General features: G+C 58.7%; 46 protein-coding genes (2 of these 46 running past the window's edge). 29 read left to right on the top strand and 17 right to left on the bottom strand.

What is annotated here, in order from left to right:
* Both C7H10_RS05525 and C7H10_RS05520 read left to right on the top strand, forming a co-directional pair.
* On the top strand, window positions 1-1,408 hold the 3' portion of the coding sequence (locus C7H10_RS05525) for a hypothetical protein (protein ID WP_106694061.1). Its footprint begins 209 nt before the window's first position; 1,408 of the gene's 1,617 nt are visible here — the last part of the coding sequence; its start codon lies beyond the left edge, outside the window; the stop codon is at window positions 1,406-1,408.
* 76 nt (window positions 1,409-1,484) lie between these two features.
* Window positions 1,485-2,714, top strand: coding sequence for a hypothetical protein (locus C7H10_RS05520; RefSeq protein ID WP_106694060.1), 1,230 nt, complete (start codon window positions 1,485-1,487; stop codon window positions 2,712-2,714).
* Between the two features lie 116 nt (window positions 2,715-2,830).
* Here the strand turns inward: C7H10_RS05520 and C7H10_RS05515 are convergent, their stop codons facing one another.
* Window positions 2,831-6,538 carry an ankyrin repeat domain-containing protein gene (locus tag C7H10_RS05515; RefSeq protein WP_106694059.1) on the bottom strand — a complete coding sequence of 1,236 codons (3,708 nt, stop codon included), beginning with the start codon at window positions 6,536-6,538 and terminating at the stop codon, window positions 2,831-2,833.
* A gap of 216 nt (window positions 6,539-6,754) precedes the next feature.
* Here C7H10_RS05515 and C7H10_RS05510 point away from each other — a divergent pair, with 216 nt between their 5' ends.
* The 3 genes from C7H10_RS05510 to C7H10_RS05500 all read left to right on the top strand — a co-directional run bounded on the left by C7H10_RS05510 (window position 6,755) and on the right by C7H10_RS05500 (window position 9,244).
* Window positions 6,755-7,747 carry a hypothetical protein gene (locus C7H10_RS05510; protein ID WP_146136798.1) on the top strand — a complete coding sequence of 331 codons (993 nt, stop codon included), beginning with the start codon at window positions 6,755-6,757 and terminating at the stop codon, window positions 7,745-7,747.
* Window positions 7,748-7,863: 116 nt separating this feature from the next.
* Window positions 7,864-8,301, top strand: a complete 438-nt coding sequence (locus tag C7H10_RS05505) for a YtoQ family protein (protein ID WP_058091620.1) — start codon at window positions 7,864-7,866, stop codon at window positions 8,299-8,301.
* A 52-nt stretch (window positions 8,302-8,353) separates the two neighbouring features.
* Window positions 8,354-9,244: a DNA ligase gene (locus C7H10_RS05500; protein ID WP_106694057.1), complete on the top strand. Its 891-nt coding sequence runs from the start codon at window positions 8,354-8,356 to the stop codon at window positions 9,242-9,244.
* Here C7H10_RS05500 and C7H10_RS05495 read toward each other — a convergent pair.
* Complete coding sequence (locus tag C7H10_RS05495) at window positions 9,241-9,834, bottom strand: ATP-dependent zinc protease family protein (RefSeq protein ID WP_061330931.1); 594 nt, start codon at window positions 9,832-9,834, stop codon at window positions 9,241-9,243. The genes C7H10_RS05500 and C7H10_RS05495 overlap by 4 nt on opposite strands.
* Window positions 9,835-10,068: 234 nt before the next feature.
* Between C7H10_RS05495 and C7H10_RS05490 the strand changes: the two genes are divergently transcribed.
* From C7H10_RS05490 to C7H10_RS05480, 3 genes are all read left to right on the top strand, one after another.
* A complete protein-coding gene (locus tag C7H10_RS05490; RefSeq protein ID WP_106694056.1) occupies window positions 10,069-10,980 on the top strand; it encodes an esterase/lipase family protein in 912 nt (303 codons plus the stop codon).
* Window positions 10,977-11,279 (top strand): hypothetical protein, encoded by a 303-nt coding sequence (locus C7H10_RS05485; protein WP_106694055.1) that lies wholly within the window; start codon window positions 10,977-10,979, stop codon window positions 11,277-11,279. Before C7H10_RS05490 ends, C7H10_RS05485 begins: the two co-directional genes overlap by 4 nt.
* Window positions 11,280-11,409: 130 nt before the next feature.
* Entirely contained in the window at window positions 11,410-11,988 is a 579-nt protein-coding gene (locus C7H10_RS05480) for an outer membrane beta-barrel protein (RefSeq protein WP_106694054.1), read from the top strand.
* Window positions 11,989-12,037: 49 nt separating this feature from the next.
* Here the strand turns inward: C7H10_RS05480 and C7H10_RS05475 are convergent, their stop codons facing one another.
* Entirely contained in the window at window positions 12,038-15,001 is a 2,964-nt protein-coding gene (locus C7H10_RS05475) for a transporter substrate-binding domain-containing diguanylate cyclase (RefSeq protein ID WP_244178188.1), read from the bottom strand.
* A 125-nt stretch (window positions 15,002-15,126) separates the two neighbouring features.
* Between C7H10_RS05475 and C7H10_RS05470 the strand changes: the two genes are divergently transcribed.
* Window positions 15,127-15,906 carry an ATP-binding protein gene (locus tag C7H10_RS05470; RefSeq protein WP_072676050.1) on the top strand — a complete coding sequence of 260 codons (780 nt, stop codon included), beginning with the start codon at window positions 15,127-15,129 and terminating at the stop codon, window positions 15,904-15,906.
* 6 nt (window positions 15,907-15,912) lie between these two features.
* On the opposite strand, the gene C7H10_RS05465 is transcribed toward C7H10_RS05470, so the two are convergent.
* From C7H10_RS05465 to pdsR, 3 genes are read right to left on the bottom strand one after another with little or no spacing between them, the layout of a single operon-like run.
* Window positions 15,913-17,220 carry a DUF3422 family protein gene (locus C7H10_RS05465; protein ID WP_106694053.1) on the bottom strand — a complete coding sequence of 436 codons (1,308 nt, stop codon included), beginning with the start codon at window positions 17,218-17,220 and terminating at the stop codon, window positions 15,913-15,915.
* Between the two features lie 5 nt (window positions 17,221-17,225).
* Window positions 17,226-19,268, bottom strand: a complete 2,043-nt coding sequence (locus C7H10_RS05460; RefSeq protein WP_106694052.1) for an ATP-binding protein — start codon at window positions 19,266-19,268, stop codon at window positions 17,226-17,228.
* Between the two features lie 2 nt (window positions 19,269-19,270).
* Window positions 19,271-19,972, bottom strand: a complete 702-nt coding sequence (gene pdsR, locus C7H10_RS05455) for a proteobacterial dedicated sortase system response regulator (RefSeq protein WP_061330925.1) — start codon at window positions 19,970-19,972, stop codon at window positions 19,271-19,273.
* Between the two features lie 280 nt (window positions 19,973-20,252).
* On the opposite strand from pdsR, the gene C7H10_RS05450 reads away from it, so the two are divergent.
* From C7H10_RS05450 to C7H10_RS05430, 5 genes are all read left to right on the top strand, one after another.
* Window positions 20,253-22,292: a marine proteobacterial sortase target protein gene (locus tag C7H10_RS05450; protein ID WP_244178187.1), complete on the top strand. Its 2,040-nt coding sequence runs from the start codon at window positions 20,253-20,255 to the stop codon at window positions 22,290-22,292.
* Window positions 22,289-22,870, top strand: a complete 582-nt coding sequence (locus C7H10_RS05445) for a class GN sortase (RefSeq protein ID WP_058091610.1) — start codon at window positions 22,289-22,291, stop codon at window positions 22,868-22,870. The genes C7H10_RS05450 and C7H10_RS05445 overlap by 4 nt, the downstream gene beginning before the upstream one ends.
* A 47-nt stretch (window positions 22,871-22,917) precedes the next feature.
* Entirely contained in the window at window positions 22,918-23,637 is a 720-nt protein-coding gene (locus tag C7H10_RS05440) for a lysophospholipid acyltransferase family protein (RefSeq protein ID WP_106694050.1), read from the top strand.
* A gap of 74 nt (window positions 23,638-23,711) precedes the next feature.
* Window positions 23,712-23,954, top strand: a complete 243-nt coding sequence (locus C7H10_RS05435) for a GlsB/YeaQ/YmgE family stress response membrane protein (RefSeq protein WP_061330921.1) — start codon at window positions 23,712-23,714, stop codon at window positions 23,952-23,954.
* Between the two features lies 1 nt (window position 23,955).
* Window positions 23,956-24,357: an MAPEG family protein gene (locus C7H10_RS05430; protein WP_061330920.1), complete on the top strand. Its 402-nt coding sequence runs from the start codon at window positions 23,956-23,958 to the stop codon at window positions 24,355-24,357.
* A 62-nt stretch (window positions 24,358-24,419) separates the two neighbouring features.
* Here the strand turns inward: C7H10_RS05430 and C7H10_RS05425 are convergent, their stop codons facing one another.
* Complete coding sequence (locus C7H10_RS05425; RefSeq protein ID WP_061330919.1) at window positions 24,420-24,860, bottom strand: OmpA family protein; 441 nt, start codon at window positions 24,858-24,860, stop codon at window positions 24,420-24,422.
* 295 nt (window positions 24,861-25,155) lie between these two features.
* On the opposite strand from C7H10_RS05425, the gene C7H10_RS05420 reads away from it, so the two are divergent.
* On the top strand, window positions 25,156-26,607 hold the full coding sequence (locus tag C7H10_RS05420) for a rhomboid family intramembrane serine protease (RefSeq protein ID WP_106694049.1): 1,452 nt from the start codon (window positions 25,156-25,158) through the stop codon (window positions 26,605-26,607).
* A 50-nt stretch (window positions 26,608-26,657) separates the two neighbouring features.
* Here the strand turns inward: C7H10_RS05420 and C7H10_RS05415 are convergent, their stop codons facing one another.
* A complete protein-coding gene (locus C7H10_RS05415) occupies window positions 26,658-28,112 on the bottom strand; it encodes a B-box zinc finger protein (RefSeq protein ID WP_106694048.1) in 1,455 nt (484 codons plus the stop codon).
* Between the two features lie 240 nt (window positions 28,113-28,352).
* On the opposite strand from C7H10_RS05415, the gene C7H10_RS05410 reads away from it, so the two are divergent.
* On the top strand, window positions 28,353-29,876 hold the full coding sequence (locus C7H10_RS05410) for a methyl-accepting chemotaxis protein (protein WP_106694047.1): 1,524 nt from the start codon (window positions 28,353-28,355) through the stop codon (window positions 29,874-29,876).
* Window positions 29,877-29,883: 7 nt separating this feature from the next.
* Here C7H10_RS05410 and C7H10_RS19440 read toward each other — a convergent pair whose 3' ends face one another.
* Window positions 29,884-30,048: an HD-GYP domain-containing protein gene (locus C7H10_RS19440; protein ID WP_341865210.1), complete on the bottom strand. Its 165-nt coding sequence runs from the start codon at window positions 30,046-30,048 to the stop codon at window positions 29,884-29,886.
* A 101-nt stretch (window positions 30,049-30,149) separates the two neighbouring features.
* Between C7H10_RS19440 and acnA the strand changes: the two genes are divergently transcribed.
* A complete protein-coding gene (gene acnA, locus C7H10_RS05400) occupies window positions 30,150-32,909 on the top strand; it encodes an aconitate hydratase AcnA (RefSeq protein ID WP_106694046.1) in 2,760 nt (919 codons plus the stop codon).
* Between the two features lie 38 nt (window positions 32,910-32,947).
* Here the strand turns inward: acnA and C7H10_RS05395 are convergent, their stop codons facing one another.
* Window positions 32,948-34,636 (bottom strand): sensor histidine kinase, encoded by a 1,689-nt coding sequence (locus C7H10_RS05395; protein WP_106694045.1) that lies wholly within the window; start codon window positions 34,634-34,636, stop codon window positions 32,948-32,950.
* The gene (locus C7H10_RS05390; RefSeq protein WP_106694044.1) at window positions 34,623-36,410 is read right to left on the bottom strand and encodes a sensor histidine kinase; all 1,788 of its coding nucleotides are present in this window, start codon (window positions 36,408-36,410) and stop codon (window positions 34,623-34,625) included. The genes C7H10_RS05395 and C7H10_RS05390 overlap by 14 nt, the downstream gene beginning before the upstream one ends.
* 105 nt (window positions 36,411-36,515) lie before the next feature.
* Here C7H10_RS05390 and C7H10_RS05385 point away from each other — a divergent pair, with 105 nt between their 5' ends.
* The 7 genes from C7H10_RS05385 to C7H10_RS05355 all read left to right on the top strand — a co-directional run bounded on the left by C7H10_RS05385 (window position 36,516) and on the right by C7H10_RS05355 (window position 44,447).
* Entirely contained in the window at window positions 36,516-38,201 is a 1,686-nt protein-coding gene (locus C7H10_RS05385) for a diguanylate cyclase (RefSeq protein ID WP_244178186.1), read from the top strand.
* Window positions 38,198-39,346 carry a response regulator gene (locus tag C7H10_RS05380; protein ID WP_106694043.1) on the top strand — a complete coding sequence of 383 codons (1,149 nt, stop codon included), beginning with the start codon at window positions 38,198-38,200 and terminating at the stop codon, window positions 39,344-39,346. Before C7H10_RS05385 ends, C7H10_RS05380 begins: the two co-directional genes overlap by 4 nt.
* Window positions 39,343-39,729, top strand: a complete 387-nt coding sequence (locus tag C7H10_RS05375; RefSeq protein WP_106694042.1) for a response regulator — start codon at window positions 39,343-39,345, stop codon at window positions 39,727-39,729. Before C7H10_RS05380 ends, C7H10_RS05375 begins: the two co-directional genes overlap by 4 nt.
* A gap of 69 nt (window positions 39,730-39,798) precedes the next feature.
* Window positions 39,799-40,119 carry a DUF2288 domain-containing protein gene (locus C7H10_RS05370; protein ID WP_106694041.1) on the top strand — a complete coding sequence of 107 codons (321 nt, stop codon included), beginning with the start codon at window positions 39,799-39,801 and terminating at the stop codon, window positions 40,117-40,119.
* Window positions 40,120-40,184: 65 nt separating this feature from the next.
* Complete coding sequence (locus tag C7H10_RS05365) at window positions 40,185-41,093, top strand: LysO family transporter (RefSeq protein ID WP_106694040.1); 909 nt, start codon at window positions 40,185-40,187, stop codon at window positions 41,091-41,093.
* Window positions 41,094-41,214: 121 nt separating this feature from the next.
* Window positions 41,215-42,171: an ABC transporter substrate-binding protein gene (locus C7H10_RS05360; RefSeq protein WP_106694039.1), complete on the top strand. Its 957-nt coding sequence runs from the start codon at window positions 41,215-41,217 to the stop codon at window positions 42,169-42,171.
* Window positions 42,168-44,447: a diguanylate cyclase domain-containing protein gene (locus C7H10_RS05355; RefSeq protein ID WP_106694038.1), complete on the top strand. Its 2,280-nt coding sequence runs from the start codon at window positions 42,168-42,170 to the stop codon at window positions 44,445-44,447. The genes C7H10_RS05360 and C7H10_RS05355 overlap by 4 nt, the downstream gene beginning before the upstream one ends.
* Here the strand turns inward: C7H10_RS05355 and C7H10_RS05350 are convergent.
* The 3 genes from C7H10_RS05350 to C7H10_RS05340 form a co-directional block, all read right to left on the bottom strand.
* The gene (locus C7H10_RS05350) at window positions 44,417-46,036 is read right to left on the bottom strand and encodes a Na/Pi cotransporter family protein (RefSeq protein ID WP_106694037.1); all 1,620 of its coding nucleotides are present in this window, start codon (window positions 46,034-46,036) and stop codon (window positions 44,417-44,419) included. The genes C7H10_RS05355 and C7H10_RS05350 overlap by 31 nt on opposite strands.
* Before the next feature lie 66 nt (window positions 46,037-46,102).
* Complete coding sequence (locus C7H10_RS05345) at window positions 46,103-47,311, bottom strand: cyclic di-GMP phosphodiesterase (protein ID WP_106694036.1); 1,209 nt, start codon at window positions 47,309-47,311, stop codon at window positions 46,103-46,105.
* Entirely contained in the window at window positions 47,308-48,117 is an 810-nt protein-coding gene (locus tag C7H10_RS05340; RefSeq protein ID WP_061330902.1) for a TatD family hydrolase, read from the bottom strand. The genes C7H10_RS05345 and C7H10_RS05340 overlap by 4 nt, the downstream gene beginning before the upstream one ends.
* Window positions 48,118-48,236: 119 nt before the next feature.
* Here C7H10_RS05340 and C7H10_RS05335 point away from each other — a divergent pair, with 119 nt between their 5' ends.
* On the top strand, window positions 48,237-49,067 hold the full coding sequence (locus tag C7H10_RS05335) for a polyphosphate kinase 2 family protein (RefSeq protein ID WP_106694035.1): 831 nt from the start codon (window positions 48,237-48,239) through the stop codon (window positions 49,065-49,067).
* Window positions 49,068-49,079: 12 nt separating this feature from the next.
* Complete coding sequence (locus C7H10_RS05330) at window positions 49,080-50,351, top strand: D-amino acid dehydrogenase (protein ID WP_106694034.1); 1,272 nt, start codon at window positions 49,080-49,082, stop codon at window positions 50,349-50,351.
* A gap of 2 nt (window positions 50,352-50,353) precedes the next feature.
* Here the strand turns inward: C7H10_RS05330 and C7H10_RS05325 are convergent, their stop codons facing one another.
* A complete protein-coding gene (locus C7H10_RS05325; protein WP_106694033.1) occupies window positions 50,354-51,034 on the bottom strand; it encodes a tRNA/rRNA methyltransferase in 681 nt (226 codons plus the stop codon).
* On the opposite strand from C7H10_RS05325, the gene C7H10_RS05320 reads away from it, so the two are divergent.
* Window positions 51,033-52,277, top strand: coding sequence for a methyltransferase (locus C7H10_RS05320; protein ID WP_106694032.1), 1,245 nt, complete (start codon window positions 51,033-51,035; stop codon window positions 52,275-52,277). The genes C7H10_RS05325 and C7H10_RS05320 overlap by 2 nt on opposite strands.
* Before the next feature lie 81 nt (window positions 52,278-52,358).
* On the opposite strand, the gene C7H10_RS05315 is transcribed toward C7H10_RS05320, so the two are convergent.
* Together C7H10_RS05315 and C7H10_RS05310 are read right to left on the bottom strand one after the other, a co-directional pair.
* Window positions 52,359-53,495: an OmpA family protein gene (locus C7H10_RS05315; RefSeq protein WP_106694031.1), complete on the bottom strand. Its 1,137-nt coding sequence runs from the start codon at window positions 53,493-53,495 to the stop codon at window positions 52,359-52,361.
* Window positions 53,496-53,659: 164 nt separating this feature from the next.
* Entirely contained in the window at window positions 53,660-55,984 is a 2,325-nt protein-coding gene (locus C7H10_RS05310) for an ATP-dependent helicase (protein ID WP_106694030.1), read from the bottom strand.
* Between the two features lie 189 nt (window positions 55,985-56,173).
* Here C7H10_RS05310 and C7H10_RS05305 point away from each other — a divergent pair, with 189 nt between their 5' ends.
* Entirely contained in the window at window positions 56,174-56,551 is a 378-nt protein-coding gene (locus C7H10_RS05305) for a DUF2237 family protein (RefSeq protein WP_106694029.1), read from the top strand.
* A protein-coding gene (locus tag C7H10_RS05300) for a tRNA(Met) cytidine acetyltransferase TmcA (RefSeq protein ID WP_106694028.1) crosses the window boundary here: on the top strand, window positions 56,552-57,671 show its 5' portion. 1,025 nt of this gene lie beyond the right edge of the window; only the first 1,120 of its 2,145 coding nucleotides appear in the window; its start codon is at window positions 56,552-56,554; its stop codon lies off the right edge, out of view.

Genomic DNA, 57,671 nt, shown 5'->3' with positions numbered 1-57,671 from the left:
AGAGGCATTGGAAGGCTTTGCCCTTCCGGACGATGCCGACGTTTTCGTTAAAGCTGAACCGTTACGAGAGCTGGCCAGAAACGCCCATATGTTGGGAGCCTGGCTGAACTGGCTGGGTGCCGAGATCATCATGAACAGTTCACTCATGGAATTGTTTGGGATGAAAGCTCTGGTGACTGTGGAAGGTGGGCAAGAGAAATTGTATCAGGCAAAAGTTTATGCCTCCCCTGCACTGAACAAGAAGGGCCCCTCGGCCAATGCAAGCGCCCAAATCTGGAACATCAGCCAGGTTGTTGGCGGGTCCGACATTCAGCGCTCCCAAGAAGTCATGATTTATGATGACAGCAAATCTATTGCGTTCGCAGAGAATGGAGGCTCAATTCTCTCCTCACGCAAATTAAGCCAGTTGACGGCGGATGAAGCAGCGCTCTTCGACAAATGGGCGGCGCCGGTATATGACTTTGAGGCGTTAACCCAGGGTGAAGAGAAGGGGAGCGACTCTCTTATTCAGGACACCTACGTTCCCCACCCCTCATTGCTTGACGATGCGTTACTGAATTCATTCTGTGAACTTGAGCGGGCGATTAACAATGAGATCATGCCCGATGCAAGCCGCCTTTATCTGGAGGTTAGCAAAGACCAAGTTTTCGCCGAAATGGAAGAGTCGGGAGATGACAGCCTGGATCGCGTTGAGGGTCGGAAGTTCTGTATTCTTTTTGAGGATCACCCCGAATGGTGTCTGTTGCTCGGTGGCGATGGCTTGGCACTGACCGATTTCTCCGATGACGTCTGGCTACCGAGCTCTACTGGTCGCCATGAGATGCCGGAGCCTTTGCGCCTGAAAGTGGTTCGGGCCATTGCCTGGACGTTATTCTGGAAGGGGCGGGAGCCTGGTACGCGGGTGTCGCTCATTCCCGGACAGTTTGCAGGTCTGAAGCCTTTTCGCCCGGACAATCTGAACAGGATCTTTCATCCGCCTCTGGATGACACCCGGTTCCCGGTGCTGGCTTCCATGCCTTGTGGCGCACAACCAATGCCTGTGCTGGTGCACGGTGAGATACCCGAAGGTTACGTGGTTGAAGCACTGGAGGATCTGAAAGTTCAAGCTTCAGATCTTCCCCGGGGAACACCGCGCCGAGACAGCATACTGGTGAATGACGCGGTTCATTTTGGCTCGATGTGCGGCCCCATTGTGGTGCCACAGACTGCCATCGAATTCCCGGATGAGTGGTACACAAACGCTCGAACCTCCAACACCCAGCTAATTTCCGATTTCAAGTTCTTTCTGCAGAGCCAGCCCCGGAGAAAGTCTGCGCCGGGTAAAGATCTTGATAGCCCGGGGGTGGTGATAGGTATCTGCGTTGGCTTCATGGCCTTTTTGTTATTACTGGTTGTCATGCTTGGGTGATAGCAAGCTGACCCGAACCTGACTGGTCGGTATTTAACGCAGATAGGCGCAGGTTCGGTGCAGAAGGATTTGGAGCATGGCAGGGAAAATTAGTTATCAAAAACCTCAATTTGTTGGCCGGGATGGAACTGCAGCACGCCTGACACACTGCTCTGTTGCGGGCCGTCACTACTATGGCGCCAACGCCTACAGCCCGAGTTCGATCCCCAACCAACCAGCTCAAACCCAGGATTTCAATCACTCGGTGCTGGGGCGCTCAGCGGGCTTTCGGTTGCCTTGGGGTGGCGCGCAGGATGTCATGCCGTCGAATCTATTTGCCCGCTGGCGGCCGAAAGATCTGCGAAGAATGGAAAAGCGCGAGGATCTGCTTGCCGAAGCGGACGATCAGGGCCAGCAGAATCATGAAAGTATTTGTTATGCACCCCTGGCTTTTAGATCGAGGTTGATCCATGTGTTTGAGGTCTATGGTAAAGGGTTCTTTTATGTCGGGTTGCCCGTCTCGATTTTCATGTATGTCACGGCGATATTTGAGCTTGGCCCTAATACAACCTGGCGGTCGGCATTCTTTGAATTGTGGCTACTTTTCTTTGTGCTTGCAGGTGTTCCTGGCCTGATGTGGTTGTCCTCAACACTTGTCTTCACCCTCTTTCCCCGATGGAGCGTAAAAGCCGGACGCGGTCCTGAATGGGAACTCGACCGTCGCAACGGGATGGTTCGGGTGTGGCGTTACCGCCGTGCTGTGCCTTTGATTGGGCCACGCAAAGTCACGGTATTCGAGGCGCCTTTCTTTGAGTTTGACGGCTTTGTGGCCGGTGGGGCAACCCGGTATGGGCCAAGGTTCGATTTCATCCTGTGCCACCGCTATAGCAAGTTGAAGGTGCACATCGGCGATATTCTTTTAGGCTGGCACCATAACCCCCGTCCTTGTTACGCGCTCTGGGACTTTCTCCAGAACTTCATGGATGTGAGCCGTCCCCTGCCGGAGTTTCCGGTGTTGGAGCCCCATCGACACAAAGATCCGATAACCGCCGAGGACGACCGGAGGTCTGGACGCCCGGAACGTTACTGGCGGGATATGGACGATAAAACCTTCAAGCAAAAAGAAGATGAGATGCTTAGCCGGGTTCTGAGCATTAACACCGAACAACGTCCGAACCTGATGGCAAAGAAGGTGCGCTATGCGCACATGACCCCAGAGGATATGCTCGCCTATGGGCGTGGTTCCCGGGAGTCCCGTCAGGGTCGTTCTGGGTCTCGTGCACCCAATACGTCAGTTGGGAAGCGTTTTCTGAATGAGTCAATGTAAAGGGAACGACTACGGATGCCCATACCCCGTAGAGTATTCCTCCACGACCTAATAAGACGGAAGAGTTAAATCGTACTTGGGGGGCTGCGCGATCCGTCTCATATTTCCCAGTTAGGCTAAAACGCAACACCACGCTGCAATAAGTGCCCTCTCGCCCATTCGCTACCATGTTCCCAGGCCAGATCGAGGTACCCCTGCTGCTGTTCCGTAGTGCGCTCGAACGTACCTTCCAGATAGAGAACAATATCTTTGGTGGCGAATTTGTATGCAGCCGGGAGTACGCTGTAGGGAGGTGCGCCGAGGAGCGGGTTTTCGCTCGCTCCCGCGTTGACAAGCATTTTGACTATCTCAAGATCTCCACTAACAACCGCGTCGCGCAACGCGTTGGATGACATCTGCTCGCTGAACCCATCGGGGTGGGCGCCGTGGTTCAGTAGCTGTTTAACCACAGATTCTGATTTATTGAACACAGCGAGTTTTAGCGGGAATCGATAGTCCTGGTTGTAGACATTTGGCCTTGCTCCCATTGAGAGCAAGGCTTCCACCATGTCTTCCCGGTCGGCTTTGACGGCGGTCATGAGAGGGGTATTCCCTCTGAAATCCCGGGCATTAAGGTCGTATATCACAGGGTGCAGCGCCCGGAGTGCCTCAACCTTGCCAGTGTGTGCCGCGATATGGAGAGTTTGTGGTGTCATTGTGGCACCGTTTTTCAGCAGGGATTCAATAGCCTCAGTGTCGTTCTGGAGGACCGCTGCATCCAGAAGCGTCAGCCCGCTAACCGGGTCCTCTTCGTTGAGCTTTTCTCGATCAACGGTCGGCAACACGCTGTAACCTTCCTGAAGGTATCTCCAGACAGGGGGTGTGGGTTCGTCGGTATTCGTGAACAGTCGGCGCAGGCGGTCTAGAAGCGGGGAAGTCTGCCTGTTTTGTTGGTCTTGCTGGAGCAGGCGGACAAGAGCGATACGGTGCCCCCACTCGATGTCTTCTCCAAGAACCTCTGTTGCCTCCTGAACCGGTGATGAGCCGGAATAATCTTTGTCGCCAAGATCCGCGCCGCTGCGAACCAACGCGTTGATCAAAGACAGATTTTTTCCCGAACGGATGAACGGGTTCAACACATCTGCCAAGGGTTCATCCAGAGCCGCGCGTCCTTGCTGTTTGAGCCATGAAACCAGCTGCTCTTCAGGCATAGCCTGCGAAAGATGCTCCAGGCTGGCGATAAGGAACTCGGCTCTTTTACCTGAATCCATGGAATTTAGCAGCGTTTCAGCCAGTTCCGGCTTCTGGGACAGCAGTGCAAATTGGTAGGTCGCGCTGTACTTACGCATAAACAGGCTCGGCCGAAACACTGCACCCTTCTGGTGCAGTGACTCAAACGCTGGGAGGTTGTTGTACCTTGCGGCCATGGATAGCAAAGGCTCTCCGGCAAAGGTATCGTTTGGGTCAAGGGACTGATCCAGAAGCATCTCGTACCAATCACGGTTTTGTTGTGCGAGGGCGACCATAAAATAGGCGGCTTCGGGCTTTTCTTCATAGTGCCCGGAATCCAACGCTGCAAACTCTCTGCTCAGGTAGCTCATCAGCCTTTCCTGGCCGTAAATTGCAGCAAGGATAGCGAGGTTGTCGGAATGGCGGGCGTCCGCTCTGGCGAGAAGCAACGCGACAGGCTCGTTCAGGCGAGCGGCATAATCCAGGGGGAACTTTCGTGCATCGTCTTCCGGGTAGACTCCCTCGCTCAGCTCGATGGCCCGGGATGCGAGTTCAGGGGTGCCATACGCACCAATCAGATGGAAAGGGGTCCGGCCCCGTTTGTCTGTCTTGAGCAGCACCTCAGAATTCAGTAATAAGGATGCTGCATCAAATTGCCCGGCGCGTATTGCAAGGTGGGCAGGCGTTTCCCCATGATCGTTGGTTTGGGTAAGGTCGGCCCCCTGTTCTATTAATGCCTTCAGTGTTTCAAATTCGTGTGTTTTCAGGGCTGTCAGCAATGGCGAAAGTTCAGTTTCGGGCGCAGCCACTGTCTGTTCAGGGCGGCCCGAACTATCCAGGTTTTTTTGCGCAAGCTCCAGAATTGTGCCCTCGGGAGCTTTAACGGCAGAAGGATCGCCGCCCGCCAGCAAAAGCGTCATGAGTATCACAAGCTTTCGATCCCGAACCGCCCGGACAACGGCATTGCGATAGCCATCCCCTGTACCGTTTGGGTTAGCACCATGCTTCAGCAGTGGGTCAAGCATTGCCACATCACCGTTTTCGATAACACTGAGTACAGCTTCAGACAGGCACTCTTTATTACCGGCGTGCGTTTTCGCCAGCAACTCAATGGCTGGTAATGAGCTCTGCCGGATTGCCACATCAAACGCGGAACGACACCGGCGCCTTGGCGCCCTGACGCCGGCAGTCACAAGGTCCACCAAAAGATCGACGTTGTCATAGCGAACAGCTTCCATGAGAGCGTAGGTCAGGAGGTCTGCGCGTCGATTAGTAAACGACAGAACCTTTTCAGTCCACCCTGCTGCTGCGAAGTATTCCAGCCGCTCATAGTAATTGTCGTCGCCCAACACGGCATCCGGATGCCATAACTGTTTGGCAAGATCAGTGTTTCCCGTCTTGGCTGCGACTATAAATGGTGATGGCTCGGTTTTGTCGATCTGTTGTAATGGAGGGTTCTGTTTTAAAGCCCACTGCACCAGGTAAGGATTGTCTTTTCGCAGGCCTGTGCGCAGAACCTGAGTGATCGGGACACCTTGTGACACCACGAGTGGGGCAAGTTCCAGCATCTCGCCGCCGTGGCTACCTATCTGATTCAGTAGCCAGGCAGGGCTGATCACTCGCCGGTTGACCAGGTACGCAAGGTCCTCTAAATCATAGTTGATCAGGACAGCATTGCCCTCTCGGGGATAAAACGCCAGATCGTCTTTCTCTTGCTCTAATGAGTCGTACAGCATTCTTGCGAGCTTCGCGGAACCATACTTTACGGCGAGCCTGACGTCCGGTACGGCGACAGATTGCCAGTGATTCAGAAGCTCGCCAACGGCTTCGACTTGGTTGAACCGAATGGCGATTTTCAGCGGGGTCCATTTGTTGAAGCATTGGCTCGACAGAGTCGCCCGAGGGGCGAGTTGGAGCAGTCTTTTCAGTGTGGGCAAGTGGCCAGATGCAGCCGCCCAGTGCAGGGCGTTGCACTCCGCCTGATTTAGATCCTGTCTCAGGAGACTCTCAGGAACCCGTCCTGGCTGCCCGATGAATGACCACCAGGCCGCAGGTGAAATGCCTGGCGGCGGCATTCCATCCCCATGTTTTTGCCAGTGCGCCATCAACGTGTGCAGAACAAGGACATTATCAGCCAGCTCAAATGCTGTACCTGACCGCGAGTTGATGAGTGGGTCTGCGCCTGCGTCCAACAGGAGGGTGACGGATTCGGAAGCGCCATATCGCGCGGCTTTATGCAGTGCGGTTGGATGGTTAACCGTCCTTTGAAGGTTTGGATCGATACCTGATGTCAGTAGCCATTGGACAACGTTAACCTTGTTGGAAGACGAGGCGGAGTGAAGCGTGCTATCTCCGAAGCTGTCGAACTGGCTGAAATCGACTCCGAGATTATGCAGATATTCCAGAATTTCAAGCTGCCCCTGTTTCGCCGCGGTATTGGCAAACCCTGCCCACTTCGCATTCTCCGGGTTGATGTTATTGCCTTGAAGCCGAACCCAGAGCTTTAGATCATCCAACTGGCTATTGTTTGCCATGACGTGTGGGGCTTGACTAATAGCCAGAGGGCTCCAAGTGAGCAGGAGCGATGACAGGCAGAACGCCCAGAGCAGCTTCATTCAGGAATCTCCGTTTCCTTGGGGGGCAGTACATCCTTGTGAGATCAGCGCGGAGCGTAACAAAATCGGATGTTATAGTCAGCTCTGGTGTTGCTCCGTCCAAGGCTTTGAAGACCATATTAAGCGACTCTTGTGGCTATCACATCAAAGTTTCCAGATAGGTCGTCAGGTAGAATGGCCCCTCCAAAGTAGTCGCCGAACTGGGTATCAAATTTTATGCAAACCGCTAATGGATTAGCAGCCAGTTATGCGCCTGGCGCCTATCGCCGGGATGCAATCCCAGTGCAGGAGCCCCTCAAGAACATCAGCCGTTTTGCCAAGTCACTGGAGGCAGGGGATTTCATTGAGCGTTTACCCTGGGGGGATTATGCGGGGCTCGATATGCATGTCCTTCCCCAGTATGTGAAGAACTACCAAAAGAAACTCGAGTCGGGCGGAGTTGGCTGGGTGGGGCCCAAATGGACGCATCGACAGCAGCCTTCTGATTTCGTCAAAAGCCGTTGGCAGTTGTTACTTATGCTCGCTGGTGGTTTAGCAGACTACGGAGTAATGAAAGTATTCTTCGTTGCCTTCGCTTTTGCTGAAATTGTCGCCTATATAAAGTTTGGAGAGTTTTCGTTTGTTTTTCTGGCGTTGGTCGGTCTTCACTTATTCTTCCGCTACCCCTTCACCTGGTTTCTGCAACGCAATCCCGGATTCATTGTTAAGGATCTGGGCTGTGGTTTTTTCCGCCCAACGGGCATGGTGAAGTTCCGTACCTGGCGAGAGGAAACCTTCGAAGCACCGTTTATCGAGTTTGATCCCTACATCTCATTTCATGTGAATCCGAAGGGCCCCGTCAGCTACAAGCTACTTCTGCGCCATCGATATACCGGTTGGCAAACGACCGTCGCGCAGGTGGCGGATGTCCACAAAGTGGAGCTGTATGCACACTGGGATGAACTGCAGCGGTATATGGACGTTAGCCAGCCCTTACCCGACGTTCCGGCGTTGGAAAAGTACCGTCACCTGGACCCCACAACAGCCGAGTACGATGCAGCAGGCAAGCGGGGAAGACCAGCGGACTATTGGGCAACCCTGGATCTGGCGTGGTGGGAAAACGAGGGTTATCCGGCCCACCTGAAGGCTATTCGGGAGTTCCCATGGTCGACACTGGAAGATCGGATGGAGAAAAGCGTTCCGAATCTGGCTGAGGCGGCCATGGTGTAATACCCGTGAGGTTCTGCCACCGACATCGGCAAGGCGAGGCTCGGCCGTGAACATCGCTCCCCATTGGCGTATTATCCCCGCCTGACTGATTAACCAACACTCCAGGGGAGCCCACCATGATCTGGACCGTATACCTTTCCGGCGAAATCCACACCGACTGGCGTGAGCAGATTGCTGCGGGTGCCGAGGCGGCGGGCCTGCCGGTTGAGTTCACCTCGGCCAACACCGACCACGAATCCAGCGACGCCGCGGGCGATTTCCTGGGTAAGCCGGAGAGCAATTTCTGGCGTGATCACCAGTCTTCCAAGGTGAATGCCATCCGCACCAAGACCCTGCTTGAGCAGTGCGATCTGGCGGTGATCCGCTTTGGCGACAAGTACAAGCAGTGGAACGCGGCCTTCGATGCCGGCTACTGTGCCGCCATGGGCACGCCTTACATAACCCTGCATGATGAAGACATCGTGCACCCGCTCAAGGAAGTGGACGCAGCCGCCATGGCCTGGGCACAAACGCCGGAGCAGGTGGTTGAGCTGCTGAAGTATGTAACGGCCTGAGTACAGCGTTTTCCGTAACACCATCAACAGGATGTAAAAAGGGCAAAGGAACATGCCACTCTTCACTACCGGCAGTGTTAGGGCAACAGCCCTGACACTTTGCCTGCTTTTTCTCTCGTTACTTGCCATTGATCCCATTCAGGCCAATGCACGGCCGCCTGCCATCCCTCTGGCCAATGTCTATCACTCGGGTGTAAACCTCGAGGAATACTGGGTCAGCGAAAAACTGGACGGCGTCCGGGCCTATTGGGATGGCGAGCAGCTCTGGTCCCGGGGCGGCCATGTATACGCGGCGCCGGACTGGTTTACGGCGCAGTTTCCCCGGCAGCCGTTGGATGGTGAACTCTGGAGTGGTCGCGGGCGCTTTGCTGAGCTGTCCGGGGTGGTGCGCAAAGTGCAGCCGGTGGATCATGAGTGGCGTCAGGTGAGGTTTCATGTGTTTGATCTGCCACAGCCTGAAACCGTGTTCGAGCAGCGTTACCGTCAGTTGGAACAGCTGGTTGCAGCCTCTGGCTCTGAGTATCTGGAATTGGTGGCGCAGCGCCCGGTTGCCAGCCATTCAGAACTGATGGCAAAGCTTGAACAGGTGGTGGCTGCCGGTGCTGAAGGGTTGATGCTAAAGCGAAGAAACAGCCGGTATCAGGCCGGTCGTTCCGATGATCTGCTTAAAGTGAAAACCCATGAGGATGCGGAAGCGAAAGTCGTTGGTCACCTGCCGGGCAAGGGCAAGTACGAGGGGCTGATGGGGGCTTTGGAAGTGGAGCTGTACGATGGCCGGCAGTTTCGCATCGGAACCGGGTTTACCGATGCGGACAGGCGCAACCCGCCGGAGATTGGCTCAATCATTACCTTCCGCTACCGTGGTTTGACCGCCACCGGCTTGCCGAGATTTGCCAGCTTTCTTCGGGTCCGGAATGATGAACCGGTGCCGAGGGCCGATTAGGGCGAGATGGCCTTGCTGCTCTGGGCCAGCTCCTCCAGCGTGCTGTATTCACACTCCAGTTCAGCGATGAAGGTGCGGCCGGAATCGGTCAGGATGTTGTCATCCCGGAGTAGTCGGCGGCCCAAAAGTACCGGGTACGAAAATTTGCCCCGGTCGGTGAGGGAAAACTGGGTTTCATGGACCTTGCCGCCGAGACAGAAGTCCATTTCGACCACATAGCGCCGCTGTGAGGGGGCGCCCTTGCGTTTGATCAGTACGGTGCGATAGACCGGCCGCTCAAATTCCAGAATCACTTCGTCGTGTTTCAGATCACCCTCGCTGGGCTGGTCTTCGTGGTCACCCAGCGGGAGCTGGAAGCGCACCCATTCCTCGTTGTCCTTCTCGAAAGATTCCACATTCACAGCATGCAGGGACGAGGTCTTGGCGCCGGTATCCAGGCGTGCTTTTAACCGGATGCCGGTCTCGCCCATCACCACCCACTCCACAAAGCCCATCACTTCCGGCTCCGCCGATGCTTGTGACTGAGTCTCGGCCGTGGCCGGGTTGGCAGAGAACAAGAGGCTGGTCAGGGCGATGACAGCAGATCGCATTGGATGCTTCCTTTGGCTGGTCAATCTGAAAAGGTGGAGCGGCACGGGCCGGTCCGTTTCTGTGCAATTCCAGCAAGGTTATCAGGGTCGGTCGCCTGTAGCCCTTTCGGGCAGATTAACAAACCGTGAGCCTGTCTTGCCGGATTTGCTCCGGGGCCGCCACTCTGGCCCGAAAATGGCCAGTGTAATGCACTGCAAAGGGCGTACACTGAAAAAATACTCGGGAGACTAACCATGGTGTCTGTTCCTTCCGCTGGGCGAGTCCAGCAGCACATTTCAGCCATTGCCAGCGGCTTTCTGGGTGACTGGCTGGAGCACCGGGGCAATCCGCTGGCGGTGCCGATGACGGTGTTTGCCGATGGCGAAGCGCTGGATCTGCAGAATCCCCAGCCCGCAGTGCCGGGGAGCGTGCTTTGCCTGTCCATCCATGGGCTGATGGAGCTGGAATCAGTGTGGGATTTTCCGGCCAGGCCCGATGAACACTACGGCACCCACCTCGCCAACACGTTGGGCGATACGTCGGCCCTCAAGCTCCGTTTCAATACCGGCCGGCCCATTTACCGTAACGGCCAGGATCTTGCCGCGTTGCTGGAGCGGCTGGTGAGTAACTGGCCGGTACCGGTCAAGCGGATTGTTCTGATCGGCCACAGTATGGGAGGCTTGCTGATTCGCAGTGCCTGTCATTATGGGGCTGCGAATGATCACCGCTGGGTCAGCCTGAACCCGGATTGTGTGTACATCGGCTCACCCCACGACGGCTCCTGGCTGGCGGTGGGCGCCCATAAAGCGGCAGGCTGGCTGAATCGGGTGCCCCGGGATTATCTGAAAGTGGTGGGCGAGGTGATTGACCTTCGCAGCGAGGGTATCCGCAACTTATCCCGGGGGGATGCTTTTGAACCGGGTACCTCAGATCAACCGCTGTTGCACGGTGCCCGGCATTACGTGATCAGCGGACTGCTCGCCAAGGGCGAACGGCACCCTGTAAACGTTCTGTTTGGCGATGCCCTGGTGCATCAATCCAGCGCCCGTGGTGATCGTCGTGAAGGCTGGGAGCTGGCGGGCATCGCCAATTTTCCCGGTGTTGACCATATTCGCCTGGCCCACCACCCCTTGGTGAGCCAGCAACTGCAGGAGTGGCTGGCATGAAAGGACCGGACAACAACACGCAATGGTGGCTGGGTGTGACGGAGCTGGTGGCCCAAGGCATGCATCACGGCGCGGTTAAGCTGAAACGTGTGCACCTTTCCATTGCAGACGAGAGTTTTCGGGTGCTGGACGTCATTCCGGCCACTCGGCCCGGTAGCCGGCTTGTTCGGGTGTGCCACCATGGTATCGCCAGAGTCAGTTACGACAGCGTGTCGCTGGCCGGTCGTGTGATTGCCGAAGGGGCGGCGTCTGCCGGTGCCCGTTTGGCGATGCGTCGGCAAGACATGACTGAAACATGAATGATTCTTAGTAGGGTTTTAACCCCCAACCAGCCGTTATCTCTGTAGGGTAAACGCATGCAATCGGGATAGAGACATCCGGATTGTTCGTTTCGACGAATGGAAAACCCAACCACAGAGGAAACGCGTTATGAGCTACAAAGCCAGTTTTGCGTGTGCCACGGTTCTGTCTGCTGCTGTACTGACAGCCCCTGCCGTCTGGGCACAGGATAAAGTGAGCCGGGATAACTCAGGGCCATACATCAGTGGTAGTTACGGGGGCTACAAATCCCACGGCGGTGAATTCAAGGATGAAAACGATCTGCTGGGTGCGGCGCTGGGTTACCAGTTCAATGAGTTCTTTGCCCTGGAAGCGGAATACATTGATTTCGGCAAGTTCGGCGATGACGACGTTAAAGCCAAGCTCAAAGGGGTTGGCCTGAGCGCTGTTGGCCGTTTGCCTCTCACTCAGAGTTTCGGGGTGTATGCGAAGGCCGGTGCATTCGCTTCGGCCTTTGATGTGGATGCCTTCGATGAGAGTGAAACCTATGACGAGGTCAATCCGTTTATTGGCGCCGGTGTGGATTTCCGGGTGACCAATAGCCTGACCGCCTTCGCCGAGTATGCCCGTTACAACGTGGATATCGATGAAGACGATTTCAATGGCCAGATTACCAATAATGGTCCGGATTTCGACACCGGCCGGGTTGGCTTGAAGTACCAGTTCTGACTCGTTGCGGGTTTGGGGCGCCGGCTGTAGCAGGCCGGCGCCCCTTTCTTTACGCCTTAGGGTGTTCGGCTTCGTCTGGCCCCGATGTTTGCCCTGCTGGAATAACCTCCAGGCGGTTCCGGCCGTTACGCTTGGCGGTGTATAGCGCCTGGTCGGCCAGCCGGAGATATTCCGCAGATGTGTGCTCTGGTGTTGGAAACCCCAATGCCAGGCCAATGCTGACGGTCAGATCAATCCCTTTATCCTTGCAGGTATCACAGCGCCGGGTTGCGACTTCCTCGCGGAACCGGTTCAGCCGAGCCTTTATGTCATCTGCATCCTGATAACTGGCAAAAATCACAAACTCTTCTCCACCAAACCGTGCCAGACGGTCAGTGTCGCGGCGGAAATGTTCGCGCATGGTATTTGCCAGAGATTCCAGGCACCGGTCACCAGCCTCATGCCCCCAATTATCATTAATCTTCTTGAAATGGTCCGCGTCGACCATGGCAACCGCAAAGCCGGTCTGGTGCCGCAGGCACCATTGAAAGCTGTTGGAGAACTCCCGGTCGAAGTAGGTGCGGTTGCCCAGGCCTGTGAGGTTATCGGTCACACTCAGACGGGACAGAGCGGTATTGGCCTCGGCAAGTTCCCGATTGAGACGGCCGAGTTTCCGGTTCCAGTAGACCAGCAGGGCGGTGGCCAGCAGGCCCAGCGAAAGTATTTGCCAGAACCGGGTATAGTCCACGCGTTCCTCGATTCGCAGGTTGCGCCAGGTGCTTTCAAGCTGAGTGCGCTCTGCAGGTGTCAGGCTCAACACCAGTTTCTGCATGATTCCGTGTAACGTGGGTTCGTCATTGCGGGTGCCGATCGCCAGTGACCAGTCGGCCGGTACCCGGCCAATCACCTTCAGGTCCGCCAGGCCCATTGACTGCATGTAGTAACTGGCGGTGGCCAGTGTAGTGACATAGCCGATCAGCTCCCGGTTCTGAAGTTTTCTCAGGCCTTCTTGCTCTGACTCTACGGTAACCAGTTGCAAGGATGGATTGCGTTTGCGCAGTAATTCGGCAAACGCGTAGCCTTCCACAATGCCAACGCGGCCGCCCTCCAGCTCGTTGAGACGCTGAATGAACGGGGCCTCAATACGGCCAATCACCACGTTTGGTACTTCCAGATAGGGTGAGGTGAAGTCCAGATAAACGGACCTTTCGGGTGTACGCATGGCCATCGGGAACATGTCGCAACGCCGATCTTTCGCCGCGGCAATGGCTTCCTGCCAGTTGCTGGTGGGCACCAGCCGGAAACGCAGGTTACCTCGTTGGCTGAACAGCTCAAGCACATCTGCGGCCAGGCCGGTGTGTTTGCCATCCCTCACGCCTTCGAGGGGCATCCAGTCCGGGTCTGCGCAGATGCGAATTTCCCGGTTCCGTTGTTCCAGCCATAGGGATTCGGTGTCTGTCCAGTGCACCAGTTCCGCTGTGTTCAGCGAGGGCTGGTTGCTGGCGCCGAGCCAGCGGGTTTCGATCACCTGTTGTTCCGTTGGCGTAATGCTGGTCAGTGCCTGATTCAGGATGTCTGCCAGCGGCGCCAGGGCCGGTCTCACCCCGAAGCGAAGGTCCTCGCCACTGAAGCCCGGGAGCTGAAGTTCTCCGGCAATTCGGGTGCCACTGATACCCAGTTGCCGGATCCAGTAATTGCCCGAATGCAGGGCTCCGATAACGACATCCACATCGCCGCTCGCCAACGCCTGGAACATGGGTTGCTGTGAGTGGAAGCTGAGCAATGTGCCGTTACTCAGCAATTGCCGAAGCGTTTCCTCATAGTAGATGCCCGCGCCCAGTCCAACCCGATAGTGCTTCAGGTCCTCAAGGTTTTGGTAGTTGAGACTCTCATCCCGGGTAAAGATGACGTTGGGAATGATGTGATAGGGCGAGGTGAAGTGGGCGAAGGACTCCCGTTCCGGGCGATGGGACATGTTGGCCATGACATCAATGTCGCCGTTCTTGAGCATGGGGATCAGTTCGTCCCACTGGCCGCTGACAGGAATAGCCTGCAGGCCAGTCAGGTCAACCAGCCGGTTCATGATATCCACGCTCAGACCTCTGACCCGCCCGCCGTCGGTGAAACTGAACGGCGCATAATCATCCATGAATCCGATCCGAACCGGCCCCAGACTCGCCAGGTACTGTCGTTGTTGCGAGCTGAGGGCCAGCTCTGTACCTGTGGAGCCGGTCAAACCGCCAAACTCCTGCCAACGCTGCAGCAGGTGCTGCAGTTTTTCCTCCGGTACGGCATTCAGCCCGGCCTGAATCTGATTGAACAGGTTCAGGTTGTCGGTGAGAACACCAATACGGAAATCCTCCCCGGAGTATTGTTGCAGCGGCGCCGGGCCAAGCAGTTCCAGGAAGCGGAAACCGGCCTGATTGGCGAGATACTCCATAGTGAGTTTGGGGCCCACAGCAATATCGATCCAGCCAAAGGCCAGTGCCCGAACAACGCTCGTCAGGGAGTCGTAGGTGGTCAGTGAAATGCCGGCGTCGGCGAATTCAGTGCGGTAGAAAATGTCCTCTACCATGCCAACGCGAAGGCCTTGTAAGTCGTCCAGCGCCTCAATCGTGGGAGTCGGACGGGCGCTGTCATGCATCAGGTAAATTTCGCGGTAGTGATAAGGTTCGGAGAACAGGACCTTTTCAGCACGGTCCGGACGCCAGGAAATACCGTCTATCGCATCCAGATCTCCGCGCAGGAAGGCCGCATAGATGTCTGGCCAGCTACCGGCACGAAAATCAAAGACCAGGTTGCTGTTGCTGGCCACTTCCCGAAGGACGTCAATGGAGAACCCGGCTGGATTGCGACCTTCAAAAAAAGTGTAGGGTTCGTTGTCGGCCACCACGCCAATTGTGACCACGGGAGACGGGCTCTCCGGCTCTTCCGCCCGGGCTGCGAACGTCAGCACCGCAATCATCAGTGTGGCCAGCGTTAGCCAGGCAGCACAGAATTTTCGCTGGGGCGGTTGAGGCAGGCGGCTTTGCAAGGTATACCTTCCCTGTGAATAACAGTGCCAGTGTAGTTGCAGATCGTAACCTTTGACAGTGGTGTGTGGCTATATTGAATACAGATTCAGGCTATGAAACGGCACGCCTTTGATGGAGTAGGAGAATGACAGAAACGGGTTTTGACTGGCAGCAGATTCCGGCCGCGGTATGGCGCCGGCACCGCTCCGGCCTTCGGGCCATTCGCCGGCTGGATCCGGTCAGATGGGCTGATCTCACGGGTATTGACCGGCAGAAACAGGCGCTGGCCCGCAACACCGAACGCTTTCTGGCGGGGCAGCCCTCCAATAATGCGTTACTTTGGGGGTCCCGGGGCACCGGCAAATCGTCTCTGATCAAGGCATTGCTGAACCGTTACCAGGCAGATGGCCTGCGAATGATTGAAGTGGACAAAGACGACCTGGTGAACCTGCCGGAGATTGTCGACGACATCTGCGAGCTGCCGTACCGCTTTGTGATCTTCTGTGATGACCTGTCGTTTGATGTGGGGGAGTCCGGTTATAAGGCCTTGAAAAGCGTGCTAGAGGGATCACTGGAGCTGCCCCCGGAGAACGTGCGGGTGTATGCCACCTCCAACCGCCGGCATCTGATGCCGGAATTCATGAGTGACAACCTGAAAAGCGAGGTGCGCGACGGCGAGCTGCACCCGGCGGAGGCAATCGAAGAGCAGGTCTCACTGGCGGACCGGTTCGGGCTGCAATTGTCGTTCTACCCGTTTTCCCAGGATATCTATCTGCAGGCGGTAGACGCGCTGTTTCCTGAGGTGGCAGAGCGCTCGCAACTGCACCAGGAGGCCGTCCGGTTTGCCACCGGCAAAGGGGTACGCAACGGGCGCACGGCCCAGCAGTTTTACCGCCAGTTTGCCGGGGACCCCAGATTCGGCTGACGCCGGCTATTGCCGGCGGGCCATGCGGATAAACCGGTGGTGGATGGTCCGGATGCCCAGGAATACCAGCACCATGATCACCGGTATGGCCACGCCCAGTACCAGGGATTTGTTGAACGCCAGGCCGCTATCCTGCAGTACGTCCAGGCCAAGCTTGAGCAGGCTGATCAGATAGTAGGAGATCGCCACTACCGAGAAACCTTCCACCGTGTGCTGCATCATCAATTGAATGCGGGAACGGCGGTCCATGGAACTCAGCAACTGCTGGTTCTGGCTCTGGATCGCCAGTTCCACCCGGGTACGCATCATGTCGGAGGCTCGGTCTACCCGGCGGGACAGGTCTTCGAGCCGTTCCCCCACCGCTTCGCAGGTTTTCACGGCCGGGGTTAGCCTGCGGGTCATGAATTCGCTGATGGTCAGGTGGCCGGAGACTTCGTCTTCCCGCAGTTCTTCCAGCCGGGTCAGCACCAGTTCGTGGTAGGCCCGGGTGGCGGCAAAGCGGAAGGTGGAGTGGGCCCGGTAGGCTTCGATCCGGGCGGCAATGTGGGTCAGTTCGGCCAGTATCTGTTGTTCGTCCAGGGATTCGTTATCCGCCAGGGACTGGGTGATGGTGGCCAGTTTTTGGTCCATGTCGTTCAGACTGGGCGTCATTTCCCTGGCCAGTGGCAGCGCCAGCAGCGACATCAGCCGGTAGGTTTCAATCTCCATCAGGCGTTGTACCAGGCGGCCCAGCTGGCTGTTGGACATCTTGTGATTGAGCACCATGAACCGGCCGAAATGGTCGCTGTGCAACTGGAACGAGCCCAGTACCCGGGCGGCGCCTTCCTGTGGACTGCTGCCAATGAGGCGCATACCTTCGAAATACTTGCGCATGAACGCCAGTTCGCTGCGGGCGTCCTCTTCTGACGGGCGCACCTCTATGTGAAAGGCCCCGACAATGGTGCCGTCCAGCTGTTCCAGCCAACCCTCAGGTAATGAGCTGATGCCGGTCTCGGCAAACGGGTCGGCACTGGAAACGTCCAGGTTGGTGAAGGTGTAAGAGGCAAACTCCATATGCACTTCACGCCGGACTCGCAGCTTGCCGAAGTTGTGCTCATAGCAGCTGACTTCCTGTTCCGGCCAGGGCTCGCCCAGCAGGCGGTGCAGCCGCTGAAGATGCGCGAACTGTGTTCGGCGCTGCTCCGGTGTGACCAGCACAGCAATGTGTGTCACCCGGGCGGTGGAAGGAATCACCTGGAAGGGGCGTGAGTGCAGTTCCTGGTAAAGGTCTGCCCGCAAGGGATGAAAATCCAGGGATGACGTTTCGGCACTCACAATGTTTATCCTGTTTCCGGGCGGTATACCGGGATGATAACCCGGAAGCTCACCCCGTCAATGCCACCTTCGCGGGTGTTTCGGGCCTCCACATGGCCACCATGGTAGTCGGCAATAAGACGTACGATCAGCAACCCCTGCCCCAGGTGCCCCTCGCTCTGGCCCCGGCGCTGGGAGACAAAGGCGCCAAAAATATCCACGCCGGCGTGTTCCGGCAATTGCGAGCCCTCGTTGAACACACACAATTGGTAGTGGTCCGAATGGCGTTGCAGGCTGACCTCTATGGCGCCGCCTTTGGGGGTAAAATCCCGGGCGTTATCCACCAGCTTGTCGAGCATTTGCACCAGCATTTCCGGTGAGCCCATCAGTGGGCATTCGGCTTCGGGAATCTGGTAACGGATCTGGTGGTCGGCATCCAGTTGTTGGTACGCCTCGGTGGCTTGCGCGACCACCTCGGACAGGTCGAACCGTTCTTTGTCAGCCTGGTCGAAGCTCTGCTCGAGCCGCGCAGCCTCACTCATGCTGTTGAGAATTCGGCGCAGCCGTTCGGTGGCCCCGGCGGCCCGTTCCAGGTATTGCTGCCGTTCCTGCTCGGAGCTGTTATGGGCGAGGTTCTCTAGGGACGACCTGACCACCGCCACGGGGGTTTTCAGCTCATGGGACAGCCGGCGGGAAAAACTCTCCAGGTAGTGGTTATAACTCTGCAGCCGTTCCACCATCTGGCTGAAATGCTGTTGCAGTTGCCCCAGTTCATCCTGGGTTCTGGCGCCGGGCACCTGGCTCAGAATCCGGCCATCTTCGTCCACGCTGGCGCTGACCAGGCGTTGCAGGCGGGCAATTCGCCAGGATAACCAACTGGCATAACCCAGCAGCACCAGGGTTAACGCGAGAATGATCAGCAGGCTGCGGGCCAGGACGCTGCCAAGGGCCGAGCCGGAGACGGTGAGCAGTTGATCGAGGGATTGTTCCAGTACCAGCGAGCGACCGCCAAACAGATCATGCTCGGTGGCCAGCCAGACCGAGCCGTCATTGCGCCTGACCAGGTGATTGTCTGGCAGGCCACCGGTGATCAGCCTATGGGTGGCTTCGCCCAGCGGTGTGGGCTCCGGCTGGTAGAGCCGAATCAGGGCGCGCAGGGCGTTGAGGGTGATTTTCTCAAGTACTTGCACGGGAGACAGATCATCGAAGTCCGGGCCCTGGCCAGTGGCCGGATGCCGGTGATGGGCAATCACCCACCCCGCCGGCTCAACCAAAGTGACTTGCTGACCATCACCGAGCTGGTCCGCAAGTGCCCGTTCCAGTTCAGGGATCCGCTGCACCAGCGGGGGTGGTGGTTCAATGCCGGTGCCGGGTACGGAGGCGTCCTGGCCTCCCTGGGTCAGCTGGAAGCCCAGCAAGCTGCCACGGGCAGGCTGCGGCATCTGCAGCTCTAGTTGCCAGCCAGACCCCCGATCCCGCCAGGCACCCTGAACCCGATAATCCGGAGTCTGCTGGCGGTCTTCCCGAATGGCATTCACGCTGCCCGGCGCTGAGGTTCGTATTGTCCAGCGTTGCCGTGGCACCGGCTGTTGCAGGTTGGTGACCGGCGGTTGCAGCACCAGCTCAAAGCGATCATGGGGTTGGTCAGGCCGGTTCTGCTGAAACAGTTGCATGGCCTGGTTCTGCATCTGGACCAACAGGAACAGGTGCCGGCCATCACTGGCGGCCTGCCATCGCAGGTGGGGTTCGCCCGGCACGGGCAGGGGCTCCGCCGATTGCCAGGGCTGCAGGTGATCGGGCTCATCGTAACCGGGCCAGTCGTCGGCATGGCCGTCGGGTTTGATCGGGGTTTCTGCCGGGCTGGCGTAGAGCGCGTTCGGGGTGGTGATGGCGGGTTGCCCCAGCAGCAGGTCGCCGGCCAGGTTTGCCATCCGCTGGCCCCGCTCCTGGAGCTGTTGCAGGGCCTGTTGGCGCAGGGCGTCATCCAGTTCCAGCACAAACTTCAGCCCGGCCCAGGGTATCAGCAGCATCAGCAGGCTGGCGAGGAACAGCTGGCGTTTAAGGCTCAAGGTCAGACCTCACGGGCATTCCAGCGATAACCCATTCCATAGGCGGTCTGAATGCCATCAAAGCTGCTGTCCAGCTGGCTGAATTTACGCCGGATGCGTTTGATATGGGAGGTCACCGTGTTGTCATCCAGTACCGTGCTGGCGGCTTCCATCAGCTGGTCCCGGCTGCGAACGTGGCCGGGATGCTGCACCAGGCTGTGCAGCATCCAGAATTCGGTTACCGTCAAGTCCACGGGCTGGTTGTCCCAGGACACGGTCATGCGGTCGACGTTGAGCGACAGCCGGCCCCGGTGCAGCAGCTCATCCGGCTTCTGCAGTGCCTCGGCCCAGGCATCGGCCCGGCGCAGCAGGGCAGTAATCCGGGCCAGCAGATGGTCCAGGCTCATGTCTTTGGTGACGTAATCGTCAGCGCCCAGGCGCAAGCCGTGCACTGAATCGATGTCGCTGTCCCGGGCGGTCAGGAAGATGATCGGCAAGGTAGCAGACTGCGACCGAAGGTCCTGGCACAGGGTAAACCCGCCTTCCGGCTCGTCTCCAAGCCCGACGTCAATAATGGCCAGGTCTGGCAGCGCCTGGCGCAGCACTTGCCAGGCCGATGGCCGGTCGCCATAGGCTGATACCCGGTAACCCCGGCGCTCAAACGCCGCCCGGTAGTTATCGCGAATGCCTGCTTCGTCTTCAATCAGAACAATGTGTTTTTTCATGGGTGATGCTGTTCAGCAAGATGTGCTGTCATTAAACCATGCTCCTTGCGCGGCACAAGTCGATGCTGCGGGATTGCCATAATTCATCATTTTCTATCGCCAGCTTGCCCGTTTCTGCCACGGCAGGGCCCATTCAGCCTGTTGCAATGGCATCACTAACTTCCACAAAAAGGATGTCGTGATGATGTTGCTATCGCTGCTTGCCAATCCGGCCGTACGGCCTGACCTGTTCACCGCCCGCCGGGCGAAGCCAGCCGCTAAACAATCCAGGTGGTTGCGAATGGCCGAGGGTATCAGCCTTTGGCTGGCGGTTCTGCTGATGTTGTTTGTCCATCCCCTCTATGCGGAGGCGCGTCAGATGGACATGGAACAGCCGGGTCAACTGTACCTGATGAATGATCAAAGTGCTCGGCAGCAGCCGGCGGTGATTCTGGACAGTGAGTTCCAGGTTCATGTGTCTGGCTTGCTGGCTCAGACCAGGCTGACGAGGACGTTTCGTAATGCCAGCGACCAATGGCAAGAGGGGATTTTCGTGTTCCCGTTACCCGATAAGGCCACGGTGTACGGGCTACGCATGACCATTGGCGAGCGTGAAATCGTGGGGCACATTGAGCCCAAAGCCAAGGCCCGCCAAACCTATGAGCGGGCCAGGCAGGCCGGGCAGCATGCGGCCACGCTGGAGCAGCATCGCCCGAACCTGTTTACCAGCCGGGTAGCCAACATCCCGCCAGGCGAAATTGTGCAGGTGGAAATCCGTTATCAGCAACCGGTGGCCTACAAGCATGGTGAATTCGAACTTCGACTGCCCACCACCTTGACCCCTCGGTATATGCCAGGCGAACCGCTGGCGGAAACCCAAGGCCCGTGGCAGTCGGGGTGGGCGCTGGCCACCACAGAGGTTGCCGATGCCCATGAAATCAGCCCGTTTACCGTTCGCCCCACGGACGTTGATGGCGGCAGTCACCGGGCCAGGATCGGAATAGAGATCGAAAGCGGCCTGGCCCTGGCGGATGTCTCCAGCCCAAGCCATCGACTGCACACCGAGCTGGACGGTGCCAGGGCGACGGTGAGGCCGGAACAGGAAAAGGTGCTGATGGACCGCGATGTGATCGTCAGGTGGCGCCCGGTAGCCGGCAGTGAGCCAAAAGCGGCCGTGTTTCACCAGACCTGGCAGGGTGAGGATTATCTGATGGCCATGGTGCTGCCGCCTGAAACGGTCGGGCCGGTGCTGCGCCGGGAGCTTGTGTTCGTTATTGATACCTCGGGTTCCATGGCGGGGGACGCGATTGCCCAGGCCCGTTCTGCCCTGCTGAAGGGGCTGGAATCCCTGCGCCCCGGTGATTCGTTCAATGTGATCCAGTTCAACAGCCAGGCCCATGCCCTGTTCGCCCAGCCGGTGCCGGCAGAAGGCCATTACCTGGCCCGGGCTCGGCGTTATGTCCAGGATTTGCGGGCCAATGGCGGTACCGAGATGGCGGGTGCCCTGTCGCTGGCGCTGGGAATGGACTCTGGTCCGGGTGGTGAACGGGTGCGCCAAGTGGTGTTTATCACCGACGGTGCCGTGGGCAATGAGTCTGCCCTGTTTAACCAGATCCGATCAGGTTTGACTGACCGAAGACTGTTTACCGTGGGGATTGGTTCTGCACCCAATATGCACTTTCTGCGGGAGGCGGCCCGGTGGGGCCGGGGTGAGTTTACCGCAATTCACTCAGGCGCCGAGGTAGACCGGGCCCTGAACCGGCTGTTTGCCGCCATGGAGGCACCGGTGCTGACCAATCTGGACGTCCGCTGGCCGGATCAGGGACAGCCTTTGGAGCCAGTACCGGCCAGGCCCGGAGATCTGTTTCGCGGCACGCCATTGATCCAGGTAATCCGGGGGCTGCCGGCAGCAGGGCAGTTGCAGGTTTCCGGCCAGTTGCCCGGAGGCCGTCACTGGTCCACTTCTCTGGATCTTGCCCAGGCGGCGCCCGCCAGTGGTTTGAATCGTCAGTGGGCCCGTGGCCGGATTGATGAGCTGACGGATGCCGCCCGGCTTCAGGGCCAGGCGCCGGATGAGCAGCAAATCACTGAGCTGTCGGTTCGCCATGGCGTGATTTCGCCGTTCACCAGCTTTGTGGTGGTGGAGCAGCGCCGGGTTCGCCCGGAAACCGAAAGCGCAGGGTCGCAGAGCATACCCACACTGCTGCCGGCAGGTAGCCAGCCCGGTATGCTCAGGTACCCCCAGACGGCCACATTCGCACCGTTGTTCACTGCGCTGGGTTTGCTGGGGCTGATGTTTTCCCTGGCCATTGCCATGCTGAACCGGAGGCCATCCCTGTGAGTCGCCTGCTGCTGTTACTGTTCGGTTGTTCTGCCACGGTGCTCATGTTCGGGCTGTGGATTCCCTTCAAGGCGCTGGTGGCACAGGAGCTGCTGGCACTTGCCTGGGCGGAAACCCAGGCCCGTCAGGTCCAGGCTCGGCCCTGGCCCTGGGCGGATACCTGGCCGGTGGCCAGGCTGGAAATGCCTGAATTGGACGTGTCGATGATCGTGTTGGATGGCCTGCATGGCGAAAGCCTGGCCTTCGGGCCGGGCAAGGTGGTGGCCGGTGCCGACGGGCCGGTGATTCTGGCCGGGCACCGGGACACACACTTCAGCCACCTCCAACATCTCGCTCCGGGTAACCCGGTCAGATTGCAAGGCCAGGATCAGCGTTGGCAGGACTATCGGGTAACCAGTATCCGGGTAGTGGACAGTCGTAAGGAGCTGATCAACACTCACGCGTTGGCGGCCGGCACCCTGCTGTTGGTTACCTGCTACCCTTTCGACGCCATGGATGCCCGTGGCCCCCTGCGCTATGTGGTTGAAGCCCATCCCGTTTACGCTCTCGAACAAAAGGATACTGTTGCCGCGCTTTAAGTATGGCGTACACTTGTGCGCCAAGTGAGTCTTAACGGAAAAGCAGTATGGCAGTGGTAAGAAAAATCCTGGCGTGGATTAGCGTGCCAGTCTTGTGCCTTCTGGCATTGGTGTTATACCTGGCCCGGCCGTTCAACCCGGATAACAACCGGCTGCTGGGCTGGATCGTCGCCCGGGTAGGGCGTTGTTTGCTGGGCATGAAACGCCCCCTCTATGGGGCCGAGAACATGCCGCAGGACAGGCCTACGGTCATCATCGCCAATCACCAACAGAACGACGACCTGTTCCTAATGGGGGACTTGTTGCCGCCACGCACCGTGGCGGTGGGCAAGTCCTCACTGGTTTGGGTGCCGTTCTTTGGCCAGGTATTCTGGCTGGGTGGCAACATCATTCTGAACCGCGGTCGGTCCCGAAAAGCGGTGGCGGTGATGGAGGCCACCAGTGAGGCGATCAACCAGCAGCGTAAAAGTATCTGGGTATTCCCGGAAGGCACTCGTAGCCGTGGCCGTGGCCTGGGAAGTTTCAAGAAAGGCGCGTTTCACACCGCTATTGCTGCCGGTGCCCCCATCACCATGGTGTGTGCCGGTGAGTATCACGGCAAAACACGAGGCTGGTCTGGCCGCAGGGAGCCAGTCCCGATGCGGATTCTTCCGCCCGTCGAAACCCAGGGGCTGACCTCTGCCGATATCCCCGAGCTGATCGCCCGGTGCCACCAACAGATGTCGGAAGCCATCGCAGGGCTTGCACGAACTCCCGGAACTGCTTGAATGGCCGTGAAAAACAGGGCAGTCTTCTGAACAGGAATGCATTCTGGACTGGTAAACCTTGGGAGAATGGATAGATGAGCCTGATCTGGTTTCTGATCATTGGTGGTCTTGCCGGCTGGCTGGCTGGCCTGATTATGAAAGGCAAGGGCTTTGGCGTGCTGGCCAATATCGGTATTGGTATTGTCGGTTCGGTGATTGGCGGCGTGCTGTTTGGCGTGCTCGGGCTGGCGGTAAAGAGCATGGTCGGTGAGCTGGTAACCGCGACCGTCGGTGCGGTACTGCTGCTGGCAGTGGTCAACAAGATAAAGCAGGGCTGACATGATCGTACCCGTAACCGCTGTGTTCGCGGCCGTCCTTGGTTTGTTGTTGCTGGTGTTGTCCGGCCAGGTGGTCAAGTACCGGCTGAAGTACCGTAAAGGGCTGGGCGTGAACGACGATGTCGAGTTTGAGGCAGCGGTGCGCGCCCATGCTAACCTGGTCGAATATGCGCCCATTGGCCTGATTATGCTGGCGATTGCCGAGCTGAACGGTGTTGCCTCAGGCCTGATTTACTGGACCGGCATGGCGCTGGTGGTGGGCCGTATTCTCCATGCCTGGGGCATGATCAACGGCAAGGGTGGCCCCCACAAGGCCCGCATGATCGGTATCCTGTTAACCTGGTTGGCGATTCTGGTGGCGGCGTTGCTGTTACTGTGGAACGTCTGGCAGGTGTACGGCTGAGCAAGCCGGCAGCGATTGCTTAAACGGGGCCTGTTGGCCCCGTTTGTGTATGTACCTGGCGCTCAGAGTGCTTGGGCAATGTCCATGGTCAGGTATTCCAGCTCCACCCGTCGGTTGGCCGCGTGGTCTTCCGGCCGGGCCAGGGGGCGATCCGAACCCCAGGTAGCCAGCACAATGGCAGACTGGTGAACGCCCTCGCGCATGAGCAGGCGGGCCACAGAGTTGGCCCTCAGGCGAGCCAGGAAACGATTGTATTCCTCTGAACCAAAGCGGTCGGCGTGGCCATGAATTCTTACCCGCACACCCGGGTGATTTTTCAGGTAGGCAGCGTGCTGCTTCAGAACCTCGATGTCACCGGCATCCGGAGTGTGTTTGTTGAAGCCGTAGTGAAATCGGGTGCGGTGAGGACGGCTTCCGTCTTGTGAAGGCTGGCCCGCCATGCCGCCGAATGCCAATGCGGCCTTCGCCAGCAAGTCAGGGTTGTCCAGAACTAGTACGGTCATGTGCAGTATCCTCGAGTCCAGAATCCGGTTTTTGTTGTTATTGCTTCCCCAATATTGTTGGTTGAAGCAATAACGGCAATTGGCGAATGGTCGATAGGCACCGGAAGTGAGTGGTTACCGATTGAATGGCATTTGTGTGACTGTGTGATGACACCCACGGTTGTGTGCTGCGCCACATTTCCCGTTGCAGACCTTTGATTTCTGCTCGCCAGGCGTCATTACACCGGGAAAAGAAGTCGCTGCTGTGGTAAAAAGCAGCTTTTCAGGGACAGATTGTGATGAATTGTGACCGCCCATGCTGATTATTCCTGCCGAGAACGCCGTTAACTGGAAACGCCCGCCCTGGGTAACCCTGAGCCTGATGATGGCTTGCCTGCTGGTCTTCCTGTTCTATCAGGGCGGTGACGACCGCAAATTTGAAGCGGCCCTGGAACAGTATCTGGAAGCCGACCTGCTGGCGCTCGAGGCCCCGGCTTATGAAGACTATCTGCAACGGGAAATCCGGTTTTCTGGTGATGCCCAGAGTGTTCTGGAGCTTCAGGAATTCCAGCAACTGCAGGAGGACAACGAAACCTTCTGGCTGGCAGCCACCCTGTTGGTGGACAGGGAGTTCTACCAGTACCTGCAAGAAAACCGGGACCTGATCTGGGCGCCGGCCGAGCGAAGTCACTGGCTGGAGCAGCGGGTTGCCATCGATGAACAGTGGCTGTCTCGAATGAGCGCTTATCAGTTGGGGCTTATCCCGGCGGAATTGTCGCTTTACAGCCTGATCACCTACCAGTTTCTGCACGGTGGCTGGGGCCATATTATCGGTAACCTGCTGTTCCTGTTCCTGCTTGGCTTCACCGTTGAGAAGGCCCTGGGGCCTGGCCGTTACCTGATGGCCTATCTGGCCTGTGGTGCGTTATCCGGCCTGATGTATACCGGCTTCTCCATGGGCAGCCAGATTCCTCTGGTGGGCGCGTCAGGCTCCATTTCCGGGTTGATGGGCATGTATGTGGCCATATACGGCGTGCAGAAAATCCGTTTTTTCTACTTCCTGTTGGTCTACTTCAACTATTTCCGGGCACCGGCCATCGCCCTGTTGCCGGTGTGGGTAGGCAAGGAAATCTACGATTACTGGTACGCCGGCTCTACCGGTATTGCCTATATGGCCCACGCTGGCGGGCTACTTGCCGGTGCTGGCCTGGTCTGGCTGTTGGGTAAAAGCTGGTTGCAGGTGAAAGAAGAGTTTTTTGAACCGGAAGAAGATGAACAGGACGCCCGCTTTACCTCGGCGTATGCCCAGGCTATGGCCAGCCTTGGAAGGATGGATTTCGATCTGGCCCGGCGTCAGTTCGAGGCGTTGCGGGAACGCTATCCCGAGCGCGCCATTGTGTTGGAACATCTGTACCAGCTGGCCAAACTTCGGCCAGACCTGCCAGCCTACCGGGACCTGTCACGGGAACTTATGGCCGATGCCATGGCCCGACGGCAGCCAGAGCAAATGATCTCAGTGTGGCAGGAATATCTGAGCAAGGGCGAGGCCCATCATCCGCTGGCGGTGGAAGACCATAACCGGGTAATGTTTGCCAGTCTCAAGCACCACGATTTGAAATCAGCGGAAAAGGCTTTTGAACGCATGCGCTCAACGGCGAATGTGGAAATGGTCAACGAGGCCTGCCGGTTGTTGCTGGCGGAGTTCGAGAAGCACCAGATGGAGCCAAAAGCCCGCCATTACCGCCAATTGCTCCAGAACACTCTTTGAAGCCTTAAATGCCGGCACAGCGCAGCTTGCCCTGTGCCGGCGCTTACCGATTACTCCGGTACCTCAAAACTCGCTTTCGGGCCTTTCAGCGGTTGCTGATTGCGGGCCTGGTCCAGCCAGGTGTCAATCTGCCCATGCAAGGGGTGGGTGACACAGCGTTTCTTGATAAACGCGAGAAACGCACTGGCTTTCTCCCACTGTTGCAGGCCATTGGCCAGTGCCTGGGCGGCCAGTAAATAGGCCGGTGCCAGCTGGTCGCTGTCCGGGAACCGTTTGTGGAAATCCTGGAGCAGCCGCAATGCCGGCTTGAAGTGGCCCCGGTGATACAGGGCGCTGGCGCACTGCACCGCCAGTTCCGGATCGTCCAGCTGAAAGCCGGGCTCAGCCGCTTGCAGGGTCTGCATAAGCTGGTTCAGCCCGTCCCCATCGTGCCGTTGGGCGAGCCACGCCATCAGGCGCGGGTGATACCGGTACAGCTCGGTCGTTGCCTGCCGGGCGGTCAGAATCTGATAGAGCTGCCCGATGCGTTTCGGATTGTCCCGGTCTTTTTTGAGGGATTCGATCAGCATGCTCTGAACCCGGTCGTAGTTGCCGTCTTTCAGGTTCATGTCCAGATCGGCATCAAAGCGGGTGCTCCGGTCCCGGTTCTGTTGGTCTGCGTCGCCTTCTTCCCCCTGAATGTCCGAGGCAAAGCCCAGTTCTTCCTGATACTGGAACAGCAGGTAACCCAGCATGTGGAACAGAATCAGGGTAAAGGTACTGTTGAGGAAGCCCGCCAGGGGCTGTGCCACCCACATCGGGAAGTGATCAACGGCAAAATCCTGGGCCGCCCCGGAAGCCAGGGTGAGCAGAATCAGATAGCCATACAGCAGGAAGTAGGGGGTGCCGATACGGGAAATCAGCACCGCCAGGTTCATCGGGTTCACCGCCGCACCCACTGATCGCTCCATCGCCAGCACCATGATGCTGGCGGGCAGGGCGAGTATCGCAAAGGCCAGGGCCAGCATCATCAGAATCGGCCCGCCGATCATCGCGGCCGCAGCCACCAGGCCACCCATCAGTACAAATACGAGAAGCTGCAGAATGACGATATCAAAACCGCTGCCCGTGAACGCCACCGACACCGGCGGAGGTTTCAGATGGCCTTCTGCGGTGTGGCTGATCACGGCATAGGTGTACTTGAACAGCGCCAGTGCCAGTACCAGCCAGATAACCAGGCCGATAATGTTCGCCGGCGCAATGATCGGCACCAGGGTGCAGATGGCGATCACCATCAATGGATCGGTATGGAACGGGTAGCGGAAGAAAGCGCCGATGCGGTGCCAGAAGGGCACCACCTCGGTTGCCGCCCCGAGATACCGCATGGCCTTGCTGCAGCGTGGGCACAGGGCGCGGCGCTGGCGGGTATCTGCATCGGGCATGCAGCGGTTGCAATAGTGCATCTGGCACTCACCACAGTGCCACTTGGCCGGGTCGCCCGGGTGGTAATGACAATCGTGTTTCACGGTAGATCCTGATCCGTCAGAAAACAGCGCCAATGATGACAGAACTGGCCCCGGGCCGCAGCTGATCTGTTCACACATCCCTGCCGTGAACACGATAAACATCCGTTAAGTGAAAGTACGAACCAGCTGTGTTGTCTGTGATCTGCAACAATTCAGGTTCGTAAATACCCGAACGAATGCATCCTGATAGTGCAACCCACCAGACAAGTCCCGCGCGACATACCCAAGAGAATGATTCCAATGACAACCGTTGTTAGCGTCAGCGATCTAACCCGAGAGCAAACTCTGGTCACCGACTGGCAAATGCTCCTCATATTGCTGGCCCACGTGCCTGTGGTCGGCTTGCTGGTGCCCGTTGGTTATGGCACCCATGCGTTCGCACTTGTGGCGTCAATGCTTGTGGGAGGCTTGGCAACTGGTGGTTACGTCCTGTTGCGGGGAAGTCGCGCCAGTTCGAGTCTGTTTGCCGTCTGTTTGATGTTGTTCTCAGCCATCATGATTCAGGCCCAGATGGGGCGAATCGAAATGCATTTTCATATCTTTTCCGGACTTGCCCTAACGATTATCTACCGGGACTGGCTGCCTGTAGTGGTTGCGGCCGTTACGATCGCCTTACACCACCTGTTGTTCACGGCACTTCAACATGCCGGCACGCAGATAGGCTCGATGCCGCTGATGATATATGACCACGGGCATGGCTGGGGCACTGCCATGGTTCATGCCGCCTTTGTAGTTTTCGAGGCCGGTATCCTTGTGTTCTTTGCCGTGCAAATGAAGCAGGAGCGTAACCAGGCGTTCCGTATGATGTCGATTGTTCAGGCGTTTGACCGGGAACATGATCTGTCCGGTCGTTTGCCCACTGAGGACCGCAGTGTCAGCGCAAAATCCTTCAACGACATGATGGAGAAGTCCTGCGAGCTGATCCGGCAGATGCGCGGTTTCTCTGATGAACTTCAGAGCAACACGGCGCAATTAGTGCGAGCCAGTGAAAGCACCCGTCAGTATGTTGAGGAGCAACAGCAGCAGGCTGATCAGGTGGCCACAGCGACCAATCAGATGTCTGCGAGTGTGCAGGAAGTGGCCCATAATGCCCAGTTGGCTTCCGAAGCCGCTACCGATGCGGCAGGTTCTGCCTCCGCTGGCAGTCAGGCCATGGCCAGCGCACGCACCATGACAGACGCTACCAATAAAGCTCTGGCGGACAGTGCGCGCATGGTGGCTCAGTTGACCGACAAGGTGGAATCCATTGCCCGGGTAACGGGCTCGATACACGACATTTCTGACCAGACCAACCTGCTTGCACTGAACGCGGCCATTGAGGCCGCCAGGGCGGGCGAGCACGGCCGGGGCTTTGCCGTGGTCGCTGACGAGGTGCGTTCCCTGTCGCGTCGTACCCAGGAATTCACCGATGAAATCCGCACCACGGTAGATGAACTGAAAGACCTGTCGGAAGCGACAACGGCTGCGATGCAAATGGGGCAGACCCGGTCAATCGAATCGAACCGGGCTATTCAGGAAGCTGCCGAAGCCATCAGCCGCATTGAGCAAGCGATAGACGCTGTCAGCAGCATGAACAACCAGATCGCCGCCGCCTGCGAGGAACAGGCCGCTACATCACTGCAGATTAACGAGAACATCCACACCGTTGCCAGTCGCACCACCGACGTGGCAAAAGAGGCTGAGCTGGTACAGGGCCTGGCGGATGCGATTGATTCCAGCGTGGCAAGTGTAGACGGATTGATAGTGCGATACCGGCTGCCCTGAGCAGAGCTCAAAGCAGCACCGGCTCAAAGTGCTGACCGCTTCGTTCGCGGATCAGATTGGTTGCCTGATTAATGGACCAGGCTTTTTTGTAGGGGCGTTCACTGGTCAGGGCATCGAACACATCGGCCAGGGCGACAATGCGGGCTGAAACAGGAATGGTTTCGCTTTTCAGGGCTATTCACCAAGGGAATAGCGAACATTCATCGGTATTGAGTTGAAGTATGTCTATTCGATGCAATAGTTAGTGTAGATCAAACCAAGAGGAGGCCCCGCATGTCGAATACCTCACTGAGCAAAGACAGCCTGAACACCCTCTCCACCCTGAGCGCGGGTGGCAAGACCTATCACTACTACAGTCTGCCCAAGGCGGCCGACACCCTGGGCGATCTGAACCGCCTGCCGTTCTCCCTGAAAGTCCTGATGGAGAACCTGTTGCGTAACGAAGACGACACCACGGTCGACCGCTCCCATATCGATGCCATGGTGCAGTGGCTGAAAGACCGACGCTCCGACACTGAGATTCAGTTCCGCCCGGCCCGGGTATTAATGCAGGATTTCACCGGCGTACCCGGTGTGGTGGACCTGGCGGCCATGCGCGAGGCGGTAAAACAGGCCGGCAAAGACCCGGCTCTGATCAACCCGTTGTCACCGGTGGACCTCGTGATCGATCACTCGGTGATGGTGGACAAGTACGGCAATCCGTCGGCCTTTAAGGTTAACGTCGCCATCGAGATGGAGCGCAACCAGGAGCGCTATGAGTTCCTGCGCTGGGGCCAGCAGGCCTTTGATAATTTCCGGGTGGTGCCGCCCGGCACCGGTATCTGTCATCAGGTCAACCTGGAGTATCTAGGCAAGACCGTGTGGCAGAAGGACGTGGATGGCAAAACCATTGCCTACCCGGATACCCTGGTGGGTACCGACTCCCACACCACCATGATTAACGGCCTGGGCATTCTTGGCTGGGGTGTCGGTGGTATCGAAGCGGAAGCCGCCATGCTGGGCCAGCCGGTCTCTATGCTGATTCCCGAGGTGGTAGGCTTCAAGATCACCGGCAAGCTGCGGGAAGGCATCACCGCCACAGACCTGGTGCTGACGGTGGTGGAAATGCTGCGCAAGAAGGGCGTGGTGGGCAAATTCGTTGAATTCTACGGCGACGGTCTGAAAGACATGCCAGTGGCCGACCGGGCCACCATCGCCAACATGGCCCCGGAATACGGCGCTACCTGCGGCTTCTTCCCGGTGGATGATCAGACCATTACCTACATGCGCCTGACCGGCCGCGATGAAGAGTTGTTGGATCTGGTGGAAGCCTACGCCAAGGCCCAGGGCCTCTGGCGGGAGCCAGGGCACGAACCGGTGTATACCGACACACTGGAGTTGGATATGGGCGATGTGGAAGCCAGCCTTGCCGGCCCGAAGCGTCCTCAGGACCGGGTGGCCCTGAAGAACATGAAGTCGTCGTTCGAGTTACTGATGGAGACCGCTGAAGGTCCGGCCCAGAACCAGGAATCCAGGCTGGAGTCGGAGGGTGGCCAGACTGCGGTTGGTGTCGATAACAGTTACGAACACCCGGCCAGTCAGCCGTTGGAAATGAACGGAGAGAAAACGCGACTGGACCCCGGCGCCGTGGTGATCGCGGCGATTACCTCCTGTACTAACACCTCCAATCCCAGTGTAATGATGGCCGCAGGCCTTATTGCCAAGAAGGCGGTGGATAAGGGCCTTAAAACCAAACCCTGGGTGAAAACCTCGCTGGCGCCGGGCTCCAAGGTGGTCACCGATTACCTGAAAGTGGCGGGCCTGCAGGACGACCTGAATGAACTGGGCTTCAACCTGGTGGGCTACGGCTGCACCACCTGCATCGGCAACTCAGGCCCGCTGCCGGATGCCGTTGAGAAAGCCATCAACGAGGGGGATCTCACCGTCGCTTCGGTGCTGTCTGGTAACCGTAACTTTGAAGGCCGGGTGCACCCGCTGGTGAAAACCAACTGGCTGGCCTCGCCGCCCTTGGTGGTGGCTTACGCTCTGGCCGGCAACGTGCGGCTGGACCTGACCAACGACCCGCTGGGTACCGACAAAGACGGTAACCCCGTGTACCTGAACGACCTCTGGCCCAGCCAGGCGGAAATCGCCGAGGCCGTCGAAAAGGTGAAAACCGACATGTTCCGCAAGGAATACGGCGAAGTGTTCGAGGGCGACGACATCTGGAAATCCATCAAGGTGCCTGAAAGCAAGGTGTATGAATGGAGCGATAAGTCCACCTACATTCAGCACCCGCCTTTCTTTGAGGGACTGAAGGAGCAGCCGGACCCCATTGACGACATCAAGGATGCCAACATCCTGGCTCTCTTGGGTGATTCGGTCACCACTGACCACATCTCCCCGGCCGGTTCTTTCAAGGCCGATACGCCTGCTGGCAAATACCTGCAGGCACACGGTGTGGAGCCGAAAGACTTCAACTCCTACGGATCCCGCCGGGGTAACCATGAGGTGATGATGCGTGGCACCTTCGCCAACGTGCGCATCCGAAACGAGATGCTCGATGGTGTGGAAGGCGGTTTCACCAAGTTTGTGCCCACCGGCGAGCAGATGGCCATTTACGATGCCGCCATGAAGTACCAGGAGCAAGGTACACCGCTGGTGGTGATTGCTGGCAAAGAATACGGCACCGGCTCCAGCCGGGACTGGGCGGCCAAGGGTACCCGGCTGCTGGGCGTCAGAGCCGTGGTTGCGGAATCCTATGAGCGTATCCACCGCTCCAACCTGATCGGTATGGGCGTGATGCCTCTGCAGTTTCCGGAGGGAGTGGACCGCAAGAGCCTGAAGCTGACTGGTGAGGAAACCATCAGTATCGAAGGCCTGTCTGGAGACATCAAGCCGGGGCAGACACTCACCATGACGGTGACCTACAAGGATGGCTCCACCAAGAGCTGTGAGCTGAAATCACGGATTGATACTGCTAACGAGGCGGTGTATTTCCAGCATGGTGGGATTCTGCACTATGTGGTTCGTGAGATGCTGAAAAACGCGTGATCTCAGAAAGAGAGCCGGTGCGGTTTGCGCCGGCTCTGTCAGGATTCCGTGGTCTCCGGCAGCGGCAGCGAGACCCAGAAGGTGGCGCCGCTACCTTCTTCCGATTCGTACCCCACATTGCCTCCCATCGCCAGCATCAGCTCACGGGTGATGGCGAGCCCCAGTCCAGTGCCTTCCTTGGCCCGGCTTGGCGATGCATCTGCCTGGGCGAACTTCTGGAAAATACGATCCCGAAACGCAGTGGGAACACCCGGCCCCTGGTCTATTATCTCGATACGTACCGAGCTTTCTTGCCGCACGATCCGAACCTGCACCTCGCCGCCATCCGGTGAGTACTTCACTGCGTTTGACAGCAGGTTGGTCAGGGCCTGTTTCAGACGCATCGGGTCGAGTACTGCGGTCACGGTCGATGGCGCCCGGTGCAGGCGGATGCCAATCATTCGGGGCCTGGCGTACGGGCGTATCTCCTCAATGGCAGCCTCCACAGCCTCTTCGACGTGATGGGGGCCAAGGTGAACAGGCATCTTGCCACTGACCAGCTTTTCGATATCGAGCAGGTCGTCAATCAAGGCCCGCAACTGATCGGTATTGCGACGGGCGATCGTCAGCATTTGTCGGGTTTTATCGGGCAGATCCCCGGTCGCACCGCCAAGTATCAGGCCGAGGGAGCCGGCGATAGAGGTCAGGGGTGTTCGCAGTTCGTGACTGACCGTCGAGATAAACTGGTTTTTTAGCTGCTCGGAACGTTGGCTTTCAAGGGTGGTGGCAACCCAACGGGCCAGTAGTGTTACGAACATCTTTTCGCTCTCGCTGAACGCCGGCCTGTGCGGGCGCTCAGAGGAAAAATTCAGAGTGCCAACGATCTTATCATCCAGCCAGATAGGGGCTGCCAGATAGCTCTCGAGTCCGAAGGTTTGATAACAGGCGTGGTTTCGGTATCGGGACTTGGCCATGTGGCTGATCGCCAGTATTTCCCCCTGTTCCAGTAGCATGGCGCAATAGGTTCGGTCCAGCGGCAGCGAGAGGCCGTTGTGGAGTGATCTGGAGCGGCGTTCGTGGTGCCACCTTATGGTATAAGTCTGGCCAGTGATATCACTGACAATGGCGGTATCCGTGCCAAGAAAATGGTTGGCAGTCTTCAGGGCCCTTTCGACACGTTCGGATTCGCTGCCTTCATTGTCCAGGGCGATCTCGTTGAGGATGTTGAGTGCCCGGGTGCGCTCCCCGAAATAACTGCCAAGCTCCTGGTACTGGAACTCCCGCTCCACAATATCGGCCAGGTCCCGCAGGTTTCGTTTGTCATCCTCTGAGAATCCCCGGGGTTGGCGATCAATCAGGCACAGTGTGCCCAGCCGGTTACCGGATCGATCTTCCAGGGGCGCGCCGGCATAGAATCGAATAGAGGGCTCGCCGGTGACCAGAGGGTTATCGGCGAAGCGGTGATCATTAAGGGCATTTTCAACGATGAAGGTGTCGGCCGCCAGAATGGCATGACCGCAAAAGGAAATATCCCGGGCGGTTTCCCGCACCCCGAGGCCATAGCAGGATTTGAACCACTGTCGGTCTTTGTCGACCAGCGATACCAGGGCAACGGGCACCTTAAACAGCCGTGCGGCAAGACGGGTGACCCGGTCATAGCGTTCTTCCGGTGGGGTGTCCAGCAACTGGCTTTGTTCCAGCGCGGACAAACGTTGATTTTCGTTGGCCGGGCGTTCAGGCGTCTTCATCGCGATTCTCGCTCTGATCCGTGGGTGCGATAGGAAGCTCTACCCAGAAGTGAGCGCCCCTTTGGTAAAAATAGCCCACCTGGCCACCCATGAGTGTGGCGAGCTGATCGCAGATGGCCAGTCCCAGCCCGGTGCCCGCCCTGGCCCGGTCGGAGCCGGCTTCGGCCTGGGCAAAGCGGTGGAATAAGCGTGGCAGAAACAACTCTGGCACTCCCTCACCCTGGTCCGCAACCACAAGGCGCACGCGCAGGTTACCCTCACGGTGCGCACTGAGGGCAACTGTACTGCTGGCGGGAGAGAACTTGCAGGCATTGCTGATGAAATTGTCCAGAATCTGCTTGAGTCGATATGGATCAGCCATGATCTGTGCATCTGGAGCAGTTTCCTGAACCAGACGTATGTTGTGAATCTCGGCCAGCGCCCGGTTACTGGATACCGCCTCCGCCAGAATCTCGGCCGGGATCACCGGTTGCGTCTTCACCGCCAGCTCCCCGGCCAGGGCTTTGTTGAAGTCCAGCAGATCACCGATCAGACGCTGCAGCTGATCGCTGTTACGCAGCGCTACTTTGACCATCCGGTTGGCTTTGTCCGGGAGTGGTCCGGCTGCATTGGAGGCCAGCAGCGTCAGGGAGCCGTTGATGGAAGTCAGCGGGGTGCGCAGCTCATGGCTGATATTGGAGACGAACTGGTTCTTCAATTCATCCAGGGCTTCCCGTTCCTCCAGCAGTTGGTTGAAGGCTCTGGCCAGGCTGCGTATTTCCGGAGCGCCGGTTTCTGCCAGGCGCCCCGGATTTTCCATCTGCCGGGTCATGGTACGTAGCCGTGCCGCCATTCGCTCCAGAGGGGCGGTGGTGATACGGGACAGGGCCAGCACTAATGCCAGCATGACCAGGACCAGTACCCCACTGATGGCTACAAACTGTTGGAACGAAGCCCTGGCCGGCGCCGTTGCCTGTTCGTAGGGTACCGCCCTGAGAAACAGCCAGCCGACCCGTTCAAGGTGTTTAGTTGCGTAAATCCATCGCTGGCCGTCGCTGTCCTCAACCACGCCGCTGGTTATCCCGGAGAGCGCGGCATCAATCAGGGGCGATTCACCCGGCGCGGGGAGCTCCGGCATCAGATTGTCCGGTTCAATGGCATCAACGCGGGTAAAGTTCTGGGTGTCCAGCACCTTGAATACGGCGTTCGGTGTAACGGCGACCGGCTCTGGCAACAGGGCTGTGTTGTTCAGGTTGATACTGCCGCCGGCAAAACCCAGAAATCGGCCATCATCGGCCTTGATTGGGTGAAGAAAGGACACCAGCATGACACCCGTGGTTCGGCCGATGATAGGGCGGCTGATGTAAGGCTCGCGGCTGGCCAGCGCCTCCCGGAAGTGGCTGCGATCGGCATAGGAGGTGCCCAGGCGGCCCGGCACGTACTGGTTTTCAGCAATCGCCACGGCGTTTTCGTCAAACACCAACAGGCCTATGTCAAAAAAGTCTGCCAGCAGGGATTGGCGCTGGAGGATTCTGGCCAGTGTCTCGGCCGGCAACAGGCGGGCCCCATCGGTCATCTGGGCTGCGAGGGCACCAAGGCTGCTCAAGCGAAGCTGGAGCCGCTGGTTAACGCGGTTCGCGTAGCTTTGGGCCTCCAGTTGCTGACGCTGGGTCAGCACCTGCTCAAAGTCTGCCACCAGTTCCCGGTAGGCAACGAATGCCAGAAGACCTACGGTGAGTAAGGTGCTGCACACGGAAAGGATGGCAAAACGGCCGCCAAAGGACAGGTTTTTCAAAAAGTAACCCCAAGTGATAATGGCCGAACCGGCACAAACATGGTTTTATGGCGAACAGTCTAAACTACTGGATTACACAGCCTCAGAATATCAGGCAGAAAGTCTATGGTGGAATCAGGAGCAACCAGTACGGTCAACGATCGGCTCGCTGCCTTGCGGGACCGCTTTCGGGTGCGGGCCGAGATGGAGCTGGATAGCCTCGAGAAACAGGCTGCCAGGTTTGGTGCCGGGGAGAAGGCAGGCCAGGAGGAACTGGCGGAGATTGCCCGTCGCCTCCATCAGTTGGCGGGTTCTGCGGGCACATTCGGGCAGCCGGCTCTGGGCGAGGCCGCCAGGGTCCTGGAGAAACGTTTACTGCCTGATGCCGATGGCCCCACACAGCAGCCCGCTGATCTGTTGCTGCGAGTCTCCGAACTCAAACATTTGCTGCAGAGGGCACCCATCACTGTTGGTGACAGTGCCTCAGAAACATCATCGGAATCGCCATTGGGCAGCCACGGTGCCCGGGTTCAGGTGGTGTTGGTACTGGACGACGCCGCAGAATCCCGGAGCCTGTCGGATGCTTTGGGTGGTTACGGGTTTGAAAGTCACAGATACAGTGCTGCCGATGACGAGCTGGCTGGTTGCCTTGCCAAACTGGTCGGGCGGCCGTGTGCGATACTGTGTTCCGATGCCCAGCAGAGGTCCGTCATGGCTCTGCTTCGAGCCAGTTCCGAGCCGTCGGTTGAGCGCGTTCCGGTCGTATGCCTGAGTCCGGATACGTCGTTTGCCAACCGTTATCAGGCCGCGTCCCTGGGGGCTGTCGCTTTCTTCGGACAGCCGGTGGATGTGCCCGAACTGGCCGAGCGGATTGAGTACCTGGCGATCGAACGCAGTGCCCATGTTCGTGGGCGGGTGTTGATGGTGGAGGACGACCAGGAGCTGGCGGAACATTTCCGCCTGATTCTCACGTCTGCCGGGGTGGACGTGTGTTGGGTCAGGGAGCCAACCGAGCTGATGCACCAGCTGTCGGAATTTCGCCCAGACATCATTCTGATGGACGTGCAGCTGGGCGAGTACTCGGGTGTTCACCTGGCTCGACTGGTGCGATTTGACCCCCAGTGGCTCAGCCTGCCGATTATCTACCTGTCCTCCGAGGCTGACCGGGATGTGCAGCTTGACGCCTTGTCCCGGGGCGCGGATGAGTTTTTGACCAAACCGGTCTCTGATGGCTATCTGGTGAGATCGGTTCTGATCCGGTGCTTCCGGGCCCGCCAGCTGTCCGGGCTGATGAACCGGGACAGCCTCACCGGACTGCTTAAGCACTCCCTGATCAAACAGGAGGCCGACAAGGAGCTGTCCAGATGCCGCCGTGAAGGCCTGGAAGCCTGTGTGGTGATGCTGGATATTGATCACTTCAAGCAGGTGAATGACATTCATGGCCACCGCTGTGGCGATACCGTTATCAAGGCATTGGCTAACCTTTTACGCAACCGCCTGCGAGAAACCGATCGGATTGGCCGCTACGGCGGTGAAGAGTTCCTGCTGGTGCTGCCTGGATGCGGTAAACAAGACGCGAGACAGAGAATGGCAGACCTCCGGGCGAGTTTTTCCGGGCTGGTATTCAAGTGCGGTGGGGACAGTTTCAGGGTCACCCTGTCAGCCGGTATCGCCCAGGTCAACGCGTTTGAATGTGGCAGTGATGCCATAGAGGCCGCAGACCAGGCTTTATATCAGGCCAAGCGCGAGGGGCGTGATCGTGAAGTGGTTTTTGAAGGACGGGAGCCCACTGACAATCCGGTGATTCGATGAACGTACTGGTATTGGAAGACGACGAACTGGTCGCAGAACTGCTTGAAACCGTGATTGCCGGGAGCTACCCGGGGGCGAGGGTGCGCCTGACTGGAACCCTGGCTCAGGCCTTGGCCAAAGTCGACACTGAATCTTTTGATCTGGTAGTGGCCGACTGGAACCTGCCGGACGGCTCTGGCCTGGAGCTTGTGCGGCAGGTTCGCAGGCGTGATTCCGAGGTGCCCTTGGTGATGGTTTCGGGGCGGGCAGACAGGGATTCCGTGCTGAAAGCGGCTCACTATGGTATCAGCGGTTATATCACCAAGCCTTTCAGTGTGGAGATCCTGCATCAGCGCCTGGCCGAGCTGCTGACATCCGAGGGGCAGTATGGGCGGCCAGATCTGGAGACTATGCTCAAGTCCGGGCTGGAGCGGTCAGTTCAATTACCGGGTGACCAGAATCCGGAGGACATCCTGGAGCTGATTGAGCGTGCCGATCAACTGTCGGCCGCTCAGTTGGCGGAACGCTGGCGGGAAAAAACGGCTCTCGTCACCCGATTTCTGGATGTGGCCAATGGCAGTTCCTTTCGCCGCACGGGCAAACCTGTCGAAACCGTCAAGGATGCGATCACACTGCTGGGCGTGCCTATGGCACTGAATCTGGCATTGGCACTGTCTCTGGATGTCAGCCGTAAGTTTCATGTGTCGGTTCTGGTTGAACTGGCGGCCGGTTTTCAGGACACGGCCAGTCATGTGGGTAGAGAAGCCCAGCGACTAGCCATCACACTGAAGCACTCGCCGGTGATGTACCAGAAAGCAGGGTTGTTGAGTCGCGTGGGCGAGCTGGCGGTTTTGCATATTCTCAACCAGTTTGCCTCCCGGGGTGGTGAAGTGTCTGCAGAGCTTGCCCGGCGTTGTCTGAAAGAGTGGGCGCAACCATACGGCAATCGCTTGAAAGTACAATGGCGCCTCCCTCTGGGCCTGCGGGACATGATCGGTGCGGTGCACTTTTTACCCCGTGACAGCACCAGGGAAGAACGGTTGATCATGCGGGCCGCTGCACTAATGGCTGAGGGTCAGGAGCGCACCGAGGAATGCCGGCGGCTATTGCGCCGGCTCGGGCTCGATGACGGCACAGGAAATTCAGCGCAGAGGGACAAACCATGATTGGCGGTCGAAGGGAGCGGATTCTGTACGTTGAAGACGACCCGGATATCCGGGAAGTGGCAGAATTGGCCCTGGTTGACGTTGGTGGTTTCGAGGTTTGTTTGTGCGAATCTGGCGCCCAGGCCTTAGCGCAGATTGATGGGTTTGCGCCAGACCTGATTTTGCTGGACGTCATGATGCCAGCGATGGATGGCCCTGAAACGCTTCGCGCTCTGAAAAAAAGGCCCGGCGGATTGCAGGTGCCGGTGGTGTTCATGACCGCTCGGCTTCAACCTTCAGAACAGGCGTCCTATCTTGCCCTTGGTGCCATTGGTGTGATCCCCAAGCCCTTTGACCCAATGACCCTTGCGAACGAAATCCGTGCCTTTATGGGCAAAGATTGATCAGGGTGCCAAGGTGCCGGTTTTAGGGTAGGCTGGCGCCCTGAAAACGAACTCGCTGCTGAGGTAACTATGTCCTCCCCAGAATCTCCAGATGACATCAAAGCACGGTTGAACCTGGAAACCTCCCGCATTCACTGGCACGAGCTGCAAACCTATTATGCCCGCGGCCAGGTGGTGCGGGTAGCACCGGAGCTGGATTTGTTGAGCGTGGCGGCTGAACTGACCGCCGACAACAAGGCGCAGTTCGAGCAGTGGATGGCTGGCGGACAGGTGGGCGAAGTGGCTCCCGATCTCGCCCGCGCCTGGTACGATCGCAATGCCGAACTCTGGGCCGTGGTGATTGCCCCCTGGGTGCTGGTTCAGGACCGTTCTGGCCAGGGCCTGCATTGACCCAGTCCTGTTGCCGGCTCACGAAGCCGGTTTCCTATATTGTCTAACCTGCCCGTGAGGGGTTTATGCTGACCGGTGCGTTGCTTGTTCTGGCGCCTTTGTTCCTGGGCTTTGCCATAGCGCTCTCTAACCGCCGTCTGATGACGGTCATACACTACACCGTGGAAGCCCTGGTCTATTTCATTCTGGCGCTGCTGGGTCTTGGCCTTGGTCAGATGGATGGCCTGCTGGACCAGTTAGGCACCATGGCTGCTCAGGTGGCGGGGTTGGTCATGGTGCTGCTGGTGGCCAACCTGGTGGGCCTATGGTTGTTCCACCGCTGGCAGCCCATGTCCACGGGAGAAGAGGCGGGGCAGGAGAAGCCAAGTTACCGCCGGTTGTTCCTCGCCGGCTTGAAACCGTTACTGGCGGTTGTCGCTGGGGCCCTGGCCGGCTACTTCCTGTTACCGCAACTGCCTCTGGTTGACGATGTGGCTACCTGGGCGCTGATGCTGTTGCTGTTCTTTATCGGGCTGCAGTTGCGTAACGCCGGGTTGTCGCTCCGCAAATTGCTGATGAACCGCCAGGGCCTGGGCATCGCGCTGGCGATGGCGTTGAGTTCCCTGCTGGCGGGCCTTTTGCTGATTCCGTGGCTGGGTGTGCCGTGGCATCAGTCCCTGGCTCTGGCCTCCGGATTTGGCTGGTATTCGTTGTCTGGCATCGTGATCGGCGATGCTCTGGGGCCCGCCTGGGGTGGCGTGGCCTTCCTGAACGATGTGCTGCGGGAGATCATCGCCCTTGCCATCATTCCGCTGGTTATAGGTGCGCGCCCGGCCATGGCCATCGGTTACGGTGGTGCAACCGCCATGGATTTCACCCTTCCCGTTATTCGAAGCAGCGGCGGCCTTGCCTGTGTACCGGTGGCGATTGCCTCCGGCTTTTTACTGTCGTTTCTGTCGCCGGTGTTAATGGGGATCTTTCTGGCTTTGGGTTGAGCGGCAAGAATCCAATGACATTCAGAATCTGAAATTGACCCGGTGCAATGCTTTGGTCAGATTTACCGCTATAGTGGCTACGTATTAGTATCCGAATAATCGATGCCGCTCCGGAGCCTGAATGAACCGCCGCCAATTCCTGCAACTGTCCGTTGCCGCCCTTTCGGCTCTGGGGCTGGCCGGTTGTTCAAAATCCGCACCGTTGCGTACTGGCATTCATCCCTGGATTGGTTACGAACCCCTGTACTTGGCGGAGGAGTTTGGCTGGCTGCCGGATTCCGTTCGGCTGGTCAAACATTCGGCAGCCAGCGACTCCATGGCGGGCCTGCTGGCCGGCGAGCTGGATGCCGCTGCCTTGACCCTGGATGAAGCGTTGCGGGTATACGCGGAGGGCGTACCCCTGCGTGTGGTAACGGTTACCAACGTGTCTGTTGGTGCCGATGTCCTGGTGGTCAAACCCTCCATCACCAGTCCTGCCGGGCTCCGGGGCCGGCCCATCGCCGTCGAACTGGGTGGCGTCTCGGGGATTATGCTGTTCTCTATTCTGGAGCGGGCCGGCTTGAGCACCGATCAGGTTTCGTTGGTTGATCTGCCGGTGAATCGCCATTTGTCCGCCTGGCAAAATGGCGATATTGAAGCGTCGGTATGCTACGAGCCGACCGCCTCGGTGCTGGAGCAGGCCGGAGGTACCCGGTTATTCGACAGCAGTCAGGTGCCCGATACCATCTTTGATACCCTGATAGTTACTGAGGCAGCCGCCCGCCGAAAACCCGGTGCGGTGCGTGATCTGGTGTACGGCTACTTCCGGGGCCAGCATCACCTGGTGCGCAGCATGCATGATGCAGTGTATCGAGTGGCCACTCGTCAGGGAATAACGCCGGATTCGGTGCGCCGGTCCCTGGCCACGGTGATGCTTCCGGAGCTTGCAGCCAACCAACGATACCTGGCGCATCATGGCCGGATTGAGGTGGTCGCGAAACGACTGTCCGGCATTCTGGTCCGCGAGGGGTTGATGGCCAGCCATCCTGTTTACGAACGCCTTTGTGACCCGTCATTCCTGCCCCGGAGTTTGTCATGAACCGGCGGTGTTCCCGCACTCTTATTCTGGTGCTAGGCCTGCTGTCCGGGCTCTGGGCACCGTTAGCCGTGGCCAAGGGGGCCGTCACTCTGGGGATTCTGTCTTACCGGCCAGAACCGGTGATCCAGGAACGTTATAGCCTGCTGGCAGAGTATTTGAGCCAGGAAACCGGACTGGAGGTGCGGCTGCGGGTATTTAACCAGGATGACATGAACCGGGCGCTGGCCTCGAATCGGGTGGATTTCTTTTTGACCAACCCCAGCCACTTCCTTGTGATTCGCAGCGAGCGCAGCCTGACCGGGGTGCTGGCCACCCTGCAACGGGAGTGGCAAGGCCGTTCCACTGGCAGTATTGGTGGCCTCATCCTTACCCGCGCCGAACGCAGTGACATCGATCGCCTGGCAGACCTCAGAGGCAAAAGTATAGCTACCCCGGGTATTCATTACCTCGGTGGCTTTCAGGCAGCGGCGCTGGAGCTGAGGGATGCGGGTGTGGACATTCTCCGCCACAATCGGATGGTGCATCTGGGTAATCACGACCGAGTCATTCGAGCGGTATTGACCGGCGATACCGATGTCGGGTTTGTCCGGACCGGCGTATACGAGGAACTCACCCGGGAAAATCCGGCGTTGGCAGACGAGCTGAAAATGATTCATGTCCAGTCGCTGGCCGGCTTTCCGTTTGCGGTGTCTACCCGCCTCTACCCTGAGTGGCCGCTGGTATCTCTGCCCCATGTCGATAGCCAGATTGTGCGTCAGGTGGCGTCTGCGCTGTTTGCTCTGCAACCTGATCATCCCGCTGCCCGGGCGGCGGGCCTGGCGGGGTTTTCACCCCCCGCAGACTACCAGTCGGTCGAAGACCTGGCCCGAACTCTGAGAATGGCGCCCTATGACCAGGTGCCGAGAGTCACCTGGGTGGATGTGCTGAACCAGTACCGGATCTGGGTGCTGACGGTTGCGGTTCTCTTTGTCATGCTCGTGGTCACCAGCCTTTGGCTCAGCCGCAAGAAGCGCCAGCTGGCTACCGAGGAACGGCGCCAGCGTGAGCTCATTGGCAGCTGGCCCCAGCCGATGCTGATGATCCGTAACGGGGAACTGATCAATTGCAACCGGGCTGCCGTGGATCTGGTGGGTTACACCTCCGAGGCATCGCTGTTAGGTAAGGGCTTGCCCACTTTCTCTCCCCATGCGCAGCCGGACGGTACACCTTCCCTGCAAAAAGCGGATGCACTGATCAGGCGGGTAGCGACCGGCGAAGTGGCACAGTCCGAGTGGCTGTTCGTGCGTTCGGACGGTTCCGATGTCTGGGTGGATATGACCCTGGCGCCGGTCTATGAACACGATCAGGAGAGCCCGTCCATTCTCTGTTCCTGGTACGACATTACCCGCCGTAAGTATGCCGAAGAGCGCCAGCGACTGGCCCTGCGAGTGTTTGAGAATGCCCGTGAAGCTATTTTTATCACCGATGCCCACGGTGTTGTCATGGATATCAACGAAGCCTACTCACTGATTACCGGGCGGGACCACAAGGTAGCGGTGGGCAGCCTGCCACCAATGCCCATGGACGAAGGCAGTGCCATCCTGATTGCGGCGCGTAAGCACGGCGTCTGGACCGGTGAATTTGCCAGCAGGCACCGGGATGGTCACGCCATTGTACTCAGCCTTACCCTGAGCAGCGTGTTCGATGAGCAGGGGCAGCTCAGCCATTTTGTCGGGGTGTTCAGTGATGTCACCCAACTCAAGGAAACCGAGAAACAGCTGCGCACCATGGCGCACTATGATTCACTGACCGGCTTGCCGAATCGGGTGCTGTTCTCGGACCGTCTGCAGCAATCCATGGCCCAGGCCCGCCGGCAGAACTATCAGTTGGCGGTGATTTACATCGATCTGGATCATTTCAAACCCATCAACGATGCCTTCGGGCACGATGCAGGGGATGGTTTGTTGGTGGAAGTTGCCCGCCGCATGCGTTCAACCCTGCGCGAGGAAGATACGCTGGCCCGGTTGGGGGGGGATGAATTTGCCGCCATTGTGGTGAACGTCGCCGACCAGCAAACCCTGGAGGCGTTGCTGGTGCGCATATTGACAAAAATTGGCGATCCCGTGTGGGTGGCAGACCACAGCGTTGAAGTATCTGCCAGTCTGGGTTACACCGTTTACCCACAAAACGCGGAGCTGGATGGCGACCAGCTGTTACGCCAGGCAGACCAGGCCATGTATCGCGCCAAACGGGAGGGCAAAAACCGCTACTGCAGGTTTTCCGACTCCGGCAGCTGATGCTGGGCGCCATTGAGCAAATGGGTGGCCGGTTGCCATTTCAGGGCCTTGCTCCACTGGTCATTGAGCCGCCGTACAGAACTCAGGGTATCCAGAGCCTGGTCCCCCAGGGCGGTGCTGAAATCCCGCCGTACCATCATCTGCAACATCGCGTTTTTCAACCGGTGGTAAGTGCCCTCTGCCTCGGCAAGCAACGCCTCAGCCGGGCCTTCTGATGCGACCAGCTCCCGGATGGTATCCAGATAGTGCTCCAGTGTCTCAGCTTGCTCGGCAAACTCTGTTCGGTGGCTTAGCTGCCGTAGCTGCAATAGCCGGGTGGTCAGATCAGTGGCTTCGGCCAGGTAGCGGCAGGTGCGGATGCTGATGGTCAGGGCATCCACCACAGACGGGTGCATTTTTTCCGCCCTCAACCGGCCGATATAGTCAGTGATCGCCCGGTTCAGGTTGCGGATGGCATCGGCTTTCGGCCGGATATCGGCTTCGGTCAGGCTCTCCCGATCAAGACACACCCTCAGCAGGCCCCGGCTATGGCCGATCAGTCGTTTCATTTCCTGGTCCACCGCCCCGATCGCCAGTTCTGGCGTGGTGATCAGGGTATCGTCCAGATAACGGGGCACGGCGTTATCTTCCTCCTTGCTCCGGAACATCCGGCCCAGAAACCGGGCAAAGGGTTTGGTAAACGGCAGCATAATGGCCGCCCCCAGCACATTGAACAGGGTGTGGAACAGCGCCAGAGACACAGCGGGGTTGGCTTCCAGGTTCAGCCAGTCGGTCAGCATCGCCACGGTCCACAGCATCACCGGCAGGATTATCAGGGCGATGGCGCCGGTAAACACGTTGAACAGGATATGGCCAATCGCCAGCCGGCGGGCATTGGCGGTGGCTTTGAGGGCCGACAGGGCAGCCGTAGAAGTGGAGCCCAGGTTGGCGCCGATCACCGCTGCTGCCGCATTGTCGAGACCGATCAAGCCACCGGCTGCAGCGGTCAGAACAATGGCCAGGGCGGCGCTGGAGGATTGCGTCAGAACCGTGGCCAGAAACCCGATGACCAGAAACGTAAACAGGCCATAATCCGGGCTGATAATACCGCCGTCGGTAAAGCCTCCGGCCAGGGATTCCAGTGCGGTCTTGAGAATCGACAGGCCGAGGAAAAACAGCGCAAAGCCCGCCAGCGCCTCCCCCAGGAACTGGTTCCGCTGATTGCGGCTGATCATCTTGAAGCCGACACCGGCGGCCAGCAGCGGCAGCGCCAGGGCTTCGATCTTGAACCCGAACCCCACCAGGCTGACCAGCCAGGCGGTCATGGTGGTGCCTATGTTGGAACCGAAAATGACCCCGAGAGACTGAGCCAGGGTCAGCAGGCCCGCGTTGACAAAGCCAATGGTGGCAACGGTAACCGCCCCGGAATGCTGTACAATACCGGTGATGGCAAAGCCGGCCATCAGGCCCCGCAGGGGTGTCCTGGTCCAGGTACCTAACAGGTGTCGTAACTGGTGGCCAGCGGCGTTCTTCAGGCCGGTGGTCATCATTTCCATGGCCAGCATGAACAGCGCCAAGCCACCGAGAATCTGGAACACGGATGAGATCATGGTTCGGTTGTCGTTGTGGTTTGCGGATTAGTGGCGAGTGTAGCAGAGGTTGGCTGGCACGATGCCTCAGGCCAGGAATTTGCGCACATCCAGTTTGTAGTCTTCCGGGTCCACCGCCCGGATAATCCGGTCCTGATTGCCGGCGCGGGATAGATCGATGGTTTCCACTGTAATCGGTAGTCGAAACCGGGTGTGGTACATCACCCTTACCACGGGCAGGCGCTGATCCTGATCGTTGGTTTCCACCACCACCCCGAGCCGTCCACTCTCAAGCAGCACCAGCGAGCCCACCGGGTACAGGCCGATGCAGCGGATAAACTGTTTCACCAGTTCCGGGTCCAGATGGTCTCCACTCCATTCGAGCAGTTTTTTCAGCCCCTGGGACGGCGTCATACCCTTGTGATACACCCGGTCGGAAGTGATGGCGTCGTAAACATCGGTGATCGCTACCATACGCCCGTATTCGGTGATTTCTTCGCCCTTGAGACCCTCCGGGTAACCACTGCCATCCAGTTTCTCATGGTGCTGAGCAGCGGTAATCACGGCGATTTCGCCGATGCCTTCGGTGCTGGCAAGAATGTCCCTGGAGTGCCGGGCGTGCAGTTTCATCACCTCAAATTCTTCCGCCGTCAGGCGGCCGGGTTTATGCAGGATGTCATCGGGGGTGAGGATCTTGCCAAGGTCATGGAGTAGGGCGCCCACCACGGTTTGATGCAGTACGTCTGCCGGCAGGTTACGGTAGTTGCCGAACAGCGACATCAGCACACTGAGGTTAACGGAGTGTTCCAACAGGTAGTTGTCTTTCTCGCGGATGCGGCCAAGGCAACTCAGGGCGTTGGCGTTTCTCAGAACGGAGTTTTGCAGTTCGTCGGCCAGTTGGTGAATGGGCGCGATATCAATGGCGGCACCCATTTTGACGTTGTTCATGAAACTGCCCACCAGGCCCTGGGCCTGGCTGTGAATCCGCTGAGCGATGACAATCTCTTCGGTCAGGGCAACCTTGTGCTTGATGCCCGGGCGCTGTTCACCTGCATTCTGCAAGGCCTGTTCATTGCGCCGGTCCACTTCCTGGGCGGTCTCAGCGTCCTGGGAGTCCAGACCTTTCTCAACGTCGATGTAGACGTATTGGACCCCCATCCTGCGGATTTTCTCGATGGTCTCTTCCCGCTTGATCACCCCTTTCTTGCGTTGGGTGTTATGGGGAATCCAGTCGTTATTCAGGTCGGAAATGTACATGCCGACCTTCAACGCAGCGATGGGAATGCGTTTGATCATGGTTGTGGGAAGAACGTCCTCAGGCTGTTCTGGTAAGTCTGGGTTAAGACCTGGTCGAGGGGGAGATCCTTCACCTCGGCGATTTTCTCGGCAACAAACGGCAGATAGAACGGGGCGTTTTCCCGGCCACGGTAGGGTACCGGCGTCAGGAAGGGGGCGTCGGTTTCCAGCAGAATCTGCTCGATCGGGGCCATGCGTACGATATCCCGAACGTTTTCCGCCTTGTTGAAGCTGGTGATGCCGTTAAAGCCCAGGCACCAGCCCTGGTCCAGCGCATAACGGGCCAGCCCGGGGCCGGAGGTAAAGCTGTGAATCACGCCCCGGCGGGTCAGGGTCTGCTCAAACTCCTGCAAGATGGCAATGGTGTCGTCGTCTGCGTCGCGGCTGTGAATCACAACGGGGCGATCATTGTCGCAGGCAATCTGCAGCTGGCGACGGAATACCTCCCGTTGCACGCCCCGGTCAGCATTGTCGTAGTAGTAATCCAGACCGATCTCGCCAATGGCGACGATTTTGTCATCCCGGGCGTGTTCGCGGATTTCCGCCTCCACTTCATCGGAATAGCTTTCCGCTTCGTGGGGGTGAATGCCCTGGGTGCCGTACACCCAGGGCTCAAGCTGGCTTAGTTCACGCACGGCGGCCAGGTTGTCCGGAGACACGGCGATGGTGATCACCCGTTCGATGTTTACCTTGCGGCTCTGTTCCAGGGTCTCGGCCAGCGGCCGGTCTTTCAGGTAATCCAGATGGCAGTGGGTCTCGATGATCGGGTGATCAAATACGGGAATCTCACGACGTTTCTTACTCATGCCTGGGGTCTATGCTCCATCACAGCCGTCGCTTGGCTGCTATTCTGAGAATTGGATCACGCCAGTTTATCACCTTGGGTGATTGTTGCATTGCATCGTGCTGATAGGGAGTTTCCTTGATGGAGTATACGGCGTTCGCACGGACATGGTTTCTGGACCCGAAAAAGCCGGCGCTGGGTCGATACCCCAGTCTGCTGGATGACGATGAAAAACTGCCGGCACTGGAGGCGAGCCTGGAAGACATCGGCGAGTACCAGCGCCGGCTTTGGGCCAATGGTCGGAAAGCCCTGTTGCTGGTGATACACGGCCCGGATACCAGTGGCAAAGACAGCCTGATTCGAACCCTTGCTACCTATGCTGACCCGGCCGGCTTTCATGCCTGGTCGTTCAGCCGGCCCACAGCAACAGAATCCGCCCATGATTTCCTTTGGCGTGTCACCCCTTTGTTGCCGGCCTACGGGCAGATGGTGGCCTTCAACCGCAGCCACCACGAAGCGGTGATTGCGGAACGGGTTTGGCCTGTGCGGGCTGAGGAAACCTACGACTGGCAAACCCGGTACCGGGCGATTCGGGATTTCGAGCAGCACCTGGTCAGTGAGGGTACCTGTGTGGTGAAGGTCTGGCTGAACCTGTCCGAAGACGAACACAAGCGAAGGTTGCTAAAGCGCCTGGACAAGCCTCGTAAACGGTGGAAGTTTGACCGCTCCGATATCGAGGGCTGGAAACTGCGAGACAAATACCAGGCGTATGCGGAGGAAGCGCTGGCAGCCACCCATTCCAATGAGGCTCCCTGGTTTATTGTGCCCGGAGATCGCAAATCCGAGGCTCGGGCCGTTGTCGCAGCCCTGGTGGCCGAAGTTTTGAAGCAGCTGGCACCGGATTATCCGGAGGAGCATCCGGATGTACTGGAAGAGTATCGGACCCTGCTGGCTGAGAATGGCGTGGAGTAACGGAGGCGAGTTATGCATATCGTGGTTGTAGGCGGTGGTGTGGTCGGCGTTACCACGGCTCGTGAGCTGCTGCGCCGTGGCCACCAGGTAACGGTGCTGGAGCGCCATCCGCTGGCCGGTAACGAGACCAGCAAAGGCAACGCGGCCCAGCGATCCTATGGTGTGGTCTATCCCTGGGCAGACCCCTCGATGGTGTTCAAGGCCTTGCCCTGGATTCTGCAGAAATCCGGCCCATTGAAACTGAAAGTGCCGCCGTCACTGGATGCCATGCGGTTCATGTTCGCCACACTTCGTTATGCCTGGTCGCCGGGTCTGTTCGGATTGAACAAACGGGCCATGTTGCGCCTGGGCATGCACAGTCGGGAGCGCTTCCTGGCCCTTGAGCAGGAACACGATCTGGCCTTCGACGGCCAGCATCGGGGGCTGCTGCACCTGGCCAGCAAGCCGGAGGCCATGGATGACTACCGGGCTATTCACGAACTGCTGAATGACATGGGTATTGCCTCCCGGCTATTGACGCCTGTACAGGTCAGGGAAACGGAACCGGGCATGACCGGTGATGGCCCCCTGTACGGTGCCATCAGCTACGACACGGATGGCACGGGCGACTGCCATCTGTTTTCCCGCTCACTGGCAAGGGTGTGTGAGCAACTGGGCACAAACTTTCGATACGACGTGAAAGTGGAGCGGCTGGTTGCCGACGAAACTCGGGTAAACGCGGTGCAACTGACCAACGCGGACGGCCGGCTGGAAACCCTGGAGGCAGACGCCTTTGTAGTCTGCGCTGGTTGCTGGTCACCGCAACTGGTAAAGCCACTGGGGCTGCGTTTGCCAATCTATCCGATCAAGGGTTACAGCATCACCGTACCCCTGCATGATACGGCCAAGGGGCCGGTCAGTACGATTCACGATGACAACTTCAAGGTGGTGTCTACCCGCCTGGGCGACCGGTTGCGGGCAACCGGATTTGTCGAGCTGGCGGACTTCAACCGGGACATTCCGCAAGCGCGGATTGAAACCATCAAACGGTCCGTTGAATCCCGTTTTCCGGGGTGTGCGGACCTGGCGGCGGCAGAGGCGTGGACCGGGTTCCGCCCGATGACGCCGGATGGCCCAGCCATCATCGGCAAAGGCCCCAGGGACAACCTGTTCCTGAATACCGGCCACGGCACGTTCGGCTGGACCCTGTCTGCCGGCAGTGCAGACGTGATTGCGCAGGTAATCGATGGTGAAGAGCCGGCAGTGGTACTGGACCCCTTCCGGCCCGGACGCTTTTCGGAATAGCGTCAGAGTTTGCGCTCGATATTGCCGCACAGGGTGTGAACGAAGCCGATATCCCGGTCAGACAGCAGCGGCAGTTTTTCGAACACCCACTGGGACAGCTTTTCGTCCGCCGGAGCGTCCAGTTCTGGCAACAGGCCCTCCAGCCGCGAGCGCAGTGCCGCCAGTCCTGATGTGCTGGCCGCAGTTTCCAACTGTTCACTGGTTTTTTGCAGCCCGGACAGCTCCCAGGCGTAAAGCATCACCGCCTGGGCCAGGTTCAGGGATGGATAGGTCACCGCCATGGGGAATCCGGTCAGCAGATCGCACAGGGCCAGCTCCTCGTTGGCCAGGCCCCGGTCTTCCCGCCCGAATACCAGGGCAGCGGTGGCAGCCGACTCCCCCTTATTGGATAGCACCGCGCGAAGTGCGGCGGGCTCGTGCCAGTCCTGCCGGTTATGCCGGGGCTTGGCCGAGGTGCCCATCAGCAGATCCGCGGAGTTTCTTACCGCGGCCAGATCAGGGAAAATGCGCGCATTGTCGAGAATGTGATCACTGCCATGCGCCAGCCAGTGGGCTTCCGGCCGGGTATGCAGGTCGGAATTGACCAGCCACAGCTCGGAAAAACCCATGGTACACAGGGCCCGGGCAGCCGCGCCGACGTTCTCCGGAACTTTTGGTTCAACCAGTACAAAGGCCAGTTTCATGACGTTACCTCCGGCGGCGAGTGTACACCAGTCGCCCGTGACTTTTTACAACCGCTGGCAGGCCGTGAACGACTGGCTTGCCCGGCATCAACCCCTCTGGCGTCCGATTCCTTTCATGGAGCCCGCGCCGGCGTGGATCCGGGATTATCCGGAACTGGCGGGCTGGCTGGAAGCGCTGGATGACCATGCCTGTGAGTATCTGGAAGAGAATCTGGCGGAGCTCTCGCAGAACGTCGCCCGTTTCGTCCCGGACCTCGCCGGTTACCCTGACCTGATAGCGGTGCCGGCCCTTGCCACCACCGAAGAAAGCCGGGCGGCGGCGCTGGCCGAAGTGGCTGCGGTGGATATGCCGGGGCGCAAGCGCGAGCAAGCGGGCGCCTTTTCAGCATCGGTGCGGCCATTGACTGGGCCGGTACTGGACTGGTGCTGCGGCAAGGGCCATCTGGCCCGCACTCTGGTTGGGCAAGGAGCGCCTTCGGTGCTGGGGTTTGAATGGAATCCGGAACTGGTGGCGGATGGCAATCGCCTCGCGCAGCATTACCAGGATCCTGTCATCCTGCGCCATCAGGATGTCATGGCTGAAACCCTGGCCTGGCCCGGCAAGGCTCATGGTGTTGCCTTGCATGCCTGCGGCGACCTGCACCGGCAATTGATTCGCCGAGGCAGCGCGGAACAGACGTCGCGCCTGAGCTTTTCACCCTGCTGTTATCATCTGACGGATCATGAAAACTACCGGTTGATGTCTGATCAGGCATCGCAATACACCGGTGCGGTCACGCTCGACCGAAATGGCCTGCGACTGGCCGTTCAGGAGACTGTTACGGCGCCGGCCAGGGTGCGCGAGCAAACCTGGCAAATCAGTATCTGGCGCCTGGGCTTTGATGCTCTTCAGCGGCACCTTCGCAGCGTTGATAGCTACCTTCCAGTACCATCCCATCCCGGGCGTTTGAATGCGGGTGATTTCAGAACCTTCTGTGCCTGGGCGGCCGATAAAAAGCGCCTGGAGCTGCCGGAAAATCTGGACTGGCAGCACTGGCTGGCGGAAGGGGAGCGCCGGTTCCAGAAGGTACGCCGGCACGAACTGCTGCGGCACCTGTTCCGGCGGCCGCTGGAGCTCTGGCTGGTGTTCGATTATGCGATGTTTCTTGAGGAGCAGGGCTATCGGGTGCGGCTGGGGGCCTTCTGTGAGCGCTCACTGACTCCGCGCAACCTGTTGCTGGATGCGGTCAGGGTATCGGACTGATGTTTTTCTGAGGAGCGTTGGCCCGGAAACAAACAAGGCGCCAGAGGGCGCCTTGTTTGCTCATTACCTTATGTGTTGGTCTTAGCGACTAACCTGAATGCGTGCTTCAACACGGCGGTTCTGGGCACGGCCAGCGGCCGTGTCGTTGCTGGCAATCGGCTCGGCTTCGCCATAACCCATGGCGCTTACGCGATCCGGGTCAACGCCCAGAACCGTGGTCAGCCGGTTAGCAACGGCCTCGGCACGACGCTGGGACAGGAAGCGGTTGTACTCGGCGTCACCAATGCTGTCGGAGTGACCCGCGATTTCCACGGTGGTTTCCGGGTACTCGGCCATGAAGTCCGCCACGCGACGGATTTCGTTATCGAACGTGGCATCAATCACGGAGCTGTTCGTGGGGAACTGAACTCGCAGCTCAATGGTTTCGACGGTTTCAGTCACACCTTCGCAGCCGCGCTCGTCAACGGTGGCACCGGCAGCGGTATTCGGGCATTCGTCGCGGTAATCCGGCACGCCGTCACCGTCGCTGTCCACCGGGCAGCCCCGGCTGTCTACCTGAACACCGGCTGGCGTGTTCGGGCACTGATCGCGGTTATCGGGCACACCATCACCGTCTGAATCTGCGGGAGCCGGTGCTGGCGCGGGGGCAGGAGCGGGCTTCGAGGAAGCAACGGTGCGGGTGAAGGCCCAGCTCAGGCCAAGTGAGGCCATGGTGTCAAAGGTGCTTTCATCAATACCGTGGAACTCTCGGAGATCGCCACGGATGGAGATGCTGTCGCTGACGTTGTAGCGGAAGCCCACGCCCACGTTCACGCGGGTTTCTTCGTGATCGGTGCCTGCAGTGGTGTAGGAAATAGTATCACCCACACCAAATTCCGCATGGCCGGCACCCAGTGATACGTACGGGTTCCAGGCCGCGTCCGGGCCGGCAAAGTAGTAGGTGCCGTCGATTCTCAGTTCCTGGAACTCGGACTCTCCTGCAACGTACTTACGGTCAGCATCGGCGCGTGAATACACAGCTTCAACAGACCAGCGCGGCAGGAAGCGGTACTCAACACCGACACCAAAGGTGCCGGTTTCGCTCAGATCCCGTTTGTCATCAAACAGCTGGAAGCCGGCGAACGGGTTCAGGTAAATGGTTTCCTGGCGGTCGGCCAGAGCGGGCGTGGCAAGGGATGCTGTAAGGGCGGCCAGAGCGACCGGGCGCATGATCTTCATGCAGAACCTCCTGTTTAGTTGTTATTTCCTGCAGTTCTCTCAGGAATGAAAACTCCGAAAAACACCTGTATTACTCGGAATTTAGGTCAGTAAGCCAAAAAAAACAAAAAAATGACAGTAGTTGGTACGTCGGGAATTGTACGCAGTTCACTGACAGCGTCGTTTTAATCTGATGTCGCCGTGAAATACAGATGAGCGCTCTTCTTGCTGAAGTTCAGGGTATCGCCATTGGCAAAACGCACTTCAAACGAACTTTCATCCTCTGACGTCACGTCGCCAGCGCCAAAGATGGCGTGGACAACACGCGCATGGTGCCAAACCGGTTCCGTGGTATCAGCCTCAGGCGCAGTCTGGCCTTCAATGACAATCCCCTCCCGGTCTGCATAACGCAGGCTGACCGGTGTCAGGGGCACGGTCAGGCTCAGTGACCCTGTTCCTGCCGGATAGTTCCCCTCCAGTGCGGCACCCAGTTCCCTGGACAGCTCAAAGCAAAACTCGGCCACAAACCGGCTGGGACCCTGGTCGCCCTCAAGGTGGGGTTGTTGACTGGCTGGCCGGGTGATCAGATGCAGGGCCTGTCGGGTTCGTGTCATGGCCACGTAGAGCAGGCGCCGTTCGCTTTCCAACAGTGCCCTGGCATCGTCCTGGGGCCTTGGGCTGTAGGGCAGGTATTTCTCCTGCAGGCCAGGAATAATCACCACTGGCCACTCAAGCCCCTTGGTGCGATGGATGGTGGACAGCAACACCCCGTGCCCCTGCTGCTCTCCTGCCTGCTGTTTCAGCGCCTTGAGATGATCCAGTGCGTCCTCAGCCGTCAGATCCAGTCCTTTCAGGTAATCCCGGAAACCCTGTACCGTATCAATGCGCTCCTCGGCACTGTCATGGGTCAGTGCCAGGCTGCGAATGCCCTCGTAGAGCTCCAAGTGCTCCGCATACACACTGATCAGCCCGGCCACCGGCCCCTTGTATCGCTCAAGCTGCGCCAGCACCTCCCCCAGCTTGCGAAGTTTGCGGCCCGCCATCGGGGCAAGCGCGTCAAAATCCATCGCAAGCAGCCGCTCATGCCAGGCCCCGTCAAACGCCGCCAGGAACTGTGCCAGGTTCTCCAGTTCAGGCTCTTTCAGGCCCACATGGGGAAACCGGAGCAGCAGCCGCGCCAGATCCAACCGGTCGGTATCCGGCAGCAACTTCAGCCGGCCGGTGACCACCATCAGCAGGGCAGTTATCGCCTGCACCTCGCGACTGAACAGCGCCCCCTTGCCGGCGTCAATCCGATAAGGCATCTGTTGGGCCAGCAACTTCAGCTCAATCGGTACACTCTGACTCCACACCCGGAACAGAATTGCGGTCTGACTGCTCTGCTCCGGCGCCTGCTGCTGCAGAATACGCAGCACCTGATCACCGTCATTCTCCGCCCGATGCAGGTCCACGGTGGTCGCCGGCGTGGACGGATGCGAATGACACATCACATCCTTACGCCCGGTGTTGTGACAGATCAGATGATTGGCCAGCAGCGCCACCTGATGCCCGTACCGGAAGGTGTAGCTTAGCGTCTGCTCCAGCGGGCTCTCAAACTCATCACTGAACCGGCGCAAAATAAACTCCGGCTTCGCCCCGCGAAACTCATAAATGGTCTGGTCCGGATCCCCCACCACCGTCACCCGCGCCCGGTCACCGGCCACGTAGCGCAACAACAGATGCTGAATCTCATTGGTATCCTGGTACTCATCCACCAGAATCAGATCCATCTTGTTGCCGACCAAGCGCTGCAACGGCGGGTTCTGATGAATCGCCATCACCGGCTCATACAACATATCCGCATAACTGATCCGCCCCTGGCCTTTACGCCACTGCTCGAAACCGTGGAACAAATCGATCAGATACCGGTGCTTATCGGAATACCCCAACTCCTCAAACACCACCTCCGCCGGCGACAACCCGGTCTTCACCAGATCAATAAACCCGGTGGCCGTCTCCACAAACTCCTTCTTGTTGCGCCGAATCTCATCCGCCAGATCCTCCGGCGCCAGCCGCCGGGTCAACAACCACGCCTGAAACGCGATCTCCTGCTCGGTCAGAATCTTCTCCGAAAACCCGGGCAGATACCCCTCCCGGACAAACCGCTTGTACAGCCGCAGCCCCATGGCGTGATACGTCCGAATCTCCGGCAACGCCAGCCCGGACCGATCACACACCTCCTGCAGCTTCCGCTCAAAATCCACCCGGGCACTGCGATTGAACATCAACACCAGCATCCGGTCCGGATCATGCCCTTGCTCCAGCAAAAACCGAATCCGCCAGGCCAGCGTCGACGTCTTGCCACTGCCCGCCACGGCAGTGATCACCGCATGCTCATAGCCGGCCGTAATAATCGCCCGCTGCTCATCGGTGAGAAACTCGGGCAGGTGAGAGATATCCGGGATTTGGGGTTTGGTAGGCATGCGGGCTATTGTACTGGCCAACTGGTAGCGGGAATAGCGCTCCCGCATAATTGCCGAGGCGATCTTTTGCGCTTTTGACTACACCACCCGTGTTTGAAAACAGGGTTCGGGTAGCCTTTCCAAAACTGTGCGGAGCCATGGATGGCGGAGCCCAAGCGTCACATGGATGTGCCGCAAGGAGCGTGTTTTGGAAAGGCTACCCGAACCCTGTCAACTCCGAAACTGGAAGGCTAGGAAATGCAGAACTCTGAAGCACTGAACGTACTGGGCGAAAAACTGGAAACCTGCGGTAACAACCCGACAACCGGCTTCTACCGCGACGGCTGCTGCAACACCGGCCCCGATGACCTGGGCAACCACACCGTCTGCGCCATCGTCACCGCCGACTTCCTCGACTACTCCAAAGCCCAGGGCAACGACCTCTCCACCCCCAGACCCGAATTCGGCTTCCCCGGCCTCAAACCGGGCGACAGCTGGTGCCTCTGCGCCGGCCGCTGGCAACAAGCCTTCGAAGCCAACAGTGCCCCGCGGGTCAAACTGCGCGCCACCCACCAAAGAGCCCTTGAAGCTTGCGAACTTGCTGACCTAAAAGCCCATGCCGCGGATCTCAGCTGAATGACTGACACAAGCCGGGAGCATCCGACCGCAGACTGGCAAAGCCTGCAAGCCAGGCTCAGAACCATCGGCCACCGCCGCCTGATTCTGGTAGAGGGCTCGCAGGAAAACACCTGCACCTGGATGCACCGGCAACTGTCCCGGATGAATACCAGCCACAGCTTGTGGGTTGGCCGGGCCGAACACGCCGAAGCCGTGGGCCTGCCACACCTTCAGGCCAACCATTACCAGCAATGGCTGGGCCGGGAAACCAGCCTGCTGGTTTGGGACGGCTGGCAAGGCAATCCGCCAGATGCCTTTGCGGCACTGGCAGGCACGCTGCAGGCCGGAGGGTTACTGTTCTGGCTGGTGCCGCCCCTGGATCGGTGGCGTCACTATGGCGATCCGGATTATGTCCGCACTGGCCTTGATCAAGCCAAAGAGCACCCATTTGCCGCCAGGCTGGCGATGGTGATCGGTGGCGATGCCTCCATCATCCGGGTACAGGCAGACGACTCAGGCTTGGCTAACTGGCCGGAATTGCCGGCACATACTGCCGGTTTCACCCCGCAAACCACCGATGAACAGCAACAACTGCTGCAACACCTGGTGCGGTTCGGCCAGGGCCGCCGCCGACGCCCCCTGGTGATCACCGCCGACCGGGGCCGTGGCAAGTCTGCCGCCATGGGCATCGCTGCGGCCCGTCTGCTCCTGGCCGGTCGCGAGCAGGTGCTGGTGACGGCACCTTCCCGGGATAACGTGGATACCCTGTTCAGGCACGCAGTGCTCGAACTTGGCGAAGAACTGGCTGAGCAATCGGAATCGGAACTTGTGAGCCGTACAGGCCACCGCCTGAGCTACATGCCAGTGCCAGAGCTGCTTGCCGCCCGCCCGGCCGCCGAAGTGGTTCTGGTGGACGAAGCGGCCGGCCTGCCGGCGCACTGGTTACGCGACATACTGTTGGGCTGGCCGAGGGTGGCTTTTGCCACCACGGTTCATGGCTATGAAGGCACCGGGCGTGGTTTTGCTATCCGGTTTCGCGAGATTCTCGACCGGGAAACGCCCCACTGGCGCGGAATCCCGTTACACCAGCCGGTACGCTGGGCTGGTGATGATCCTTTGGAACAGCTGGTGTTCAGGC

Source organism: Marinobacter shengliensis, assembly GCF_003007715.1.
Lineage (GTDB): Bacteria > Pseudomonadota > Gammaproteobacteria > Pseudomonadales > Oleiphilaceae > Marinobacter > Marinobacter shengliensis.
This window is presented reverse-complemented; position numbering and strand designations above follow the sequence as displayed.

Coding starts and splice junctions, on each gene's coding strand:
- C7H10_RS05340 (WP_061330902.1), bottom strand. CDS start 48,117: ATGAGTAAGAAACGTCGTGAGATTCCCGTATTTGATCACCCGATCATC.
- C7H10_RS05360 (WP_106694039.1), top strand. CDS start 41,215: ATGAACCGCCGCCAATTCCTGCAACTGTCCGTTGCCGCCCTTTCGGCT.
- C7H10_RS05470 (WP_072676050.1), top strand. CDS start 15,127: ATGACAGAAACGGGTTTTGACTGGCAGCAGATTCCGGCCGCGGTATGG.
- C7H10_RS05410 (WP_106694047.1), top strand. CDS start 28,353: ATGACAACCGTTGTTAGCGTCAGCGATCTAACCCGAGAGCAAACTCTG.
- pdsR (WP_061330925.1), bottom strand. CDS start 19,972: ATGAAAAAACACATTGTTCTGATTGAAGACGAAGCAGGCATTCGCGAT.
- C7H10_RS05335 (WP_106694035.1), top strand. CDS start 48,237: ATGGAGTATACGGCGTTCGCACGGACATGGTTTCTGGACCCGAAAAAG.
- C7H10_RS05430 (WP_061330920.1), top strand. CDS start 23,956: ATGATCGTACCCGTAACCGCTGTGTTCGCGGCCGTCCTTGGTTTGTTG.
- C7H10_RS05500 (WP_106694057.1), top strand. CDS start 8,354: ATGCCACTCTTCACTACCGGCAGTGTTAGGGCAACAGCCCTGACACTT.
- C7H10_RS05370 (WP_106694041.1), top strand. CDS start 39,799: ATGTCCTCCCCAGAATCTCCAGATGACATCAAAGCACGGTTGAACCTG.
- C7H10_RS05325 (WP_106694033.1), bottom strand. CDS start 51,034: ATGAAACTGGCCTTTGTACTGGTTGAACCAAAAGTTCCGGAGAACGTC.
- C7H10_RS05420 (WP_106694049.1), top strand. CDS start 25,156: ATGCTGATTATTCCTGCCGAGAACGCCGTTAACTGGAAACGCCCGCCC.
- C7H10_RS05375 (WP_106694042.1), top strand. CDS start 39,343: ATGATTGGCGGTCGAAGGGAGCGGATTCTGTACGTTGAAGACGACCCG.
- C7H10_RS05345 (WP_106694036.1), bottom strand. CDS start 47,311: ATGATCAAACGCATTCCCATCGCTGCGTTGAAGGTCGGCATGTACATT.
- C7H10_RS05310 (WP_106694030.1), bottom strand. CDS start 55,984: ATGCGGGAGCGCTATTCCCGCTACCAGTTGGCCAGTACAATAGCCCGC.
- C7H10_RS05385 (WP_244178186.1), top strand. CDS start 36,516: ATGGTGGAATCAGGAGCAACCAGTACGGTCAACGATCGGCTCGCTGCC.
- C7H10_RS05505 (WP_058091620.1), top strand. CDS start 7,864: ATGATCTGGACCGTATACCTTTCCGGCGAAATCCACACCGACTGGCGT.
- C7H10_RS05365 (WP_106694040.1), top strand. CDS start 40,185: ATGCTGACCGGTGCGTTGCTTGTTCTGGCGCCTTTGTTCCTGGGCTTT.
- C7H10_RS05515 (WP_106694059.1), bottom strand. CDS start 6,538: ATGAAGCTGCTCTGGGCGTTCTGCCTGTCATCGCTCCTGCTCACTTGG.
- C7H10_RS05450 (WP_244178187.1), top strand. CDS start 20,253: ATGGCCGAGGGTATCAGCCTTTGGCTGGCGGTTCTGCTGATGTTGTTT.
- C7H10_RS05485 (WP_106694055.1), top strand. CDS start 10,977: ATGAAAGGACCGGACAACAACACGCAATGGTGGCTGGGTGTGACGGAG.
- C7H10_RS05320 (WP_106694032.1), top strand. CDS start 51,033: ATGACGTTACCTCCGGCGGCGAGTGTACACCAGTCGCCCGTGACTTTT.
- C7H10_RS05355 (WP_106694038.1), top strand. CDS start 42,168: ATGAACCGGCGGTGTTCCCGCACTCTTATTCTGGTGCTAGGCCTGCTG.
- C7H10_RS05490 (WP_106694056.1), top strand. CDS start 10,069: ATGGTGTCTGTTCCTTCCGCTGGGCGAGTCCAGCAGCACATTTCAGCC.
- C7H10_RS05330 (WP_106694034.1), top strand. CDS start 49,080: ATGCATATCGTGGTTGTAGGCGGTGGTGTGGTCGGCGTTACCACGGCT.
- C7H10_RS05395 (WP_106694045.1), bottom strand. CDS start 34,636: ATGAAGACGCCTGAACGCCCGGCCAACGAAAATCAACGTTTGTCCGCG.
- C7H10_RS05440 (WP_106694050.1), top strand. CDS start 22,918: ATGGCAGTGGTAAGAAAAATCCTGGCGTGGATTAGCGTGCCAGTCTTG.
- C7H10_RS05495 (WP_061330931.1), bottom strand. CDS start 9,834: ATGCGATCTGCTGTCATCGCCCTGACCAGCCTCTTGTTCTCTGCCAAC.
- C7H10_RS05315 (WP_106694031.1), bottom strand. CDS start 53,495: ATGAAGATCATGCGCCCGGTCGCTCTGGCCGCCCTTACAGCATCCCTT.
- C7H10_RS05380 (WP_106694043.1), top strand. CDS start 38,198: ATGAACGTACTGGTATTGGAAGACGACGAACTGGTCGCAGAACTGCTT.
- C7H10_RS05435 (WP_061330921.1), top strand. CDS start 23,712: ATGAGCCTGATCTGGTTTCTGATCATTGGTGGTCTTGCCGGCTGGCTG.
- acnA (WP_106694046.1), top strand. CDS start 30,150: ATGTCGAATACCTCACTGAGCAAAGACAGCCTGAACACCCTCTCCACC.
- C7H10_RS05305 (WP_106694029.1), top strand. CDS start 56,174: ATGCAGAACTCTGAAGCACTGAACGTACTGGGCGAAAAACTGGAAACC.
- C7H10_RS05425 (WP_061330919.1), bottom strand. CDS start 24,860: ATGACCGTACTAGTTCTGGACAACCCTGACTTGCTGGCGAAGGCCGCA.
- C7H10_RS05480 (WP_106694054.1), top strand. CDS start 11,410: ATGAGCTACAAAGCCAGTTTTGCGTGTGCCACGGTTCTGTCTGCTGCT.
- C7H10_RS05520 (WP_106694060.1), top strand. CDS start 1,485: ATGGCAGGGAAAATTAGTTATCAAAAACCTCAATTTGTTGGCCGGGAT.
- C7H10_RS05350 (WP_106694037.1), bottom strand. CDS start 46,036: ATGATCTCATCCGTGTTCCAGATTCTCGGTGGCTTGGCGCTGTTCATG.
- C7H10_RS05510 (WP_146136798.1), top strand. CDS start 6,755: ATGCAAACCGCTAATGGATTAGCAGCCAGTTATGCGCCTGGCGCCTAT.